Origin of the sequence: Parabacteroides distasonis (assembly GCF_004793765.1) — a bacterium.
GTDB classification, from domain to species: domain Bacteria; phylum Bacteroidota; class Bacteroidia; order Bacteroidales; family Tannerellaceae; genus Parabacteroides; species Parabacteroides distasonis_A.
In genome coordinates this window covers 57,672-115,342 of the sequence record NZ_SRYM01000003.1, presented here as the reverse complement: position 1 = coordinate 115,342, position 57,671 = coordinate 57,672, and the positions used below count along the sequence as shown (strand labels likewise).

Genomic DNA, 57,671 nt, shown 5'->3' with positions numbered 1-57,671 from the left:
GAATGTGAAAATCAACCAAGGATTCACGAATCGGCAAAGTCAGGATTATGAACGATTGGGCGTGAATGATTATTTGAAAGTATATTGGGAGAGCGCACGCAACCAGTTGATAAGTGGTGGTGCGTCACCAGAGCAAGCGGGAATGGCAGCCGCTCAAAACTTGATTTCAGGAACGCTGGGCTTCAATCCGTTTAACGTGCCGGACGATCAGGTCGTGGATGCGAACGGTGTGCTTAACCCGAACGCTACGTTCATGTGGGCGGATGATACCGATTGGGAAGACGCTATCCAGCGCACGGGCAGCCGTACGGATATAGGCGTGAGCGTGAGCGGAGGTAATAATAAGTCGGATTATTATCTTTCCGCCGGTTATCTGACGGAAGGTGGTTATATCATCGGATCGAAGTTTGACCGATATACCTTGAACACGAATGTTAACTCGCAGATCACCTCGTTCTTGAAGATTGGCGGTACGCTCTCCGGGAATATCAGCAAGGCGGAAGGGCAGCAGTCGCAAGCTTCGGGAAATAACAACAACCCTTTCCGATTCACTCGCTATATCGGACCGATTTATCCGATCCATGTACACGATCCTCGTACCAAAGAATATGTGCTGGATGCCAATGGCAATAAAGTGTACGACTTCGGTCAGGCCTATACGATCGAGGAGGGTGTGGAAGCGCCTTCGCGTGCGTATATCTCTGGTAATAACCCGGCTATTGAGTTGCAAAATATCAGCAACGGATACAAGCGGAATCAATTGAACGCGAAATTGTATGCAGAGATCCGTTTCTTGAATGATTTTAAGTTTACGGTGAACGGAGCCGTGGGAACAAGCTCTCGTTTAGGGCATTCGGCCAGTATCTATTATCCGGAGAAGACTGAGGTGGGGTCAAGCACGAAGACCGTTTCGTTTGAGACAACTTGGACGTTCAACCAATTGCTCTCCTATACAAAGAATTTCGGCAATCACCATGTCGATGTCTTATTAGGACATGAGAGTTATGATTATGAGTACAATTACCTGAAAGGCTCCATGCAAAACCAGACCATCCATAATGGCAACTTTGAGTTCAGCAATTATTCGGTGCCGGACGAGCAAGACTCTTATACGAATACCTACAAGACGGAGGGATTCCTTGCCCGTGCGAACTATGACTATAACAGCCGTTATTTCCTTTCTGCATCCGTACGCCGCGACGGATCCTCCCGCTTTTACAAGGATTCCCGTTGGGGTACATTCTTCTCGGTAGGAGCTGGTTGGCGTATTGACGAGGAGCGTTTCATGGAAGATCTTGATTTCATCGATTTGCTGAAGTTGCGTGTCGCTTACGGTGAGGTGGGTAATGATGCCATCGGTAGCTACTATGCGTGGCAAGCGGCTTACGAGCAGGCCATGAACGGATTGGAGGCCGGTTATATCCAGCAACGTGTCGTTCGTAATAAGGATTTGCAATGGGAGGTGTCTCGCAATGGCGACGTGGCTTTGGAGTTTGAGTTGTTTAAAAGTCGTTTGTCGGGTAGTATAGAGTATTTCGATCGTCGTTCCAGTAACTTATTGTTCTCGATCCCGCAAGCTCCGGATACGGGTGCTACTAGTGCATATAAAAACGCAGGTACGATGTACAACCGGGGTGTGGAGGTTGATTTGAACGGAAAGGTCATCCAAACAAAGGATTGGACGTGGTCTGTGGGAATTAACGCTACATGGTTGAAAAATCGGATTACCTCTTTGCCGGTAGAACCTTATAACAGCGGAGTACATCGGGTGGAAGAGGGCCATTCGCGCTATGAGTTTTATCTTCGCCAGTGGGCGGGAGTAGACCCTGCTACCGGAAACTCTATCTATGTGCCGGATCCGGAACTGACGGTGGAGTCTGTCGACCTTGTAGAGGTGGATGGAAAAACATATACGACTAACGTGAATGAGGCCATTTATGATTGGGCCGGAGAATCTACACCGAAGGTATCGGGAGGTCTTAATACGAACGTATCTTGGAAGAATCTTTCTTTAAGCCTGTTGTTTAACTTCCAGCTAGGTGGCAAGATGTATGATGTGGGATATTCCGATTTGATGACACAGCCTTCAGGATCCGCATCCTTGACTTCCAACAAGCATGTGGATATCTTGAATCGTTGGCAGAAACCGGGCGATGTTACGAATGTGCCTCGCATCGAGGATTTCGCAGATACGAATATGAATGCGGGAACTTCTACTCGTTGGTTGATCAGCTCGAATATGTTGGAGTTGGCTTCCGCTACTTTGAGCTATGATCTGCCGAAGCAATGGCTGGAGAAGGTTTCCATGCAAGGACTCCGGGTATATGCGTCAGGAGAGAATCTATTCTTACTGACGAAACGAAAAGGTATTTTCCCTCGTTCAAACATATTCTCAGGATATAGTGGTAATGCAGATGTTTATTTGCCTGCGAGAGTATTTACTTTTGGTTTGAATCTTACTTTTTAAATCATGTTTCCTATGAAAAAAATATATATACTAGTGTTGATATCCTTTGCGGTATTATTCAATGGCTGCAAGGAGGATTTTTTGGAGACAACTTCCACACAAACGGTAGATGAACAAGCGGTGTTCAATGATACCCAATCGGCTATGTTGGCTGTAAATGGCTTGCATAAATTGATGTGGACGGGCGATCTGTCTAGTTCGGCTTTTTATGGCGGTTACGATATGTTGATGATTTGGTATGAGGTGATGGGGGATGATTTGGTATATACGTACAGCAATGCGCAGTTCCAAAAGCAGGCTCAATGGTCGAGCCATCGGAATGCGACGATCGGTAGCGCAACCCATTTTTATCGCTTGTTGCAATATTTTATCTCTAACAGTAGTATGATTATCGATAATATCGATGCTGCGGAAGGTTTGGAGAGCGAGAGGAATTATATCAAGGGACAAGCCCATTTTTACCGGGCTTTCGCCTATTTCACGATGGTACAGATGTATGGCGGCCGTTATAAGGCAGAGGGCGATAACACGCAATTGGGTGTGGTAATTCGTAACGATAACTCAACGGAGCCGAGAGCGAGAGCTTCTGTAGAGGAGGTGTATACGCAGATCAATGAGGATATCGACTTGGCGATCCAATTATTGGGTGCTACGGAGGAGAAACGGACTAATAAGTCGCATATTGATTTGCACGTGGCTCGCGGTTTGAAGGCTCGTATCTTATTGACGCAAGGTAAATGGTTGGAAGCGGCTGAAATGGCTAAATTGGTCGTTGACCTATCAGGAGCCAAATTGCAAGATGATACCTATACGACATTGAATGATCGTTTCAGCGATCAATCAAATACAGAATGGTTGTGGGGATCGAATCCTTTGTTGCAGCAAGCTCCGAACTTGACTCACTTCCATGGATATATGTCGAATGAGATCATTTCGTATAATGGCAATACCCCTCGTGCGATTTATAATAAGTTATACGACAAGATCAGTGATACCGATGTGCGTAAAGGAATTTGGTTTCCGAGGGCGACCGATCCCAATACCCTTCCGCGACCGATCCGGGCGGAGTGTAACAGTAAAGCGTATGCTAATTATATGGCCAATAAGTTTATCGTATCGGATCCTACGACGAAAGGTGGCAGGGATGTTCCTTTCATGCGCTTGCCGGAGATGATGTTGATCATGGCGGAGGGATATGCACGTGCTGGGGAGCCAGGCAAAGCGGCTCAGGCTCTTTATCCGCTGGCAAGTCATCGGGATCCGGAGTATACGTTGTCTACGAAAACGGGCGAAAACTTGATCGAAGAGGTGATGACTCAACGTCGCATAGAGCTTTGGGGGGAAGGTTTCCGTTGGTTCGACTTGAAACGTTTGAATATGGATTTGGACCGTGGACCGGCTCCTCGTCCTGAGGTTTTCCCGAATGGTTTGATTGAATATTGGAACAAAGACGCAATGCCTAAAGTGGTGGATCCAGAAGCTTCTAATTACAATATGTATGGAGATGGAACGGTGACGGGTAACGGGAACAGATATCGTCCGGCCGGACATAGGGATTGGCAATGGGCTATTCCTGATAAAGAGACTCAGCTGAATCCGCTTTGCGAACCGAATCCATAAAGTAAATAAATAGTTATGAGAAGATTTTTTTTGATGTGCCTGTTGCCGATCTTTTTGGCGGCAGGAGTTTTCGCCCAGCCGCGAGCGGATGAGTATCCTTATGATTTGGCGTATTTCTTGCCGGAAGGTTCCCATGCTTATGATCCAGAGGTCCCTGCCCCGGAAGAAATCCTGGGCTTCCGGCTTGGAGAGCAACATGCCGGATGGGATCAAGTGGTGGAATATATGAGAACTTTGGCGCGATGCAGCGACCGTGTCACGGTCAGGGAGACGGGGCGTACCTATCAGCGCCGTCCTTTTATAGAGGTCGTGTTTACTTCGGCCGAGAACCAAAAGAATATAGATCGGCTGAAGGAGGAGCACTTGAGGTTGAGTGACGTGGCGAAATCGGGAAGCGTGGTGATAGACGACATGCCTGTGATCGTAAGCTTGATTTATAGCATCCACGGGAATGAGGCATCGGGTGTGAACGCTTCGTTGGCTGTCGCCTATCATTTGGCGGCGGCGCGAGGGCCTGAGATCGAGGAATTGCTAGACCAGGAGATCGTCGTGATGACTCCCGGAGCCAATCCGGATGGAATCAACCGGTTCGCGTCGTGGGTGAATTCCTCTAGAAGTCTGACGAATGTCGGCGATATAAAATCACGTGAGTTCACCGAGCCTTGGCCTTCCAGCCGTACGAACCATTATTGGATCGATTGCAATCGCGACCTGCTTATGGCACAACATCCCGAGGGGATCAATGGCTTAGACGGATATTTTGAGTGGTTGCCCAATGTGGTCGTGGATCAACATGAGCAGGGGGCGCTACGCCCTTATTATTTCAGCCCGGGGCATCCTGGGCGTACCCATCCGCTTACGCCCCAGCTTAACCAAGACTTGACAGCCGAGATTTCCTCGTATACGGCAAAGGCACTCGATCGGATCGGGACGACTTATTATTCGAAGGAGGGTTATGATGACTTCTATTACGGAAAAGGGGCCGCTTATGGAGATGCGCATGGATCCGTATGCCTGCTATATGAGCAAGGTTCCACGCGCGGACATTTACGTGATACCCCGAGCGGGGAATGGACCTTTGGCTGGACGATCCGGAATCAGGCCCTAGCCTCTTGCGCTACGCTGGAAGCGGCCAAGGCGATGCGCACCCGTTTGCTGGCTTATCAGAAGGAATATTATGAGCGTACGGCTTCCGAGGCGCGGAAGGAGGCGGTACAGGGCTATGTGTTCGATACACGCGGGTCTAAGTCTGTCGCTTTTCACTTCTTGGAGAATATGGCCCGTCATCATATCGAGGTCTATCAGTTGGCGAAGGATTATCAAGCCGCGGGTGACAAGGGGTTCCGGAAAGGTTCGGCTTATGTCATTCCGGTGGCGCAAAAATACAGTACGATGGTCAAGGTGCTTATGGAGGATTGCCTGGAATATGCGGATAGTACTTTCTATGATATCTCTACATGGACGTTCCCGTATGCGTTTAACCTGGAGTGTGCTCCGGTGAAGAGTGTCGCCGGGCTGATGGGGGATCGGATTGAGCGAAATGATTTTCCGCGAGGACGGCTCATCGGCGGGGAAAGCCGTGTGGGTTATGTGTTTGAGAACCGCGAGTTTTACGCGCCTAAGGTAGTCTATGAGTTGCAGCGGAAGGGTATCCGGGTCAGCGCGACCAACCGTCCGTTCCGATTTAAGAACGAGGAGGGAGAATGGACGATGGGCTATGGTACCTACCAAGTATTGACGCATAACCAGCCGCTCCCTTCGGATGTGCTCTATGCGACGTTGAGTGAATTGGCGAGGGACACGGGCGTGGATATCTATTCGGCCAACACTGGGTTGATGGCTGATGTGGATTTTGGCAGCCCGGCTTTTAAACCGTTGGAACAGCCAAAAGTGGCGCTGCTGGTAGGACGTGGCGTAAGTATCCCGGAATCGGGTGAGATTTGGTTCTTGTTGGATAGGCGTTTCCAGATGCGTCCGGTACTGATCGAGAACCCGTCTTTGACAAGCAAGGACTTGAAGGCTTACAATGTTGTCATTTTGGCCAATGGTGTTCCAAACCTAACTGAGGGAACCGTGACTGCCTTGAAAGAATGGGTCGCTGCCGGAGGAGTGCTGATCGCTACCGGAAAGGCTGGCGCATGGGCTGGCAAACAAGGGCTTATCTCTTTAAAGACAAAGGAAACGTTGCTTGAAAAGTCGGACAGCTTATCGGTTTATCGTCCTTTCGCGGATAAGGCGGGAGCAAAAGCCGGAAAGTTGATCAAAGGGGTGATCCTGAATTGTCATTTGGATAAGACGCATCCGCTAGCTTGGGGACTTGATCAAGATGAGATCGCTGTTATAAAAACGAATGATATCATTTTCCAGAAAGATAGGGATCCATATGTTTCGCCTTTATATTATACCAAGAAGCCCTTGTTGTCGGGATTCTTGTCGGCGGATAATGCGAACCTATTGAGAGAGGAGCCTGCTATAATGGTGAAACCTTATAGAAGCGGTAAGGTGATTGTTTTTGCTGATGATATGAATTTCCGTTCTTACTTCTTTGGAACTAGTAAGTTGTTCATGAATGCGTTGTTTTATAACAAATGTATGTAATCATCGGACGAGTATGCGACGAGATATTCTGTGTCTCTTGCGGGTACTGACGTAATCTCCCGTCGCATACTGCGCTTGCGTGGTGGCGATTTTTACCGTTGGTTCCTTACCCGGCTCTGTACCGAGCCTCGTATGAGGCTGTAATTGTCTGATCAATACCCCAACTCAAACGGTTGTTCTACGGCAGGTACGCCCTCAGACATCCATTTAGGCATCTTCTCCTTTTTTAGGTAATGGTTGAAGAATTGGAACATGCGGCGTTGGAAATCGATGCGGTTTGCCATATGCATCGGCCAATGCGGTTCGCCCGTATAGTTCAATAACCAGCAAGGTTTACCCAGCCTCTTCATGGCAACGAAATATTCGATACCTTGGTACCAAGGCACATGGCCGTCAGCGTCGTTGTGCATGATCAATATCGGTGTCTGTACCTTATCCATCGTAAACAACGGGGAATTCTCCATATAACGAAGCGGAGAGCTCCATGGCGTAGCGGCCAGGCGGCTTTGCGTATGCTCGTATTGGAAAGAGCGGGCCATACCCGACCCCCAGCGGATACCACCGTATGCGCTGAACATATTTACGACAGGCGCCCCGGACTCGATTGCGGAGAATAGGTCTGTGCGAGTGGCTAGATAAGCCACTTGGTAACCTCCCCAGCTATGTCCTTGCGCACCGATCCCTTTTTCGTCGATATATCCTTTGGCGATCATCATCGTGACACCCGGCATCAGGCAATTGTAACAGCTTTCTCCCGGATAACCATCCACATAACGGATGTCCGGATTGAAGATGATGTATTCGTTGCTGTTATACAAATGGTAATCGATGGTAGAGCGATGCGGTTCCGGCATGCGGTAGTTATGTAACGTCTCCGAGTTGCGTTCGTAGAAGTTTACCATCATCGGGTACTTCTTGTTCGGATCAAAATTCGCCGGCTTATAAACGATACCTTCCAGCGGACGGCCGTCCAAGGAAATCCATGAAACCAACTCGGCGGTACCCCAGATAAAACCTTCCTGCTGCTTGTCTCCATGTGTCAATTGCACGGATTTCTTGAACGCCAAGGTAGAATAGTGGATATCCGGATATTGCTGAAAGGTTTCCATCGTATAAATCACGTCGTCCGTATTCTTCGCCTTGTCGATAGATCGTAGCATATAATTACCCGCTAGCAAGGTCTTCGGGGCGGCCGGGGTGGAGAGGCGTGCGTTATAGAATCCGTATCCTTTCGTGGTCTCGTTGAATCCTTTTAATAATTGCGGTTTGCCGAGGTCGATAAAACGAGCTTCTTTATCCAGTTGCTCCAAGCGGTAGGAAAGTTTCTGCTTCCTTCCGTTCACGGTCAGGTTGATCGGTGGGGTGGCTGCGGTCGGATCGAATTTCCAGATGTCGTAGCGATCATAGATCAATAGATTTTGATCGTTTGCGGTCCAGCCGGCGGCTCCATGCGCATAAGGATGATTAGGAACGTCGTTCTCCTCGTCCCAAGCCGGGAAGCTTTCCGGGGTGGTTAGGCGATATCGCTTACCTTCTGCCAAGGCGATCGTGTACCAGCAACTATCCGTCTCGCCATACCAATATGCGTATTTACCTTGTGGGGAGAGGCGGAAACGGCCATAATCTGCTTGGGCGATTTGCTTGCGCTTCCCGTTATCCAACGATACGGTATAATAATCGCTACGTGTGCGGGCCTCCCACATGGAAGACAATGAATAAGGACGGGAAGTGGAAAGGAGCGCTAAGGATGCGTCGCCCTCATTACCCAATTGGATATTCGGCAATTCCTCATTCGCCAATTGGAAGATAGAGCCGTTACTTAGATTATAAACCGCTTGATAACTTTTCTTTAAGTCTTTATCCTTGTTATAGTTCTGTACGGTATATTGTACCGGCTCATCCCAACTCCAGACCTGTACGTTTGGACGGTTCTCGGCTAGTTGGGTCGTGTCTTTTTGCCTCGGTTCCGGTGAGGTACCGAAAAACAGACGGGAAGCGGATTTCGAGAATCTAAGCATTCCGTTCTCATGGATTACCCATTCAGCGGGGAAAGCCTTGTTCCCACGGGTGGCGATTTCCTTTGCGGGAGCGTTATGCTCGGATAACCATAAGCTTAACGCTTTGTAAGAGGAATCCTTGTCGGCACAATATAAGAAAGCCAGCCGTTCCCCTTTCTCGTCGAACGTGGTTTGTTTGAATACACCTTTTCCTTCTTTGATGAGCGCCGGACTTCCCTTCTCCGGATTCAAGGTGAATATACCCGCTTTTCCTTCCGCTGCGCTCGTGTAATATAGCATGCCGCTTTTCTTGGCGAATTGGAAATCCGTTACGGTCGGGAACTGGAAGGTCTTGCTTCCATCCAGCGAACGGACGTACAAAGTGGAGTCCTTCCGTCCTCTTTGATAAGCGATCCAATCCGCCTCGTCTGCTAATTTGAAGGTCTTGAGGGAGTCTATCGTCTCCTTTTTACCGGCGACAGAATAGATCACCAAGGTGTTCATTGGCATTTTATCCTCTTTTGTCTTCAAGATTTTCAAGGAATCTACCATGGACTTTCCGGGTATTTGCGTAACGACCAGATAATTGGAAGAGGCAGAGAAGGCGAACTGACCGGCCGGGGAAAAAGTGGCGGTCTCTTGCCCTTGGGCCGCATATAAATAAACGGTAGCGTCACCTTCCCAAGGTTCCATCTTGCAAGCTACCCATTTTCCGTTGTCCGAGATCTCCCGTTCTGTGATTCGTTGCCAAGTGATCAGGTCATCAACTGTAAGGCTTTTAGAGGCGTTTTGCGCGAGGGCGGGGGAGAGGCTTCCCAGGCAGGCGGCAAAAGCCAAGTACTTTAAGTGTTTCATCGTGGTAACATTTATAATTGTGAAGCAAAGATAATGTTTTCTTCCCGAAGATCGGTCTAGAATGTAACAAGTCCCGCTTCTTTCAGCATATCAAGGAAACGTATGATGTCCTCCAATTTATCTGCGTCAGGGAATTGGGCATCTTGCATTTTCTTTATATCCAATATGCTGTTCTTCCCGGATACGGTCAGTTTGGCGATATCGTCGCCGTGCGCCAAGGCCATACGTGTATAAGTGCTCCCGGTTTCTTGGGACGGCTTATATTTTTCCGTCAATTCCTTCGGGATGGATTGAAGTACGCCATAACCGGTCTCTTTTACCTTCGCTGTGGAGTGGGGGAATATTTTGGAAGCACTCTTCTCCTCCTCTGTCAGTTCGATACGCTTAATCGGTGCTATCTTTAACATGGCGGCACGCGCTTTCATTGCGGCATAGATCTCTTTGTGATTACTTGCGCTTTTCTCTTGCAGGGTGTTTTGCAGTGAGGCGATGTGATTCTTCAAGAGGGTGCTGGACGGTGCTAATTCCATGATACTTTCTAATGTCGCTTTCTCGTTGATCAACAAGGCGTCTTGGTTGAATTTCGCCTTTTTGTAGGAAGCGGCAAACTGTTCTCCTGCCGTTTGGTACAGCTGGGTGAGGTCATCGCTCGCTTTGATCGACATCCGTCTAGCGGCGTTGGAGGCAACCTGGTTGGCGATTGCTAGTGCTTGGTTCTCGTCGGCGGCTGCGATCGTATAAGCCGTAGCGGCGGCGAGGACGATGGCTCGGTGCAATTGTGTAGGATCGCAGATGGAAGGACGGTCGCCGGAGGTATGGTAGTAGTTGTCCGGCCAAGTGATCATGATAACACCCGGTACCTGAACCCCCCAGTCGCTGAATACTTCATGATCCGAGTATCCGTAGTGGGCGTTGATTGAATAGTAGAAAGGATCTTGCGACCCGGTGAGGCTGTACACCGGTTTCAGTGCGTCTGGCCGCCCCATGCCGGTAGCGACGAACGACTTGTTTGTTGCGCCCATGTAATGGAAGAACGATTCGGCTACGTCGTTCAGGTAATGCGGGTTTCCCATGGTAGTGCGATGCAAGCAATAGTAAGAGCCGCTCTTGCTCAACCACAAGCCTACCATGTCTAGGTTTATGTTACAAAGCGTTCTGCTGAGTATCTCCTTGTTTTGCTTGGCCCAAGGCATGGTTCCTTGGAATTCCGGGACCCAGATGAAGCGTATGCTCCGTTTCGGGCGAGGTAGTTTACCGCTATCGAACAAGTTGTTTAAGGTGCGTGCCACTTCTAGTAGGGCGGCCGATCCGGAGATATTGTCATTGGCTCCCAGCTTCACGTATCCCTCGAAGAGGTGCGCGGAGAAAATGACTTCTTCCACATTCGGGGCGGTACCGGGGATGAGACAGGTGGGGACTTCAATGTCCGTTTCCTCTTCCGTGGTCTCTACCTTTGCGTGAACGGTGATTTTCTCTCCTCTCAACAAACGATCGCGCAATGCGTGCCCGTCTCTGGGCGTCAGGTTGAAGCAGAAAGTCGGTTTCTGACTACGGATACCACTGTTGGGGATCTGTAGCGGATCAATCAAGGGGCGGGGTGAGTAATAGCTGATAATGCCTACGGCCCCGGCCTCTACCGCTTTGTCGTGTATCCGGGAGGCGGCGGCTTCGGTGACAGCGATTTTTCCTTTGAGGTCTACCGCTTTGATCTCATGTGCCTCTCCCCGGCCGATCCACGCTAGTTGGGCAGTGACATCGGCGTTCTTGCTCCCTTGCCCCAAGGTGGCGGCAAGGTCTTGGTAATCGGCGATCTTGACTTGTTTCGGGTATACCTCCCATAAGGAGGCGCTTATCCCATCCCAAGTTTTGGTCTTGCCGACCCGTTCGGTCTTGGCGTTCTGTATGCCAAATTCTTTCAGTTTATCTACTACGTACCTCGATTCCATGAACAAGCCTTGGTAGTCTGTATGTTTCCGGTCTCTCTCGTATGGAGCGATATCCATGACGTAATGATAGGCCCTGTCACCGGACGACTCTCCGATGAGCAGGTCGTAATACGTCTCGTCCAACAGGCTGTGGTTGAATGGTGTCGTGTAGTTCTGCCCGCTCGCTACGAAAGCGAGGCAGGTATAGGCAAGAATAAGTGTGTATTTGAAGTGGTTCATTGTCTATGATTGAATTGTTTTATGTTTGACATATTGTTTATTACCACATGGAGCTGGCCGGTATGTTCTCCGGGTAGCCCGGCTTGGCGGGGATGCGCGCGCCATCCATGGACGCATTCAATACGAGCCAGGCGGTGATGGCCGCATCTACTTTCAGGTCATCCAGCGACAGGCGCTCATACGTGTCCATCGTCGTGTGGTACGTACGCTCGTATTCCAGCTCGTCCTGGATGAACTGGTAGGCCGGAAGGCCGATGCGAGTAAACGACAAGTGGTCTGTTCCACCTGTCTTACGTAAGGAAAGAGTCCTGAATCCTAAGGATTCTAGCGGCTTCTTCCATGCCTCGAAGAAGGGGACGGCCAGGTCGTTTTCCTCGAGGTAGATACCGCGAAAACGGCCGGAGCCGTTGTCCATATTAAGGTAGAGGGCGAACTTCTCGTAGCCCGGGAGTGTTTTCTTCTTGTCCGTATCATACAGGTACTTGCTTGCGTAGCCCCGTGAGCCGTACAAGCCCTGTTCCTCACCGCCCCAGAGGGCCAGGCGGATCGTGCGCTTCGGAGAGATACCGAGCGACCGGATGATACGCATCGCCTCCATCATGACGATGCAGCCAGAGGCGTTGTCTGCGCCGCCGGTCCCGCCGTGCCAGGAGTCAAGATGTGCGCCGATTAGCACGATCTCGTTTTTCAACTTGGGGTCGGAGCCGGGAATCTCGGCGATCACGTTATTGATCTGCGGGTTATTCGTGAAACTGTTCTTGACATCCAGCTCCATCTCTACCTTCTGGCCCTTGTTGAGCATGCGTACCATACGGCCGTGATCCTCGATCGGGAGGACAATCTCCGGGGTCGGCTCCGGGTCGCCTTGTTTGTATTGCACGCCACGTGAGCTGGGTACGTTAAACGTACCGCTCCCGCTTACTACCGCCAGCACAAGCTCCTCTCTGAGCATCTTGTCGATGGCGTTTTGCAACTCGCGCATGGCCTGCCAATTGGACGGCATCGTGTGGCGACGGGCATTGGCCGGACGGGGGTCTTTCTCCAATTCGGCCAGTTCCTTATCCGTATAACGGGAGGCTAGCGGGTCGAAGCGGATCTCGTACGTCTGCTGTACGGGCATCAGTACGATCTTGCCCGCCAGTTTTCCCTTGTACTTCTCCAGGTCGGCTTTCTCTTTCACGTCGATCACGACGCATTCTCCCTTCACCAACCCGTCCGTGCTGCCCGACCATGCTTTCGGGTTAGCAGCGAAACTACAGTAATAGGGGGCGGTCATGGCCACGTAATTCTTCTCGTTGTCCCATCCTCCTTTGGCGAACTCGAAAGCGAATTCTGCCCTGGGATTGGACAATCCTAGTTCTTCTAATTTGTTAATGACCATTTTTTCCGCACGGAGCTTCATTTTCGAGGCCGCTAGGCGCGGGCCCAGATCGTCTGTCATGAACTGTGACAAATCCTCGATCTTGGAGTTGTTGAATGCCTCGTTTTTGACCCGGTACGCTAATGCGTCGTCCAGACAGGTCTGGGCATACGTCATCAGGTTTGCGGCGTAAGCTGCGATTGCCAGTAGTAAAAATTTTCTCATATACTGTAAATTTATTTATAAAGAGGTTTGCTTATATTTCTTACGATCAACCTTAATTTTATACGGATATTAAACTTTTTTATGCTCGTGTAAAACCAAAATTCTTGTCTTTGTCTATATTTATCTGTTAAAATGATTGCAAATGTATATATTTGATTCCTTTTTTATATGTTGATCATTTAAATTTATTTATAATATTAACATTGTTTATGAATATAAACCTCTCGCTCCGGATTAATGCCCCGTCGGCTGATCCTTATCCTATCCCCGGGGAACCCCCCGCCCCGGCCACTTACCCTGTTTCGCGAGTGCCTCTTCTTCTCCCTCACAGCCTTATAACAACATGCCTTTTTTTCGTGTTAAATCGCTTTTAACAGACAGGGCCGAAAACGGGCCGTAACGTTAAAATTCTTCCTCCGTTTTAACGCCGATCACTGGAATGGGATTTACAGCGGCCTTACAACGGCCCTACAGCGGCCCTACTACGGCCCTGTTTTTGGGCTAAAATGGCGTTTTTCGTGTTAAAACGATTAGGTTACTTTATGAATTATTAAGCGGGTTTGGGTGAACCGTTTTTCCGCCCGCCGGGGTGGTGAACAATCCGGCCCTCCCGATTGTTACGGGGGGTGCCGCGGGGAGGGCGGATGTGTGTTATTGGATTTTAATTCGTAAGTTCGCGGATGTTTTGAATACGGAAAGATAATTTGGAAATATCAGCATGGAAACTTCAAATAAACCCTGTTATTGGTTCCTTTTTTATAAAGACCAGCTGTTGCTTCAGAAAGAGAATGATACGTATACCATCCCCTATGGCGAGAATCCCCCGGTTCCGGTTTCCCGTACGCTGGAGGTTGATTACCGGGATGGGCTTCCCGCTCGTACGGCAGAGCTGGATGCTCCGGTGGAGGGGGATGATCGTTACGTACATATGGGATTGCGTGCCTCTTGGGATTATATCCCGAGAGCGTGTTACGAGAAGGCGGGTAAGGCTTATCAATTGCTTTATTGGGATAGCCATAGCCGTTTCTGCCCGGTATGCGGTACTCCTACCGTGCAGACTACGCCCATCACGAAGCAATGTCCTTCTTGCCGGCATGAGATCTATCCGACAATCTCGGCGGCGATGATCGTTTTGATCCGTAAGGAGGATTCGATTCTTTTGGTACATGCCCGTAATTTCCGGGGAACTTTCCACGGGTTAGTGGCCGGATTCTTGGAAGTTGGCGAGACCTTGGAAGAGTGCGTGCGCCGGGAGGTACGTGAGGAAACGGGTTTAGAGGTCGATAATATCACTTATTTCGGAAACCAACCATGGCCTTATCCGAGTGGCTTGATGGTAGGCTTCGTGGCGGATTATGTGAGCGGGGAGATTAAGTTGCAGGATGAGGAGCTAAGCTCTGGTGCCTTCTATACCAAAGATAACCTACCGGAGATCCCCCGTAAGTTGAGCTTGGCCCGTAAGTTAATCGATTGGTGGTTGGATCATGAGTGAAGAGTCCTTTTTTGCGGCCTCGGCCTGTTGTCTTTCGAATTTCTTCCTTTTGGAGATGACATCAGGGGTGGGTAGGTTTCCGTAGTTTTGCCAAGTTGCGTTGCGTTTTGCGTTGCGTCTACGGATATATGTTTTCCGACTGGTCATCCTTCCTAAGTCGAAGGTCGCTAGTGAGGTACGGCTACCGGACGGTATCCTTTTCAATTCATTTAAGATGGATTGATAGACGGGCAGTATCTTTTTATACGGTGGATTATGTCGCCAGAATACCGAGGGCGGTAAGTCTCTCAACGCGACTTTCCGATGTGTCGTATCGTCTTGTTGGATATATTCTGAGAAATCTTTGGTGATAGGGATATCGCTGGGAGCGGCTAGTTGAGGTTTCCCCGTCGGTTTTCCCGGTTCCGGGTTGAGGAAAGAACCGCTTTGGATTGCTTTCTGGAATTCGGGGTTCAGTTTGATGGAATCTTTGCCTGCTAATACAGCCTGTAGCCAGACTGAGTCTTGCTCAGTCCATTGCGCATAGCCTAAGTGTATGTTTATACAGACGAAAAATCCAATCAATAGTGCTCTCATGAACGCTTGGGTTGTTAATTGCGTTCAAAGATAGCCTTCCTTCTTTCTCCTCGTTTTTTCTTTCACTTAAATAGTCTTACCGTTTACTTAATCTTAACCCTCTTTGCGGACTTTTATCCCGGATATTGTTTGATGATCATCTCGCAGATCGATAACCCCAATCCCGTTCCTTGCGTAAAGCTATTTAACTTGACGAAATGGGTGAAAACCTGATCGATCTTATCCTTGGCGATACCGCATCCCGTATCTTTTACGTAGAAATACAACTCGTCATCTCTACGACGGTAGCCGAACAGGAAGCTACCTTGAGTTGTGAACTTGATGGCATTGTTGATAAAGTTCGTGATGACTTGGGAGATACGGTTACGGCCAGTACGTAAGATACAATTCGGGATCTTCTCGACAAAGCATACCTGCACCCCATCCGCCGCTTTCAGGTGGGAAGACTGCTCGATCTCGGAGAATAGTTGATTGACATTTTTCCTACCAATTTATGTGTTTATTTGTAATTAAAGTACTATTTGTTGTTCATACAGACCACAAAGATGGGAAAGATTTATGACTAATTATTGAAATTCAAAATAAAAAGAATCTATTACGGTAAAATCTATAACTCGATCATCACTCCGATACTTGGTAGAAGCGTTCCTGTAAGACGTTCTATCGGTCTTAATTCGTACCGTTGTTCATATATGGGAACTTCCGGGTTGATAATTTTACCTGTTTTGATATATACGTCTTGCTCTTTGTATTTGGAATTCAATATGTTTTGGATGTCGATATAGGCTCCAAGCATGATCTTTTTGAAGTAAAATGTTTTATCGATACGGATATCTAACTGCGTGAATGGCTTGAGCCGTTCGCTGTTAAACCGGCTGTAATCATAGTATAGCCCGTTATTAGCGTCCCAAGCTTCTACATAACTACTCTTTTCTACATCGTAAGGCGTATAGGGAGCGCCTCCTACTACCCGGAACTTGGCGCCTACGTCCCAATTCTTGGGTAAAGAATAAGTCCCGCTAAACGTGAACAGATGCTTATTGTCCCAAGCCGAGGGAAGATAAGTGTCCATATTTCTCCCATCCTTGAATTCGCTTCTTACCAAAGTGTAGGATGCGATGAAAGTAAGCCCTTTATAATTGTACCAACGTCCCATGATCTCAAGCCCATAAGCTCGCCCTGTAGCGGTAGACGATACGGCCTCATTTCCCAAGACACCATAGTCCGTACCTTTCGACGCGAGTGGGATACTGTCAAGTATGGACATCGGATAACGATCATAATGTTTATAGAATCCTTCGGCCGTGAATTTCAAGTATGAGGTAGGACGGTATTCCAAGCCTAATCCGGCTTGGTCGCTTCGGATATAGCTTAAATGATTTGCCCGGTTTACATAATTACCTTCATTATCCTTGAATCCCAATGTCGTATAAGGAGGAAGCTCGTAGTAGCGTCCGATATTCGCGTTTATATAAAGCGGATCGGACAAACGGTAGGATAAGGATAGGCGAGGAGATAACTGATCTAACAAATTATTCATATCCGAGGAATAATTGTTTGCGTCCGCACGAACACCTAAAGAGGCGGTAAACCGCTCGTTATAACTCTCATAAATAGCCGTGGCATAGATACCCCACTTCCATATGCCAAGGTCTGTTTGATATACGATGGTACGGGGGATAGAGGTAAATTGCTTTTGATAGGTGTCATTCGTGTATTGGGCGTATTCGATATTTCCCCCGACATTCAATTGAATGAGTGGTAAGCGGAACGTGTTTTCCGTTCGGAATTTATTCTCGATCTCGTCCGAACGGTAATTTAAGGAGAGGTTCTCTTCCTTGCTTTCATCGTTGTCTTTATATTTAATATTCTTATTGTTGGTCTGGCTACGGCTGATAATGACCGAGTAGAGATTTTTACCGGCGTAGTGTTTATAAACCGCTCCAAGGGTATACGTTTTTTGTTTTACGACCGGCAAGTAAGAGAGGATATATTGGTTTTTCTCGCTCATGTCTTCCATTCCTGTATTCAGCTTCATATCATCGATCGCCCCTAATCCGAGAACTGTAAGCTCATTCTTGGGGTTGAAGGAGTGCTTAATCTTGAATTGGGCATCCGTGAAAGTAGGTAAGAACGGTAAGCCGATCATATCGAAAAGGAATTGAAGGTAAGAGCGACGAACAGACACTTGGTAAGTGGTCTTTTTTCCTAGCGGTCCATTAGCGGACACACCGATATCTGAGGCTCCTAGGACTCCTCGCAATGAGAATTTCTCCTTATTTCCATCTTGTAGTTTAAAATCCAATACCGAACTTAAAGTATTCCCTTTGGATGCGGGGAATGCGGCCGAATAAAAGTTGACCTCTCGGATAAAATCGGGATTGATAATACCGACCGGACCTCCGGAGGCTCCTTGAGTAGAGAAATGGTTGATATTCGGTATTTCTACGCCATCCAGAAAGAAACGGTTTTCCGAGGGACCTCCTCCTCTTACCATTAAGTCGTTACGAAACGCTGCCGTAGACGCTACTCCGGGAAAGGTTTGTACTACCCGGGAGATATCCCGGTTTCCTCCCGCGCTTTTCTCTATCTCCTTGAAACCGATTACACGGAGTCCTAGCGGACTTTCGGCGGTTTTACGGAACGGAGAGGCTACTACGCTAACCTCTTGCAGGTTCTGGCTGGCTTCCTCTAGCTCGATCGGGAAGAATATATCTTTATTCGCTAGTCTGAATTCGGCGGTAACGAATGGCTTATATCCCAGAAAGGAGGATTGGAGACGATAGCTTCCGGGTGATATGCCGGATATCTCGAATAATCCGATGGAATCGGTGACCGCCCCTTGCGTCGTGTTCCATACCACTACGTTAGCGAAAGGTATCGGCTGTCCGCTTGACGCATCTTTTACGACTCCCTTGATAGAGAAGGAGCGCTGTTGACCGATAGCGGCTTGTATGGTACATAATAAGAATAGTAAGAAGTAAAGATGGCGTCTATCCATATCTTATATCATATTTATAGCGGTAAAGATAAGTATTATTCTGATTCGTATGTATTATCTTTGCATACATATGGAGAAAGAATTACAGATAACGGCGGATGGAAGCCATACACTATATATTCCGGCGATGGATGAACATTATCATTCCGTGAACGGGGCGTTGCAGGAATCGAGACATATATTTATTGAGGCGGGATTGCATGCGCTGGAGAAAGACTTTATCCGAATCATGGAAGTTGGCTTCGGTACAGGACTGAATGCCTTCTTGACATTGAAGGATGTCGAGCTATCTCAAGCACATCATATTGATTATCATACAGTGGAGTTATACCCGCTTCCTTTAGATACGATTCGTGCCTTGAATTATGGGGAGCTGATCTGGCCGGAGAGAAAAGAGCTATTCTTAGCCTTGCATGAGGCGGAGTGGAATACTCCCGTTTCAATCTCAGAGTGCTTTACACTTCATAAAATAAAAGGAAATAGTAACGCCTGTGAACTACCGGATGATATTGATTTGATCTATTTCGACGCATTTGCGCCCGAGAAACAACCGGAGATGTGGAATCAGGAAATCTATAATCGTTTGTATGCTCATACCGCACCGGACGGAGTGATCGTAACCTATTGCGCAAAAGGAGAGGTACGCAGAGGTATGCAAGCGGCTGGTTTTGAGATGAGCCGTCTTTCCGGTCCTCCGGGCAAGCGACATATACTTAGGGGTATTAAAAATTGAGAATTGAAAGTTACAGAGCGTATTCCTCGGTATTTTCAATTCTCAATTCTCAACTTTCAATTATTTAAGCATTGCCTCGATCTTTTCTACGAACTTATCCTTAGCCGTAGCGCCTACTACTTTATCAACCATCTTACCATCTTTGAAGAAAAGAACGGTAGGGATGTTGCGGATACCGAATTGTCCGACTACATCGTCATTCTCGTCAACGTTCATTTTACCGATCGTCACACGACCTTCGTACTCGGTTGCCAATTCATCAATGATAGGAGAGACCATGCGGCAAGGGCCACACCACTCTGCCCAAAAGTCAAGAACCATGGGCTTTCCTGAGTTAACTAACTCCTCGAAATTAGCGTCTGTAATTTGTAGTGCCATTTTGAATTATGTATTATTTAATTATGAATTATAGTCTAATGATTGTTATGACGCCAAAAGTACAAATTCTTTCAGCGTCGTACAACTTTAGCCATTAATTTTAAAATCGATATTCTCGTTCTCCTGTAAAAAGTCCACCAGCTCGCGTGTCACGTTTAAGCGGATATTTTGGGAGAAAAGATTCAGGGAGATGTTGTGCTCCCCATCGACGACTTTAAAATATAACAAGCTATGGCCCGGATTGTTCTTGATCAATACCGAAAGCTCATTGATTGTCGGCTCGTCCAAATCATGGATCGGGACTGTGATACTGATTTTCTCGATCAGCTTGTCTTTCTCGTCTTGTAAAAGGTTGACGGTACCAATCTTGAAGTCCAGTTTATTAGGATCCCAACGGCTAGGCTCTATGCGGGCGGTGATCAAGAGATACATTCCGATTTTACCATATTTGCTGTATTCGATATAATCCTGTCCGAAGAGAGGGATCTCGCCACTGCCTGTGAAGTCCTCGATCTTCAAGATTCCGTAAGGCTTTCCGTTCTTGGTCATTCCTTCCCGGAAACCGGTGACGATACCACCTAATAAAACCTCCCGGCCTTGTAAGGTTTCCCGCTCGTTAAGTTCTATCATACCGGTATTGCATACATATTTTAATATGATACGGTATTCATCCAATGGGTGGGCAGACAAATAAATACCGACCAACTCCTTCTCTTTATTCAGGCGTTCGAGATCGCTCCAACGCTCGCATTGCGGGATTTCCGGTTTAGCGATAGCGATCAAGGCGTCTCCACCGAATAAAGAGTTGGCTGCCGTGCTTTTATCCATCTGATATTTGTTACCATAGCGAACCAAGGTATCCAAGAATAATTCCCCTTTTCCATTGTCGGCGAAGAATTGCTCACGCTGGATACTGAAGTTATCGAACGCTCCAGCCAGAGCCATAGACTCTATGTTTTTCTTATTACAAGCGGTCAGGTTTACCCGTTCCACGAAATCGAAGATACTCTTGTATGGGCCGTTCTTTTTGCGTTCCTCTATGATATTTTGTACGGCGGACTCACCTACGCCTTTCACGGCACCTAGCCCGAAGCGGATGTTCTTATCCTTATCTACGCTGAACTTCAAGATCGACTCGTTCACGTCCGGCCCCAATACCTGAATACCCATCGCCTTGCACTCATCCATGAACTTCGTGATATCCGTGATATTGGATAAGCTTCGGCTCAAGACGGCGGCCATATACTCGGACGGGAAGTTCGCTTTCAAATAAGCGGTCTGATAAGCCACCCATGAATAACAAGTAGCGTGACTCTTATTGAAAGCGTATGAGGCGAACTTCTCCCAGTCGGACCAGATCTTGTTTAAAGTTTCTTCTTTATAGCCGTTGGCTTGACCACCGGCCATAAACTTAGACTTCAAATGGTTCATCTTCTCGATCAGCTTCTTACCCATCGCCTTACGTAAGGCATCACTCTCGCCACGTGTGAAGTTGGCGAGCAAACGGGATAGAAGCATGACCTGCTCCTGATAGACTGTAATACCATACGTATCTTTCAGGTAACGTTCCATGACAGGAATATCGTACATGATCTCCTCTTTGCCCTGTTTACGGGCGATAAAAGAAGGGATGTAATCCATTGGGCCTGGACGATACAGGGCGTTCATAGCGATCAAGTCCTCGAATTTGGAAGGTTGCAATTCCTTCAAATATTTTTGCATACCGGCAGACTCGAACTGGAATGTACCGGTTGTCTTTCCGTCGCAATATAATTTGTAGGTGGCCGGATCTTCTAGGCTGATATGGTCGATATCTAGATCTTCTCCGGTAGTCAGTTTCACGTTCTCGATCGCCTCTTTGATGATGGACAAGGTCTTCAGGCCCAAGAAGTCCATCTTGATCAATCCGGTTTCCTCGATCACGGAACCCTCGTATTGGGTAACCAGCATTTCCTCCCCGGTATCCTTGTCTTTCGCCGTACTGACGGGTACGACATCCGATATATCATAACGTCCGATGATGACGCCGCAGGCATGCACACCCGTGTTACGGACGTTGCCTTCCAGCATCTGGGCGTATTTCAAGGTATCCCGTGCCAGCGGATCATTTCCGTTAGCCGCCTCTTTTAGTTCCGGCACATACTTGATGGCGTCGCCCAATTTGAATTTTTTCATGTCGGGGATCTTATCCGGAACCAGTTTGGCTAATCGGTTCGATTCGGCTAACGGTAATTTCTGTACCCGGGCGACATCCTTTATAGCGGACTTGGTAGCCATCGTTCCATAGGTAATGATATGAGCTACACGCTCAGCGCCATATTTATCCGTTACCCAGCGCAATACCTCGCCACGACCGTCATCATCGAAGTCGGTATCGATATCGGGGAGGGAGATACGGTCCGGATTCAAGAAACGCTCGAACAGGAGGTCGTATTTGATCGGGTCGATCTTGGTGATCCCTAAGCAATAAGCTACGGCAGATCCGGCGGCCGAACCACGTCCCGGTCCTACTGATACGCCAAGTTCCTCGCGAGCGGCCCGGATGAAATCTTGTACGATCAAGAAGTAGCCGGGAAAACCCATGGTCTTCATGATATGCAACTCGAAGTTCAGACGCTCCTTTACTTCATCGTTCAAGGGGTCTCCGTAAAGCTCCTTGGCTCCGTCGTATGTCAATTTCGCCAAATAGTCGGCTTCCAGCTTGATACGGTATAGTTTGTCGTATCCACCTAATTTCTTGATTTTGGAGTGCGCTTCTTCCTCGCTTAATACGACATTACCATTCTCATCCCGGGTGAATTCCTCAAATAAATCATGCTCTGTCAATTTCTGGCGGTAGGACTCCTCGGTACCGAACTCCTCGGGAATGGCGAAAGTCGGCATGATAGGACCGCTATCAATAGAGTAGAATTCTACCTTTTTGGCTATCTCAAGCGTATTACTCAAAGCTTCGGGGATATCGGCGAAGATGGTGTTCATTTCGGCGGTTGTCTTCATCCATTCTTGCTTGGAGTAGCGCATACGCTTGGGGTCGTCCAAGTCTTTGCCGGTACTAAGGCAGATCAGGCGGTCGTGGGCCTCAGCGTCGTCGGCATGGACGAAATGGACGTCGTTGGTGGCGATTAGCTTGATATTATGTTTGTGAGCAAGTTCGATCAGTACCTTGTTCACCTCTTGTTGATGCGGAAAAATCGTACAATCGGCGTTCGGGTCGTGTGTCTCGTGCCGTTGCATCTCAAGGTAATAGTCCTCTCCGAATAAGTTTTTGAACCATTTGATAGACTCCTCGGCCTTATCAATTCGTCCGTGCATGATATGCTGTGGAATCTCTCCTCCTAAACAAGCGGAGCAGATGATCAGATCCTCATGGTATTTCTCCAACAACTCTTTGTCGATACGCGGACGTCCGTAGAATCCTTCCGTCCATGAGAGGGATACCATCTTGATCAGGTTTTTATATCCGTTCTTATTTTTGGCCAGAACGATTAAGTGCCAGCCGCTACGGTCGTCTTGCGAAGCCAGTTTGCTATGCCTTCCGTTGCGAGCGCAATAACATTCGCACCCGATGATCGGCTTGAAGATAGAGGCTTTCGCCTCGGCGATTTGTTGTTGCAGTTCCGTTATCCTTTGTTGTTCCTCATCAGTTGGGCCTTCCTTGGCGAGCAGTGGTTTTAGTTCTTTCTCGGAGTCCTTGATGATCCCGAGAGGTTTGCTATTCTTCTTGCTAACCTTGTTGAAAAACTCCTTGATACCGAACATAACGCCATGGTCTGTTACGGCGATCGCACGCATCCCATCTTTGTACGCTTTGTCGATCAATGCGTCGATGGATGCCTGTCCGTCCAGCAAGGAATACTGGGTATGTACGTGTAAATGAATAAACGGTTCCATATATATTAATGTATAGTCTCTTATCTCTTTTGAGATGCGAGTGTAAAGGTAGGAAATATTTTGATATGAGGATTACTTCTTTTCCTGTACTAGGGCAACCACATTAAAATACCCTTATTAGATAAAGTATCTTAACTTCATCGACCAAGTATCTTAAGATACTTGGCCAGCGCAACTAAGATACTTGGTCGATGCACTTAGATTACTTGTCGGCCGCCAAAAAGAACCAGACTCCTCTATGCTGCGCAAACTGGGATGGGGATATAGCTGGAATAGTTTTGCGATCCTCGGGAGTATCTTTTCTATGCACAGGAAGAGACCTGGTAATACGATGAACCCGATGCTCGGCCCGATTGGATGATTTCTCCATAGGTAGATGAATATCTCGTTGCCAACGTTGATCCGTACGCAGGTTTCTTGAACCTAGACGATGAGACTTTGGTGACGATGGCTTTCGCTTGCGATAACAACGAGACTTCCAATAAGTGGTATGCGGCTGCTAAGAATCAAACCGGTTCTACAACCAACTTCCAATTAAACAAGAACGGTAAGTTCGCTAACGAGGTATCTGGTGCCGCTCAATGGCAATTGGTAAAAGAGGATAACAAACGTACGGTCATCGAGCGCAGCTTCGTTTACAATAAGGATGGCCGTGTGACGGTACAAGCTAGAGCTGATAAGGGCTACGTTTATGTTTATCAGTTGCAGTATATCAATGATGGTATCATGTTGTGCCATTCGTTAAAGCTTACATGGCAAAGCCGTGCTTTTTTTACCGCTTTCTTATAGGTTTCATTATGATAAATGTAGATGTTATTGAAAAATGTATATCTTTGCTTACTGTTAGAAGGAAAAGCAAATGAGGAAGTTTATGAGAAAAATCGGATTGTTGTTGATTGCCGTGATGATGATTTTACCGGCAATAGCTCAGGTTTCTTTCGGCGTACGTGCCGGAGGTGCTTATTCTTCGTTGATCCAGAAAGTAGAGGATAGGTATGAGGCGGGAGCCCGTTTCGGTTTTAGCGTAGCGGGGTTGGCGGATATTCCTTTGAGCAAAAATAAGAAATGGTCGCTTCGTCCTGAGGTGGCGTTCGTGAACCAAGGTGGTGCTTATTATTCGAATCAGGATATGCATGGAATGGCGCTTCATAATAAATGTTGGTATTACTCTTTGCAGATACCTGTGGATGTGGCTTATACGTTTACCTTCACGGACGTTCATCTGTCCGTATTCGCTGGTCCTACCTTTGATTGGTCCTTGTTTGGCAAGATGAAGAGTCGGGAGACCAATCCAGATCTCCATTTCGGCGTATCCGAGGAGAAGGATTTAAAACCTTGCGATTTTGGCATGAATGTCGGCCTATCGGTGGAATATAGTAACTTTTTCTTTTCCGTAAGTTCCCTATGCGGCATGATAGACCGCCGTGCCTTGAAGCGTGACGGCGAGACTTCCGTTTATCAAAATAACGTGACATTCTCTTTGGGGTATTACTTCCGTAAGTGATGAGTATCTTCATAATAACTTGAAAAATAGTTAGATTTGTTTGGTATTTCGGATAAAACCCGTACCTTTGCAAGCCGATTATTATCAAATTGTACTAAGAGTTTAGTTCTTAGCACGTTGTTGCATCATGTGTCCGTTGTGGCAATGTAGGTAAGGCTAGTTTTTTGAGTTATTAATTAATTTAATTTTTAAGCAGTGGATACTTTAAGTTTTAAGACCATTTCTGCAAACAAGGCAACTGTAAACAAAGAGTGGGTCATTGTTGACGCCGAAGGTCAGACGTTAGGTCGCCTTTGCGCTAAAGTAGCGAAGCTTTTGCGCGGTAAGTACAAACCCAATTTCACTCCGCACGTTGACTGTGGTGATAACGTAATCATCATCAATGCAGACAAAGTCGTTCTGACTGGCAATAAGTGGAACGATCGTATTTATTTGAGATATACCGGATATCCCGGTGGACAGATCGAGTATACTCCGGCTGATCTTTTGAAGAAAGGTGGCGACCGTCTGTTCCGTAAAGTAGTAAAAGGTATGTTACCGAAGAACCGTCTTGGCGCTAAATTATTAAGCAACATGTACGTGTATGAGGGTACAGAGCACAAACATGAGGCTCAACAACCTAAATTAATCGATATAAACTCATATAAATAATCACGATGGAAGTAGTAAATGCAATAGGAAGACGTAAAGCGGCAGTCGCTCGCGTATTCGTTAGCGAAGGTACGGGAAAGATCACGATCAACAAGCGTGAGCTGGAAAAATACTTCCCTTCTTCAATCCTTCAGTTTATCGTAAAGCAGCCGTTAGCAAAGTTGAATGTCGCTGAGCAATATGATATTAAGATCAACCTTGACGGTGGTGGTTTCAAAGGTCAGTCTGAGGCTGCCCGTTTGGCTATCGCTCGTGCGTTGATAAAAATTAATCCGGAAGACAAGGCTGTCTTGAGAGCAGAAGGATTCGTAACTCGTGATCCTCGTGCTGTTGAGCGTAAGAAACCGGGTCGTCCGAAAGCTCGTAAGAGATTCCAGTTCAGTAAACGTTAATGTTATTTGTGAGTCCCTTACAAGTAAAGCGAAGCGTTTAGTATCTAAATTATCGGGATTCTTTTTACATGTGGACATGCGGAAAGACTACCTGATGGTTGAAATTAAACAAAGAAAGTAAACGATTTAAGAAAAAAACAATGTCAAGAGTAAATTTTGATCAATTATTAGAGGCTGGGGTACACTTCGGACACTTAAAAAGAAAGTGGAATCCCGCTATGGCTCCTTATATCTTCATGGAGCGCAATGGTATTCATATCATTGACCTTTATAAAACAGTTGCTAAAGTAGACGAAGCCGCTGAAGTAATGAAGAACTTGGCTAAACAAGGCAAGAAAGTTCTTTTCGTGGCTACCAAAAAACAAGCTAAACAAGTTGTCGCTGATAAGGCTGCTTCCGTAGGTATGCCTTACGTTATCGAGCGTTGGCCGGGTGGTATGTTGACCAACTTCCCGACGATCCGTAAAGCTATCAAGAAGATGGCTACTATCGATAAGATGACAAAAGATGGTACATTTGATAATCTTTCTAAGAGAGAAAAACTTCAAATCACTCGCCAACGTGCTAAGTTGGAGAAGACTTTAGGTTCTATCGTAGACCTTACTCGTCTTCCGTCAGCGTTGTTCGTTGTAGACGTGATGAAAGAGCATATCGCTGTTCGCGAAGCTAACCGTTTGGGTATCCCTGTATTCGGTATGGTTGATACGAACTCTAATCCGAACAATATCGATTACGTTATCCCGGCTAACGATGACGCTACAAAGTCTGTAGAGGTTATCTTGGGTGCTATCTGCGAGGCCATGAATGAAGGCTTGCAAGAGCGTAAGGCTGAGAAAATCGACGCAGAGGCTGCTGAAGAGGCTCCGAAAAGAGAGCGCAAAGCAAAGGCTGCCGTTAAGAAAGAACGTACGAAGAAAGAAGACGACGATGCGTTGAACGCTAACGTTGCCGGTAAGTTCGCAAAAGACGAAGAATAATTCGATTGACAATTGACGTTGACAATTGACAATTAGAATACAAATACAATGGGCAGTTGGCTTTTGACAGGATTTGTCAATTGACAACTGTCCATTGTCAATTTTTGAAAGTATAAACATTTTAAAGATATAAGGAAATAAGATTATGGCTGTAACAATGGCTGATATTACTAAGCTGCGCAAAATGAGTGGAGCTGGTATGATGGACTGTAAGAAGGCTTTGACTGAGTCTGACGGTGACATCGAGAAAGCAATGGAAATTATCCGTAAAAAAGGACAGGCTATCGCCGCTAAACGTTCTGATCGTGAGGCTGCCGAGGGTTGTGTATTGGCTAAGAAGGATGGCGAGTTTGCCGCTATCATCGCTTTGAAGTGCGAAACAGACTTCGTGGCTAAGAACGAGGACTTCGTGGCTTTGACTCAAGCTATCTTGGACGCTGCCGTGGCTAACAAATGCCGTACTTTGGACGAGGTGAAAGCTTTACCTATGGGTAAGGGTACGATCCAAGACGCTGTTACGGATCGTAGTGGTATCACGGGCGAGAAAATGGAGTTGGATGGTTACTGCGTAGTTGAAGGTGCTTACACTACTGTATACAACCATATGGGTAAGAACCAACTTTGTACGATCGCCGCTTTCAACAAGGAGTCTGAGGAAGCCGCTCACAATATCGTTATGCAGATCGCCGCTATGAACCCGATCGCTATCGATGAGGCTGGTGTTCCTGAGTCTGTAAAAGAGAAAGAGATCCAGGTTGCTATCGAGAAGACGAAGGCCGAGCAGGTACAGAAGGCTGTAGAGGCTGCATTGAAGAAGGCTGGTATTAATCCTTCACATGTAGACAGCGAGGCTCATATGGAAAGTAACATGGATAAAGGCTGGATTACGGCGGAGGATGTGGCTAAGGCAAAAGAAATCATCGCTACTGTTTCCGCTGAGAAGGCAGCTAACTTACCTCAACAGATGATCGAGAATATCGCTAAGGGTCGTCTAGGTAAGTTCTTGAAAGAGGTTTGCTTGTTGAATCAAGAGGACATCATGGATGGCAAGAAGACTGTAAGAGAGACAATGAAGGAGATCGATCCTGAGTTGCAAATCTTGGCGTTCAAACGTTTCACTTTGCGTGCTGAATAATTGCGGTAACGTATTTGATATAAAGAAAAAGGCGGTACAACCCAATGTATCGCCTTTTTTATGAAGTATAGCTTACTTGCCCATAGAAGATATACTTACTTGTCCAATGCAGCATATCTTACTTTGCCAACTAAGTATATCTGGTTTTATTCTTTCTTATTTCAACGCGGCTAACGCATCTTTAATACGTTTGATCGCCTCCATGATATTCTCATCGCTGGTAGCGTAACTCATGCGGATACACTCAGGTGCCCCGAAAGAGGTACCTCCTACGCAAGCTACGTGCGCTACTTCTAAGAGATACATGGCTAAGTCATCAGCGTTGTTGATTACACGGTTCCCATCTGTCTTGCCGTAATAATAACTACATTTGGGGAATAAGTAGAAGGCGCCTTCCGGCTTATTCACCTCGAAGCCCGGAACTTCTTTCGCTAAATTAACGATTAAGTCACGGCGGCGTTCAAAGGCCTTACGCATTTCCTCAACGGGTTCTTGTGAGCCAGTATAAGCCGCTTCCGCCGCTTTTTGAGATACAGAGCAAGGGCCAGAGGTATATTGTCCTTGTAATTTATTAACCGCTTTTACGATCCATTCCGGTCCGGCGATGAAACCGATACGCCAGCCAGTCATCGCATACGCTTTGGAAACGCCGTTTACGATAACCGTACGGTCTTTCATTCCTTCGATAGAAGCGATGCTGTTGTGTTTACCAATATAATTAATATGTTCGTAGATCTCATCCGCTATAACGATGATATCCGGATGTTTTTTCAATACTTCCGCTAAACCTGCCAATTCCTCGGCGCTGTAAACAGAACCTGTAGGATTGGAGGGAGAACAAAGGATCAACGCTTTTGTCTTAGGTGTAATAGCGGCTTCCAACTGAGCTGGAGTGATCTTGAAATCCTGCTCAATACCAGCCGGAACAATAACGGGAGTTCCTTCCGCTAGCTTCACCATCTCCGGATAGCTTACCCAGAAAGGAGCCGGGATGATAACCTCGTCTCCCGGATTTACCAATACCATGACTGTATTACAAACGGATTGTTTAGCACCGTTTGCGCAAGAGATCTGGCCTGCTGTATATTCCAGTCCGTTCTCGTTCTTCAATTTGGTAACGATAGCATTTCGTAATGCCGGATAGCCCGCTACAGGAGAATAACGTGAGAAATTATCGTCAATCGCCTTCTTTGCGGCTTCTTTAATGAAATCGGGAGTATTGAAATCAGGTTCTCCCACACTTAAGTTGATAACATCGATACCTTGAGCTTTCAACTCACCGCTCTTTTGTGACATCGCCAATGTTGCTGAAGGCGATAAACTCGCTAAACGATCTGAGACTTGTGTCATAATTGTATATTATTTAATGTTGTGCAGTACATGCCCCATACGTTCCTTTTTCGTTTTCATGTAGAATTCGTTGTATGGATTCGGTTTTACTTCGATAGGAACATTCTCTACTACCTCAAGTCCATAAGCTTCCAGGCCTACACGTTTTACCGGATTATTGCTCATCAGACGCATTTTCGTTACGCCGATATGACGTAAGATCTGTGCTCCGACACCATAATCTCGCTCATCCGCTTGATGACCTAAATGTAAGTTCGCATCCACCGTATCCAAACCATCTTCTTGGAGTTTGTATGCTTTCATCTTCTCCATCAATCCGATGCCTCGTCCTTCTTGGTTCAGGTAAATGATAACCCCTTTGCCTTCTTGGTCGATGCGGCGCATAGCTTCGTGCAGTTGCTCTCCGCACTCGCAACGCATGGAACCGAAGATATCACCTGTAGCGCAAGATGAGTGTACGCGTACTAAAATAGGCTCGTCTTTCTCGAATTTGCCTTTTATCAAAGCTATATGTTCTAATCCATTGCTTTTCTGGCGGAAAGGAATTAGACGGAAATGTCCGTATTCAGTAGGGAGATCTACTTCTACGCCGTTCTCTACGATCGATTCGGTACGGAGACGATAAGCGATTAGATCCTTGATGCAAATGATCTTGATATCGAATTTCTTGGCTACCTCAATTAATTGCGGCAGACGTGCCATGGTTCCATCCTCGTTGATAATCTCGATCAAGGCCCCGGCAGGATATAAACCGGCTAATCGGGCCAAATCCACGGCTGCCTCTGTATGACCCGCACGGCGAAGCACGCCACGAGAACGGGCACGGAGCGGATTGATATGTCCGGGACGTCCCAGATCAGATGGCTTGGTCTTTGGATCAGCTAGTGCCAAGATCGTTTCCGCACGGTCGTACATGGAAACGCCGGTCGTACATTTTCCACCTAATTTATCTACTGTTATCGTGAAAGGAGTACCCAGTAAAGAGGTGTTATTGGCAACTTGCATATCCAGTTCCAACTCTAGGCAACGTTCTTCCGTGATCGGGGCGCATAATACACCTCGTCCGTTTTTCAACATGAAGTTGATTTTTTCCGGGGTTACTTTCTCGGCCGCGATGATAAAGTCTCCTTCATTCTCCCGGTCCTCGTCGTCTACAACGATTAAGAACTTTCCTTCACGGAAATCCTCGATAGCTTCTTCGATGGTGTTTAATTGAATCTTGCTCATATTTATTGATTATTTATATCCGAGTTATTTTTTAGCAAATGTAATGAATATATCATATTGATCAGCTCCTTACTGGTCTTTTGTACCATGACGATATCATGCCGTAGTAATTTACGCTGGTACGTAGCCAATAGGTAGATCGGTAATCCTAGCGGGAGGAAAATACCGATAGCCAGAGCAAGCTTCCCATTTATATGTTTGCTTAGCTTGTTATTGTAACCTCCGATGATCGGGTAGTCCATCAATTTATTCAAGAGCAAATTCTGGTCGGAATTACTTAATTCCTCCACGATATTTTCCGTGTCTTGAGCTAACAGTTCCGCTGTGTTATCTTTTCCTCCTTGTTTCCAAAATGTCAGATAATTGATCCAACGTTTATGGTTTGTCAGATAGATCGTACTTTCTTCCGCCAATTTCTCCAGTTGGGGAAGAGTGGCCTCATAATCCGGGGTGTATATGATCACCTCTTTCCGTTCCACTTTTCGCCCTTCACGTTTACCTATTAGGTTCTTCATGGCGTTCACGTAAGTGTCGGCATTCAAGATAACAGAATCTTTAACCGCTTTGTAGGTTAGGAATATACCCATAGGCGTTAGGACCACGGAACTAAGCCACATACCTTCCCATGCGTCCCAAACACCGTCTCGTGCCATCTTGAAGCCCATATTATCTATAATATAATAAAAGATAAATAAGATTACCGAGATAACGACCGGCACGCCCAATCCTCCTTTACGGATAATGGCTCCTAAAGGCGCCCCTATAAAGAAGAACATGATGCAAGCGAACGATACCGTGAATTTCTTATGCCATTCCGTCAAATGGCGGCGTACCTTATAAGCCTCGTCGCCAACTGTGGCCGCACGGAAATAATAATCCGTCTTGATATTCTCGATCGAGGATTTGGCTCGGCCTAATAAAGCTGCTTTACTACTCGGTGCCTGCGCTTGGTAAAGACTGTCGAAATCCAATTGGATGGTAGGAGTGATTACCGGCAGTTTTTCTTGCTGCTCGTCTGGTTGCCCCTCGGCTTCACTCTCTTTTTTAGCTCGTAAGGACTTTAGTGTTTTTACATATGAGGCATCGTAAATGCTTTTTGCGTTCACGTCCTTGATGCTATCCAAGCGTACGCCCATCGAATCGATAGAGGTTTGCAAATCTTTCAAGTTCTTTCCCATATATTGGTTCTGCATGAAAGATTCGTCGGTACGGTTGAAATTCGCGTCGAATTCAATCAAGATATCCTTGCTGCTGAACGATTCCCGTCGATAGGGGACGGCAGTCCTCACTTGCGTCGTGTTGGCTTGGCTTTTACCTACGTTCTCAAAAGATTCTCCGTTAAATAAGGATAGGACAAGGAATAATTTATCGGCAGATGTCTTTAGTCGTCCGGAATCCGCTACGATTACACGGGCGTTATTGAATCCTTCCGAATAATCATAGATCATCACGTCTTTTAATAAGCCGTCCTTCGGGTCCTTTTTCTTCACATATACGTTGAATCCGGGAATATCTTTATAGAATGAACCTTCCGGAATATCCAATTCAGGCGATTTCTGGCGCATGGAATATAATAATGTGTATAGCTTGACTTGGACAACGGGCATTACGTTGTTTTGGAAAAAAAAGGCACCCACGCTCACGAATAGGAGTGTTACGATCAATGGGCGCATGATATGTATCAATGATACCCCGGCGGATTTCATGGCCAGTAATTCCAGACGTTCCCCTAAATTTCCGAAAGTCATTAATGAGGCTAATAGAATAGCCAAGGGAAGTGCCATCGGGACAAGAAATAAGGCCGCATACATAAACATCTCCGCTAATACTGGGATGCCAAGGCCTTTTCCCACCATATCGTCGATGTATCGCCAGAGAAATTGCATCAACACAATAAACAGACAAATACCGAATGTCATAAGAAACAACGGCAGGAATGTCTGCAGCATAAATGTATGTAATCGTTTTATTCTCAACATTGCCTAATCTGGTTGAAGTGGCAAAAGTAGTGTAAAAAACGATAACACCCCACAGATTTCTGTAAAACTACTCTAAATACCAAGCGTTCGCTTCAAATCTTCCACTTGTGAGTCCCATAAGTTAATGGAATCCTTCTTCTCCCCGGGGTCGGAGAAATCCGTAATCTCAAGCGCCGTAGAGCCCGTTAATTCGATCGTGTGGATTATAAATTCGAAATAGGCATTCTCATCTTCCTCATCCACCCAGCGGTAACGGATGAAGTTCTCCGGCTTGGAGTCGATCACTGTCGCCTCTTGGGCCTCTTTACTCCATTTGAAGGTATAGAGATTACCATTTATAATGACCTCGTCGGCGAACCAGGCGGAAAGTCCCAAAGCGGTGGTTAGGTGATTCCATAAGCTTCGTCGTGAAACTTTATCGAAGATGTATTCGATATGAAACTTCTCTTTCTTCATTGTTCTTATCCTTATATTTGCCGCAAGATACATAAAAGATTTGAAAATAACTAATTTTAATGATGAAAAAAGTGACTAATAACTAACTGTTTAGATGGAGGCCTTAAAAAATAAGCGATTTTTTTTATTGAAAATGTTGTGTAATTCAAAAATAACCCCTACTTTTGCACCGTCAATAAGAGAAACAATGACAGTAACATGATGGCGAGATAGCTCAGCTGGTTAGAGCGCATGATTCATAATCATGAGGTCCCCGGTTCAATCCCGGGTCTCGCTACTTAAAAATAGGCAGCTACAATAAAAGTAGCTGCTTTTTTTATGTCTGGGATATGACATGAGGGCTGTGAATAGGAACACGAAGGCGCTTACGGGGATTTGTTACGGTTGAGCTTTTCTATTGGATAAAAGTATTATTGGTAGTAGACTGTTCATCTGTATGTGAAGATTGTTTCACCTATGTGATACGATCGTTTCATACCCGTGAAGAGATTGTATCACATAGGTGAAAAGATCTCTTCACGGATGTGAAAAGATTAGGTTGTGTGGGGCTTGGCCATACTATCCCTTAGTGAAATATGCTTTGCGGCACAGTAAAGGCTTTTGTAGAGAATGGGGTTGAATGTTTAAAGGCGAAGAATTCGGATTAATAGACTTCGCCGCATAAACTTTTCGTATAGGGGGCTTCCCTGTAAATGATTACCCGGCAATCTGGGGAGAGGGTGACGGTAAATTGATTTCCCAAAGCCTCGTTGAGAGTTCCTTGCCACCATGAGGTGAATTTTCGTTGATAGATGGGCCAGCGGAGTCCTTCCGTACTAATCTCCCCTTCGGGATAAAGAACGAAAATGGAGATTTGTTGTCCCGGATAAGAAGCGAAGGTTGTTGTTTTTAAGATAGGCGTGAAAAGACCGTAGTCCGATAACATCTCCACCCGCTTGAATAAAGGAGCATAATCCATAAGAAGGGATATATTTCCCAATGTATGATCCTCACGCAATCCGGTAGCACCTAATATAAGAACTTCTCGATAGCCTTGGGCGTGGGCGAAGCGGACGGATTTGGTGAGGTCGTTGATCTCTTGGTCCTCTACATGGTGGATTCGGTCGGCGTAGCGTTTGTGCAGGTCTGCGGGTATGCTGTCCAGGTCTCCTACAATAGCGTCCGGATGAATACCCTTTTCATAAAGCGTTTTCACGGCTCCATCGCAAGCGATAATTGTTTTCGCTTCCTTTAATAACCTCAAAGGTAATTCAGCGGAAGGAAATCTCCCATTCGCTATGACCACACATTCTTTTTCTTTCACTTCCGTACTATCTTCCATAATTCATATAATTGTAATTAAAACTCTTCCCCTTTCTTCCGCCAATTGTAATAGCCTACTACGGCTAGTGCCGCATAGCAAAAATAGAGTAGCATCGTTGGATACAAGCCCCGAAGGTAATAAAGATATACGGAAACGAGGTTTACGATTACCCAAAAAATCCAATGCTCGATGATTCTTCTTGCTAGCATCCACGTGGCGACGATACCTACCGAGGTGGTGAACGCATCGCCTACGGGGATAGGAGAGTCCGTGAATTGATAAAGGATATACCCTAGGATGGCGAATACGACGGCCAGTGTCCCGGTGATCCCTATGAAAAGCGGAATGCTCAGATGGGTGTATAGGATATGGCCGGAAGGAAGACCGTCGTTTTCCGAGTGTATCTCATGCTTTTTCCGGGTCCATTGATAGAAACCGTATATGCTGATTACTACGTAATAGGTTTGCAATCCCATGTTCGCATAAATTTTAGCGAACAGGAAGACAAATATATACACGAGAGAGGTAAGGAATCCCACCACCCACATGGCCCTATGTTGTTTAATCTCCAGAAGGAGATAGAGTAGACCGGTTATTACTCCGAAGTATTCTAGCCAAACCATATTGAAAATTAATTAGAACTTGAAGATTACTCTGGCCATGGCGTTCGTGCCGGCTTGGGTGAAATAACCGTCATCCTTTTTGCGTGTGCCGTTTTCGATATAAGAGTATACCCATGCGTTGGTCTCGTACTTCTCGTTGAAGAGGTTGTTGATAGTCACGTCTAGGGTTATTTCTTTCATAAACTTAGGCTGGAAGGCGTAACCGATGCGTAGGCTATTGATAAAGTAGGGATCGATGGAACGGTCCTTGTTGCTTGAGTTGTCTATGTATTGGCGACCTACTATTTGCGAGTTGAAACTAGCGATAAATCCTTTGTAAACGAAATCGAACATGCTGTTCGCCATTAGATTAGGGGAGAAAGCTATATTTGTTGTGCCTAGATTGTTGATTTCTTGTCCTCCGGTATCCCAATTATCCACGTATTCCACGAAATGCTTGATTTTATTTTGGCTGAGGGTTGCGTTTGCGTTCCAATTCAGCCAAGAGGTGATTTGTGCACCTCCGGTAAGCTCGATGCCCATTCGGTAGCTATTCTTTATATTGGAAGTGAGGGCCTCGCCGATCTCGCTAATTTTGCCGGTCAGGATCAATTGGTTGTTATAATCCATGAAATAGAGATTGGCCCCAATCCGGAAATAGTCATTGCCAAAACTATAACCAGCCTCATAATCATATAAGGTCTCGTGGGTAGGACGCTCTTCAGGACCTGCTTCCGTGAAATTGTCACGGTTTGGCTCCCGGTTAGCGACGGAGAAAGAGACGAATGCGTTATGGCCGTTGTTATGAAAGTTTATACCGGCTTTCGGGTTGAAGAAGTTCCAGTTCTTACGAATGTCCAGTCCTTCCCCGGCTTTGTCATCGTTTCCCTTAATGGTATAATGGATCCCACGGTATTGTAAGTCCATATAGCCGGTGAAAAGAGGGGAAAGACGTTGAGTCAATTTAGCGTATACGTTGTAGTCTAATTTCTTACCGGTATTGCGATAATATTCGTAATCCGGTTGTGGTAAGACGTTTGCGCTTTTTGTCCACATTACCCGGCCAAAATGGTCGCCTACATAGTTGTTGGCGGCGGTTCCCAGCGTAAGTCGTGTGTCGCTACGTTGATAGTTCGCGGTATAAACGGCCCCATAGAAATAATTGTCGAGCCATTTACGGCGCACGAGGTCTGCCTTTTTTACGGTATTACCTTCCGGATCGATATATTCCGGTAGTTTATAACTGCTGAATTTGGCTTGCGATTTATAATCCTCGTAATATCCGTTACCATCGGTGTAATGAAGGGTCAGGTTCATATTCCAGAAATCTCCGATACGCTGGCTGGCCATTAAATGGTAGTTGTGTTGCCAGTAATTGTCCGTTTGGTTATTATAAAACTTCTTCACTCCACCTTCCTCATATTCTCCGCATGGATTGTAGCTACGATCCGTCTCAAGCAAATAAGAAGGAACACCGTTCCATGCTTGATAGGTTTTCTCGCTGTTTCCGAAGGCTTGGAATTTAACCAGTGTATTATCGGCATAGAAAGCGGCGGAGGCATAGTAAGAGCTCATACGGGCGGAGGCACGATCGATAAAACCGTCGCTACGGATATTGGAGTAGCGGGCATCGAAAGCGAAATGATCGTATAGTAATCCGGTACCGCCTTTTACCGTATGTTTCAGCGTACCGAAAGAACCTGCCGATACGGAATATTCGCCATAAGGCTTTAAAGACGGTCTCTCGGTTTGCATGGCGACCGTAGCGCCAAAAGCTGCGGCTCCGTTTGTAGAGGTTCCAGCGCCTCGTTGGATCTGGATCGATTCTACCGAGGAGGCTATATCGGCCATATTAGCCCAGAATACGGTATGAGACTCGGAGTCATTAACCGGTACGCCATTGATCGTGATATTGATACGGTTCGCATCTGTACCTCGGATGCGAAAACCGGAGTAACCGATACCTGTTCCGGCATCCGATGTCATGATAACAGACGGGGATTGGGAGATAAGGAATGGGATACCTTGCCCGTTGTTGCGGCTGCTTAGCTCTTGTTTGGAGATGTCGCTGTAGGCTACCGGGGTCTCTTTCCCGACTTTGGTAGCGGTAATAACCACTTCATCCAAAGATACGTCTTTTGAGATTTTCAAGGAGTCGACCGGACTGGGCATTTGTGCCTTGGCGGTTGTAGCCAACAAGGAGCCGGCCAAGATAACCAATACATTTTTCATCTTTTCATCTTTTTGTTTTAAAACTAAATAGATGAATAGAAAGGATGGGAGAAGCATGAATCCCTACGACAGCATTACCTGTACAGGTTCTATGGGTATGATCTCAGCCCGCTCCTTTCGTGAAGGATTTTGCGAGCACCCCTTCGTATTCGGCAGCAAAGATATTAATTTTTTCTGCAAAAAGATGTAGATATTTTGAGAACTCATTGATTTTTTGTATATTTGCGGTCGATTAAGTGAAGTTGAGGAGGGGGCGGGCAGTCCCCTTCTTTTGTTCTTAACATATATGTGTATGATAGAAAAGAATGTGGTAAGCCGATTAGTAGAGGAAAAACTAGCCTCTTCAAGCAATTATTTAGTGGACGTAGTGATTAAACCAGGGAACCTGATAGTCGTTGAGATTGATAGCGATGAAGCGGTAAGCATTGATGATTGCGCTGAGTTGAGCCGGCATTTGGAGGAGCATCTGGACCGTGACGTCGAGGATTATGAGCTGGAGGTTGGCTCCGCTGGCATTACTTCTCCTTTCAAGGTACTTCGCCAATACGTCAAGAACATCGGAAACGAGGTAGAGATGTTGTTGAAAAACGGCTCGAAGCTGACAGGTGTGTTGAAATCCGCTGATGAGAACGGTGTGGTTGTCTCTGTCGAGAAGAAGGTGAAGCCGGAGGGCGCTAAGCGAAAGGTGACCGTGATAGAGGATGAGTCGTATACATTTGATGAAATAAAATATACAAAATACTTAATAAGATTCAAGTAAGATTATGGCCAAGAAAGAGGAAACGATCAGTATGATAGACACCCTTGCTGAGTTCAAGGAGTTAAAGAATATCGATAAAGATACGATGATTAGCGTTTTGGAAGATTCGTTCCGTAACGTGATCGCCAAGATGTTTGGCACGGATGAGAACTATGACGTGATTATCAACCCTGAGAAAGGTGATTTCGAGATCTGGAGAAACCGTACGGTTGTGGCTGATGATGAATTGGAGGATGAGAACTTGCAGCTTACGTTGACAGAGGCCCGTAAAATCGACGCCGACTGTGAGGTGGGTGAGGAGGTGACCGATGAGGTGCATTTTGCGGACTTCGGACGTCGTGCGATCTTAAACTTGCGCCAGACTTTGGCTTCGAAGATACTTGAATTGCAGAAAGACAGCCTGTACGCTAAGTATAAGGATAAAATCGGCCACATCATCGCTGCTGAGGTTTATCAGGTGTGGAAGAAAGAAATCCTGTTGCTAGATGACGATGGTAATGAGTTGCTACTGCCTAAATCCGAGCAAATCCCGACTGATTTCTATCGTAAGGGAGAGACTGTACGTGCGATCGTTCAACGTGTGGATAACTATAATAACAACCCGAAGATCCTTCTTTCCCGTACGGATAAGGTTTTCTTGCAACGGTTGTTCGAGTTGGAAGTTCCGGAGATTAATGATGGCTTGATTACGATCAAGGCGATTGCCCGCATTCCTGGAGAGCGTGCCAAAGTGGCTGTCGAGTCATACGATGACCGTATTGATCCGGTAGGTGCTTGCGTAGGTATGAAAGGCTCTCGTGTCCATGGTATCGTTCGTGAGCTGAGAAACGAGAACATTGATGTGATTAATTACACCTCAAATCTCTCTTTGTTTATCCAGCGTGCTTTAAGCCCGGCTAAGATCTCTTCTATCCGTGTGAATGAGGAAGAAAAGAAAGCTGAGGTTTATCTACGTCCGGAGGAAGTTTCTTTGGCGATCGGTAAAGGCGGTCTGAATATTAAGCTGGCTTGTATGTTGACTGAGTATACGATTGACGTATTCCGTGATATCGAAGGAGCGGACGAGGAGGATATCTACTTGGATGAGTTCTCTGACGAGATTGACAGTTGGGTGATTGATGCACTGAAGAATACAGGATGCTATACGGCGAAGAGTGTCCTTGCTATGGACCGCAATGAGATTATTGAACGTGCCGATCTGGAAGAGCAGACCGTGGACGATCTTTTAGCTATCTTATCTGCGGAATTTGAAGATGAAGGTAACGAATAAGTATTACGACAAAGTTAGATATGCCTATAAAATTAATTCAAGTACAGAGAAAATTGAACGTAGGAATCAACACGGTGGTTGAGTTCCTGCACCGGAATGGGTTCTCGGTTGAGGATAATCCCAACACGAGGATCAGTGATGAACAGTATGCTTTGCTCGTAAAAGAGTTTGGAAAGGATCTGCCTGAGAAAAATCGTAGTTTTGCGGCAGATCGTGTGCGGAAAGAGGTCCCTTCTGTGAAAGAAGAGAAGACCGCGGAAATAAAGACAGTGATACCGGAAGAATTCAGACCTAAGATCGTAATGAAGGGTCATATCGATTTGGATGGTGGACAACATAAAAAACAGCAGGAAGAACCGAAGGCTAAGGAGCCGAAAGTGAAAGAAGAGCCTAAGGTAAAGGAAGAGCTGAAAGTGAAGGAAGCGTCTGCCGCTCCCGCTGCTCAAGCTCCTGTTAAACCCGCGCAGCCTGCGCAGGCTCCCACGGAGAAAAAAGAAGAAAAAGTTATAGTAGTGGAAGTGGAAAAAGGAAAAACCGTAGAGAAGCAACCGGTTGTTGTGGAACCTAAGGTGGAAAGTGTGAAACCGGAAGTAGAGAAGAATGCGGAAAAGAATGATAATCTTTTCCGTTTGAACTCGGTTAAATTGGAGTCAAAGATCAAGGTAACTGGTAAGATTGACTTGGATGCGCTTAACCAATCGACTCGTCCGAAGAAGAAAACGAAGGAGGAGAAGCGGAAAGAGCGTGATGAGAAGCAGAAGTTTAATAATAACCGGTCGGGTAATAATAACAACGGTCCGGGCGCTCCTCATAAAGGTCCGAATTCGTCTACTTTGATTAAACCGAACGCTCCTGCTAAAGCGGGTGAGGAAGGTGACGCTAAGAAGAAGCGTAAACGTATCAAGAAAGATCGGGTAGACGTGAATAATACACCGGGTACGAATTATCCGCGTCCCAATCGTGACGATCGTTCGAATAACGACCGTAAGCCTCGCTTGAAGAAGCCGGTGAAAGTGGAAGTTAGCGAAGAGGATGTTCAAAAGCAGATCAAGGAGACTTTGGCTCGCTTGACCAACAAGAATAATAAGAATAATAAGGGTGCTAAATACCGTCGTGATAAACGCGATGCGGCGGTGAAGCGTGAGCACGAGTTGATGGAACAGGAAGAACTGGAAAGCAAGGTGTTGAAGCTTACTGAGTTCGTTACGGCCAACGATTTGGCGAACATGATGGACGTATCTGTAACGGAGGTTATCGGTACTTGTATGAGTATTGGCATCATGGTTTCTATCAACCAGCGTTTGGATGCGGAGACAATCAATATTGTGGCTGAGGAGTTCGGCTTTAAGACTGAGTATGTAAGCGCAGATGTTGTTGAGGCTATCAATGCTGATGAGGAGGATGATAACGAGGAGGATTGGGTAGCCCGTCCGCCTATCGTAACGGTGATGGGACACGTTGACCATGGTAAGACTTCTTTATTGGATAATATCCGTAACGCAAACGTAATTGCTGGTGAGGCTGGTGGTATCACGCAGCATATCGGAGCCTACAACGTGAAGTTACAGAATGGTCGCCATATCACGTTCTTGGATACTCCGGGGCATGAGGCGTTTACCGCTATGCGTGCACGTGGTGCTAAGGTGACGGATATCGCGATTATTATCGTGGCCGCTGATGATAACGTGATGCCTCAGACGATTGAGGCGATCAATCACGCTTCGGCTGCCGGTGTTCCTATTGTTTTCGCTATTAATAAAATCGATAAGCCACATGCTAATCCTGAGAAGATCAAGGAGGAGTTGGCGAATATGAATTACTTGGTGGAAGACTGGGGTGGCAAGTACCAGAGTCAAGAGATCTCCGCTAAGAAAGGTATCGGTGTTGAGGAGTTGTTAGAGAAGGTATTGTTGGAGGCTGACCTATTGGATTTGAAAGCGAATCCGAAAAGACGTGCGGTTGGTTCTATCATCGAGTCTTCTTTGGACAAGGGACGTGGCTATGTCTCTACTATATTGGTGGAGAACGGAACGTTGAAGATGGGAGATATCGTTTTGGCGGGAACTCATCAAGGACGTATCAAGGCGATGTTCAACGAGCGTAATCAACGGGTGGAGAAGGCTGGTCCTTCCGAGCCGGTATTGATCCTCGGTTTGAATGGTGCTCCTCAGGCCGGTGATACATTTAATGTATTGGAGACTGAGCAAGAGGCGCGCGAGATCGCTAACCGTCGTGAGCAATTGCAACGTGAGTTAGGTCTTCGTACGCAGAAGATGCTTACTTTGGATGATATCGGACGTCGTATCGCCGTGGGCAATTTCCAAGAATTGAACGTGATCGTGAAGGGTGACGTGGATGGTTCCGTAGAGGCATTGTCCGACTCCTTGATCCGTTTGTCTACCGAGGAGATTCAGGTGAACGTAATTCACAAGGCGGTTGGCCAGATTTCCGAGTCGGATGTGGTTTTGGCAGCGGCTTCGAACGCTATCATTATCGGATTCCAAGTTCGTCCGTCTTTGCAAGCGCGTAGAAACGCCGAGAAGGAAGGTGTGGAGATCCGTTTGTACTCTATCATCTACGATGCGATCGAGGAGGTGAAGAGTGCTATGGAAGGCATGCTTTCTCCGGAGATCAAGGAGGAGATTACCGCTTATGTGGAAGTTCAGCAGGTATTCAAGATCACCAAGGTTGGTACGGTTGCCGGATGTATGGTTAAGGAAGGCAAGATCAAACGTACGAACAAGATCCGTTTGATACGTGACGGTATCGTTATCTATGCCGGCGAGCTAGGCTCTTTGAAACGTTTCAAGGACGATGCGAAAGAGGTCGTGGCTGGCTTGGATTGCGGTTTGAATATTACGAACTTCAACGATATCCAAGTGGGCGATATGATCGAGGCTTACGAAGAGACAGAAATTAAGAAGACGTTATAACGATGAACTGGTTGGACATTACATTGCTATGTCTGGCAGGGATAGGATTTGTGAAAGGCCTGTTTGATGGAATCATCAAACAGGTTGTTTCGCTTATAGCCCTAGTGATCGCGATCTTTTTCTGCGGGAAAGCGGCGGCTTGGCTGAAAGGATATATCTTGGCGTTGGGTTGGTTTCCAGAAGAAGGGGTTACGATCTTGAGTTATATAGCGGGTTTTATCTTGATTATGGGGGTGTTTATTCTAGCGGGAGAACTGGTTACCAAGGTGGTAGGGGCGACACCGTTGAGCGTTATCAACCATTTGTTTGGTGGTTTTTTCGGGTTGCTGGTCGTTTTGGTCTTTACCAGTTTGCTGTTGAATGCGCTGGAGTTCGTGGATCGCGGATCGGTCTTGATTCATCGCCAATCGAAGATAGAATCTCGTTTTTATTATAGCGTGAAGCAAATAGTACCAACAATTTTCCCACATAATTTGTTTTCATTAGGAGAATGAAGGGCTTTTATCAATGGTTAATTTTTAATTATGCAGGATTCAAATCATATAATTAATGAGGTAACGAGCGGAGATTATAAATATGGCTTCGTTACCGATATTGATACGGAGGTGATCCATCGTGGATTAGACGAGGAGACGGTCCGTATTATCTCTGCCAAGAAGAACGAGCCGGAATGGCTGCTCGAGTTTCGTTTGAAGGCTTTTCGCCATTGGCAGACGTTGGAGATACCTACATGGCCTCACTTGAATATCCCGCCGATCGATTATCAGGACATTATCTATTATGCCGCCCCTAAGAAAAAAGAGGGACCAAAGAGCTTGGATGAGGTAGATCCTGAGTTGTTGAAAACATTCGATAAACTGGGTATTCCTTTGGAAGAACAGAAGCATTTAAGCGGAATGGCAGTAGACGCCGTGATGGATAGTGTTTCCGTGAAGACTACTTTCAAGGAGAATCTTGCGGAGAAGGGGATTATTTTCTGTTCGTTCAGCGAGGCTGTACAACATCATCCGGACTTGGTGCAGAAGTATTTGGGCAGCGTGGTTGGTTATCGTGATAATTTCTTCGCCGCCTTGAATTCGGCCGTGTTCTCGGACGGTTCGTTTGTTTATATACCGAAGGGCGTACGTTGCCCGATGGAGCTGAGTACGTATTTCCGTATCAATGCTGCTAATACCGGACAGTTCGAGCGTACCTTGATTGTCGCAGACGATGAGGCGTATGTAAGTTATTTGGAAGGATGTACGGCACCGATGCGTGACGAGAACCAATTGCATGCCGCTATCGTGGAGATCGTGGCGAACGAGCGTGCCGAGGTGAAGTATTCTACCGTACAGAATTGGTATCCGGGTGATAAGGAAGGTAAAGGCGGTATCTATAACTTCGTGACGAAACGAGGTTTGTGCAAAGGTGAGGGTAGCAAGATCTCTTGGACGCAAGTAGAGACCGGTTCGGCGATCACTTGGAAATATCCGAGCTGTATCTTGGCGGGTGATAACTCGGTAGGTGAGTTTTACTCGGTTGCCGTGACCAATAATTACCAACAGGCCGATACGGGTACGAAGATGATCCATCTGGGTAAGAATACGAAAAGTACGATCGTATCCAAGGGTATCTCTGCCGGTCATAGCCAGAATAGCTATCGGGGGTTGGTGAAGGTGTCCGCCCGTGCGGAAGGAGCCCGTAATCATAGCCAATGCGATAGTTTGCTATTAAGCTCTACTTGTGGAGCCCATACGTTTCCTTACGCTGATATTCAGAATGAGACGGCGATCGTGGAGCATGAGGCTACAACGAGTAAGATTAGCGAGGAGCAATTGTTCTACTGCCAGCAACGAGGTATCTCGGTAGAAGAGGCTGTTGGCTTGATTGTGAACGGATATGCCCGTGAAGTAATGAATAAGTTACCGATGGAGTTCGCCGTCGAGGCTCAGAAATTACTAACGATCTCGCTGGAAGGCAGCGTAGGATGAAAAAGATAATTATCAACTTTCAATTTTCAATTATCAATTAGAAAAGATGTTAGAGGTTAAGAATTTGCATGCCAACGTAAATGGCAAAGAGATATTGAAAGGTATCAACCTGTCGGTGAAAGCGGGTGAGGTACATGCTATCATGGGACCGAACGGTTCTGGAAAAAGTACGTTAAGTAGTGTATTAGTAGGTAATCCCGCTTTTGAGGTAACGGAAGGAGAGGTTATCTTCAACGGTAAGAATCTGCTGGATCTTTCTCCGGAGGATCGTAGCCGTGAGGGTATTTTCTTGAGCTTCCAATATCCGGTCGAGATCCCGGGGGTCAGTATGGTGAACTTTATGCGTGCAGCGTTGAACGAGCATCGTAAATATAACGGTCTGGAACCGGTTTCGGCTACGGACTTCTTGAAATTGATGCGTGAGAAGCGTGCGATCGTCGAGCTGGATAATAAACTGGCCAGCCGTAGCGTGAACGAAGGTTTCTCCGGTGGAGAGAAAAAGCGGAACGAGATCTTCCAGATGGCGATGCTGGAGCCGAAATTGGCGATCTTGGATGAGACGGATAGTGGCTTGGATATCGATGCCTTGCGTATCGTAGCGCATGGCGTGAACCAGTTGAAGACTCCGGAGAATGCCGCTATCGTAATCACGCACTATCAGCGTCTGCTGGATTACATCAAACCGGATGTGGTGCATGTGCTTTACAAAGGCCGTATCGTGAAGACCGCCGGTCCGGAGTTGGCCTTGGAACTGGAAGAGAAAGGTTACGACTGGATCAAGAAAGAGATGGGAGATGAGTAATATGAAGGCTGAGCAACAATATATCGATCTTTTCGCCCAGTGTGAGGATCTGGTATGTCGTCATAGTACGCCGGTGATGAATGCCCTCAGGGCTGAGGCCTTGGCGAACTTTGAGCGACTCGGATTCCCTTCCACGAGAAGCGAGGATTATAAATATACGGATGTAGCCCAGGCGTTCGCACCGGATTACGGTTTGAATATCAACCGGGTCTCTATCCCGGTGAATCCTTATGACGTGTTCCGTTGTGACGTGCCGAACCTAAGCACATCGTTATACTTTGTCGTGAACGATACGTTTTACGATAAGGACTTACCGAAAGCGCATTTGCCGGAAGGCGTGTATGCTGGAGGGTTGAAGGCTTTTACGGAGCAATATCCGGAGATCGCTTCCAAGTATTACGGAAAGGCGGCACCGAGTGGCAAGGATGGTATTATCGCGTTGAATACGATGTTAGCCCAAGATGGTTTCGTGGTGTATGTACCGAAAAATGTCGTGGTTGAGCGTCCTATCCAATTGGTGAATATATTCCGTAATGATGTGGATACGATGGCGAACCGTCGTGTCTTGGTGATTATGGAACCTCATTCGGAGGCGAAGTTGTTGGTTTGCGATCATAGTATTGATGACGTGAAATTCTTGGCGACTCAAGTGGTTGAGATTTTTGCGGAGGAAGGCGCTCGCTTCGATTATTATGATTTGGAGGAAAGCAGCGTGTCTACGACCCGTTTCTCCTCCGTACACGTAAGGCAGGCGGCCTCGACCAATGTCTTGGTAAACGGTATTACGTTGACGAATGGCTTGACTCGCAACAATTATTACGTGGAACTGAATGGCGAGTATGCCGAGTCTACCTTATGCGGTATGTCCGTTCTGGATAAGGAGCAACAGATGGATACCTATAGCCATATCACCCATGCGGTTCCGAATTGTACCAGCAACGAGTTGTTCAAGAATGTACTGAATGATCATGCCGTAGGTGTCTTCAGTGGACGTATCTTGGTGAAAGAGGATGCCCAGAAGACCGCCGCTTACCAGACGAACCGTAACCTGTGCGCTACCCGCGAGGCCCGTATGTACAGCAAGCCGCAACTGGAGATTTACGCGGACGACGTGAAATGCTCGCACGGTATGACGACCGGCCAGTTGGATGAGAACGCTTTGTTCTATATGCAAAGCCGCGGTATCCCGCGTGACGAGGCCCATATGTTATTGAGCGTGGCTTTCACTTCCGACGTGATCGACCATGTACGCTTGGAGGCGTTGAAAGACCGTTTGCATAAACTGGTAGAGAAACGTTTCCGCGGTGAGCTGGCCAAATGCGCCGGTTGCCGGATTTGTAAATAATTGCGAATAAGAGGAAAACTATAATCAGGCATGGATTATCCCGACGATAATGTAGGGAACCATGTCTGATTTTTTTATATCTTTGGCAGTGACAAATTAGAACCTCCAACTTATGCAGTTAACACACATCGCCCTATGGACGAATCATTTGGAACGTTTACGGGATTTTTATGTAAAATACTTCAACGGTAAGAGTAATGAGAAATATGTGAATCCAAAGAAAGGATTCGCCTCTTATTTCGTCTCTTTCGAGAGTGGTGCCGCTTTGGAGATCATGCAACGGCAAGATATCACAGAGGCTTACGACAAGGATCATATCGGCTTGGCTCATCTGGCCTTTCATGCGGATACGAAGGAGCAAGTGGATCAAATTATCGAACGTTTCCGGATGGATGGATATACGATCGCCGGTGAGACCCGCATTTCCGGGGATGGTTACTATGAGGGTGTGATCCGAGATCCCGACGGCAATATCGTGGAGATTGTCGTGGGCGGGGAGCCGGAGATACAAGCAGCTTTATTCCCTCCTTATGAGTTACTGCTGGAAGCCGATCCGGATCGGGAGAAAGTAGAGGCTTACCTAAAGGATTCGGATTGCTTTATCGCTACAGTACGAAATTCCGTTGCCGGCGTGATCGTGGTTCGCAAGGAGGAGGGTGGCAAGGCGGAGATCATGAATCTTGCCGTGGCGGATATCTTCCGTCGGCGAGGAATCGCCCGGAAACTATTACGGCATGTATCTAATAAATGGGCTCCGGCTCAAGATGTCGAGCTTTTGCGTATTTGCACCGGAACCTCAGCCGCCGGCCCGATGATGCTTTATCAACAGGAAGGCTTCGACTTGGTAGCCGTAGATCGCGATTATTTCGTGCGGAACTATGCCGAGCCTATCTGGGAGAACGGCATCCGGTGCAGGCATCAATTGATCTTGGAGAAACGGTTGGGATAGGGTATCCCGCCGGGTAAGATAGTTAAAGGCTCTTGCGCCTCACGGCGGGAGAGCCTTTCTTTTCATTAACCTTTTAAATCTAAAAAAGAAACATGAGTCAAATCCCTCGTTGAAAGATTTGCTTATTTCGTCTCTTCCGGCGGCGTCCCCGTCTGCCCCGCCTTCTTGGCGTTGAGGGTGGAGCGAGTCTTGAGCACCGTCTTCTGCCGGTCGATCAATACGTTCATATGGTCGATGAAAGTAGCGTAGTCCGCCTCGCCTTTAAGTCATCGTCGAGGGAGCGTAGCCCTATTAGGACAAGATACAATTCCTCTTCAGGAAGTTTGCATATCAGGATGGAGATTCCTTGACCGATAGCGATGGTAATGTCTATCACAAAGATGGAGATAATAAATGGAGAGATTTTAAAGGGCATTGTATTGATGATAACGATTTAAGAAACTAACTCTACTTGTTTTTGAGAACTGTAGGAAGAGAAGGTACTTACGACAGTAATTAGTGAGAGATTAGTTGGATAAAAACTAAAAGAGCTGTGTCAAACCGATTTTTGATACAGCTCTTTTTAGTTTTAGGCAATGCTTATTTTATAGTTCCAGTACATAGATCCCCTTCGCCCCTATGCCCAGCTCCTCGCCGAGCTGGATCGTCTTCCCTGTCAACACATCCCGTCCGGAGGTCTTCCCCCTCAACACCTCCGCATAGCGTGCCAACGGGAGGTTCACCTCCTTATCACTGCCGTTCATGAAAATCAACACGCTCCGTCCGTCGAGACTGCGTTCGTACACGTAGACACCTTGGTTCACCATGAAATGTTTCATCTTACCCTTTGCGATGATATCGTTGCCCTTGCGCCATTTCAATAAAGTCCGGAGGAAATTCCATGCGTCATTTTGCACCTCGCTGCGACCGGAAGCCTCGAACCAGCTTGTCTTGTCGCCGGGCCAGCCGCCGGGAACATCCAGACGGATATATCCGTCTCCCTTCTCCTTGGTACCATTCATCAGCAATTCCTGCCCGTAATAGAGCTGGGGAATACCGGGGATCGTCAACAAGAATGTCACCCCTTGCTTGAACGCGTACAAATCATCGACCCTCTGCGGCATGGAGGGCAGGAAACGATCCGTATCATGGTTCTCCAAGAAACGCAATACGTTATAGATATCGGGATATACGTAATCATAACACATATGCTCGAAGATCATCGGTAGCCCGCCTTCGGCGTGGAACGCCTTGCTTGCGATACCCATCAAGCGGAAATCCATTACCGATTTCAGCTCGGTATCCTGTCCAAAGTTCAATCGGCTGCCCTTTTGCCAATAAGCGGAACCGATCGTGTAGTTCATCCACGCCTCGCCTACGATGTTATACTCCGGATACTCGTTCATGACCTCCGTGCACCACCGGCGCATCATGTCTACGTCGGCATACGGATACGTATCCTGCCGGATGCCATCCACGCCGCAATACTCGATCCACCAGATAGAGTTCTGGATAAGGTATTTAGCCACATGCGGGTTCTTTTGGTTCAAGTCCGGCATGCTCGGGACAAACCAGCCGTTCAGCATCGTCTCCTTATCATAATCCGACACGTAAGGATCGAAATAAGCCTCTTTATCGTGGTTGGTCTGCACGTAGTTATCGAGATTATTAAACCAGTCGTGGCTAGGGATATCTTTCATCCAAGGATGATCGCTTCCACAATGGTTGAAGATCATATCCATTACGACACGCATGCCCCGCTCGTGCGTCTTCTCGATCAAGCGGACATAATCCTCGTTCGTGCCGAAGCGTGGGTCTACCCGATAATAATCCGTCGTGGCGTATCCGTGATAAGAGCCTCCTTTCATGTCGTTCTCCAATACCGGGTTCAGCCAGATAGCGGTAACGCCTAGATCCTCGATATAATCCAAATGTTGTTCGATACCGGCCAAGTCGCCTCCGTGACGGGCGTTCGGGCTGTTACGGTCTACCTTATAAGCGGTACGCATCGGGATCTGGTCGTTCGAGGGATCTCCGTTCGCGAAACGATCCGGCATGATGAGATAAAGCACGTCGGAAGAGTCAAACCCCTTGATCCGATCGGCGTTCGGTTTACGGGCCTTCAACTCATACGAGTAATTGAAACTCTTTTTGTCCTTCGTGAACGTGATATCAAACCTGCCGGGCTTGGCGTTTTCCACGTCCAGATAGATCAATAAGTAATTCGGGCTTTCCAACGCTACCGAGCTTTTCAACCGTACGCCGGGATATTTCACGCTAGGGAGATATCCGGCGATATCCTTACCATACACCATCAGCTGGAGTTCCGGGTTTTTCATACCGCTCCACCAAAAGGCCGGCTCGATTTTAAGGTTATCGGCTGAAAGCGTACTGGAAGCGAAGAGTGCCAATAAAAGGCTCAATAATAAATGTCTGTTCATGATATATGTTTATTGATTTATATAACAAGGTTGTATATACGCGAAGATAGAAGGATTCTATTGATAATAATATACTTCCATCCGGCGAAAAGAGAATAAAAATCACGCAAACGTTTGCGAACCCTCGTAAATTAAGACTATCTTTACTGCCTAAATCTAATCAATTAATTCAAATGATAAAAAGTCTAATTGTATCCATGCTTCTGATAGGTTGTGTTTCTTCCCTGTTCGCTCAACAAAGCTTTTGGAAAGAAGATTTCTCCACCGGGAAATTATCCGATGGCTGGATGATTGTCGATTCAACGAAATCGGCAAAGTGTGAATGGCTTGTTACCGATCAGCCTTATCCCGGCTCTTTCCAGTTCGAGCAACAAGCACCTCCCATCGCCTCCACGAGCCGTGGTTATCATATGCAATTCCGGCCGGGCGTAGTCACCGGGGAGGAGATCACGAAGTGGAATCAGCGTGAGGAATACCCAAACGGGTATTTCCAGACCAGCGCTATCGATTGCACGGGAAAGAACGATGTGGTATTGAAATTTCAGCACCTGTTTCGCTGGAACAATTGGTTCACCGGAAAACGTGCCGGTCTTTGGGTAGGCGTCAGCAACGACGGGGTGAATTGGAAAGAGTATAACGTGATGGATAAGATCCCCGCTATCACCCAGCTTCACGCCCCGGTGAATGAGGAGATCAACATCAGTGAGGTAGCCGCGAACCAGAAAACCGTTTATTTGCGTTTCTTCTGGCGGGATATTTTCTCTTGGTACTGGATGGTCGATGATATTGAGCTGACAGAGCCTTTCGCGCATGATTTGGCTTTGGAGAAAGTGACCTCACACCAAGAAACCGGGAATACGTTCACGAAGGAAGACGTATTGAAAGTGAAGCTGAAGAACGTTGGCTCCCAGCCCGTAGACGAGGATTTCACGGTAATCGCCTCCTTGAACAATGGTCAGAAACTGACTGCCACGGTAACCGCCTCCGGGCATCCGATCGCTAAACAAGAGGAATATGAGGTAGTTTTCCCCGCTACCGACCTAACCCAGATGGGCTCCTATAAAATAGAGTTCGCTATCCAATACCCGAAGGATGAGCGTTCGTCAAACAACGTATTAAAAGCGAACCTGTTCGCTGCCCGTATGAACTTGGGTAAGTTGACGAAGTTTAATAAGATCAGCAACACGGAATATGAGTTTGTTTCCGGGTATGCTAAGGTTAAGTTGATGTTTTACCGGGATGATATCTTTCGTATCTGGTTGGCACCGGATGGGGAATATACCAATCCGGCGGCTAACTCGATCGTTGTGGATTATGGGGTAAAGAACCCTAGAGTCTCTATGGCCGATAACGGCAGCTATTATAAGTTCACGACTCCCCAATGTGTCGTACGTGTCTATAAGAACCCCATTCGTTTCGCCATGTATGACAAGAATAACCGTGCCGTGATCTACGAGGAGGCCGAACCACTTGCCTTCGGACTGAAAACGACCCAAACGATGCGTCGTAGCGGTGATGAGGATTTCTACGGTTGCGGTATGCAACAAGGTAATTTCTCATACGCTGGGAAGGAAGCGGATATTGAGGTGACCGGTTGGGATGAGGACCAATCCTCTAACCCGGCTCCCTTCTATATGTCCACGAAAGGATATGGCGTATTCCGCAATACGTTTGCCCCGGGACATTATGCCTTCAACGGCACGGAGATGTTGGACAAGAACTATGATGATGGTTTTAAGCTGATGGGCTTCACCAGTCAGTTAACGCATAACGAGAATCGCTTTGATGCGTTCTACTTCTATGGCCCTTCGCTGAAAGACCTATTGAACGACTATACGGATATCACAGGAAAACCTTTTATGCCGGCGATGTGGATGCTTACGATGGGAGACGCTGACTGCTATAACAAAGGGGAACAGCGAACCGGATGGCCTCAATCTACCCCGGACGTAATCGGTCAAGTTGCTGATAAATACGTGGAATATGATATGCCCCGTGGCTGGATCTTGCCGAACGATGGTTATGGTTGTGGCTATGTGAAATTGGATTCAGTCGTTATGGAATTAGGTAAACGAGGCTTCCATACGGGCTTGTGGACAGAGAATGGTGTAGATAAGATTGCCTACGAGGTAGGTAAATGTGGTACCCGCCTGTGTAAATTGGATGTGGCTTGGGTTGGAGAAGGCTATGAGTTTGCCTTGAACGGCTGTAAATCCGCATTCGAGGGGATCGAGAACAATACGAACGAACGGGGTTTCGTATGGGCTGTTTGCGGTTGGGCCGGAACCCAACGGTATTCTACGGTATGGAGTGGTGACCAAGTGAGCAACTGGGATTATATTCGTTACCATATCCCAACGATCACGGGTGCCGGACTTTCTGCCATGAACGCCGCTACCAGCGATGTGGACGGTATCTTCGGCGGTTCTCCGAAGACCTATACTCGCGACTTGCAATGGAAGGTCTTCACCCCGATCTTTATGACCATGAGTGGCTGGGCAGATGCCGACCGTCAGCCTTGGGTATATGGACATCCGTACACGGATATCAACCGTAAGTTCTTAAAGCTGAAGATGCGTCTGAACCCGTACGCCTATACCTATTGTCATGAGGCGCATACGACCGGTGTACCGATGGCCCGTGCTATGGTACTGGAATTCCCGGACGACGTGGTTACCCGTGATACGACTACCCAATATCAATTTATGAGTGGCGAGTGGATGATGGTTGCCCCTGTATATACCCGGAAGAACGTACGCGATAGTATTTACTTCCCTGCCGGAGAATGGTACGATTATTGGACTGGAAAGACATACGAGGGTGGCAAGTGGTTGGATAAATATGAGGCTAAACTAGATATTTGCCCGGTATTTATCCGTCAAGGTGCCATCATCCCGATGTACCCGGATATGAATTATGTCGGCGAGAAGCCAGCGGATGTCTTGACCTTGGACTTGTATCCCTACGGAACTACCTCTTTCAACTTATATGAAGATGATGGCCTCACTCGTGATTATAAGGAAGGCGAATTTGCCCGTACTTTGATCTCTGTTTCCGCCCCGAAAGGTGAGAAAGGAACGATCACCGTGGATATAGCGAAAGCGAAAGGAGATTATAAAGGACGTTACCAAGAGCGTACTTACCTATTGGATGTCCGCTCGGAATCTACCCCGTCAAACGTAACCGTAGCGGGAAAGCCTCTATCTGCCATCTCCCCCGAAGCGTTCAACACCGGACAAGAAGGTTGGTACTTCGATGCCTCGGATCGTATGGGAAGGGTTAAGGTACGGACGAACCGTTTGTCTACGAATGAGGATCAGAAGATCATAATAGATTTCTAATATTTTTAATTTTATAACGTATATGAAAACACAATTGATTTTATGTATATCTGGGACATTGCTGCTTGTCGGAATGTCTGGTTGCGAAAAAACTCCGGAGCGTCCTATGAATGTTGTGTATATTTTAGCGGATGACTTAGGATATGGAGATGTTGGCTGTTATGGCCAACAGATTATCAAGACTCCCAATATCGATCGGATGGCGGCGGAGGGAATGTTATTTACGCAGCATTATGCAGGATGTACGGTGAGTGCCCCTTCCCGTTGCTCCTTGATGACCGGATTGCATACGGGACATACACAAGTCCGGGGAAACCGGGAGATCACGCCCGAAGGCCAACAGCCGATGCGGGAGGATACCTATACGTTGGGTAAATTAATGAAATCGGCCGGTTATACGACTGGTATTTTCGGTAAATGGGGATTGGGATATCCGGGTTCTGTCTCCGTTCCCAATAAGATGGGTTTCGATGAGTTTTATGGGTATAATTGCCAACGGCAGTCGCATTCCTTCTATCCGGATCATTTGTGGCATAATGAGGAGAAGGTTCTTTTTCCGGAAAACGAGAACAATGCTTGCGAGACGTATTCGCAGGATTTGATTCATGAGCAAGCGTTGAAGTTCATCCGAGATCATAAGGAGCAACCGTTCTTTGCGATGCTTACTTATACGCTACCTCATGCGGAATTGAATCTTCCTCATGATTCTATTTATAAGATGTACGAGAACTCATTCGAGGAGACTCCTTATATTGGTAAGTTTGATAAAGTGTACGGCGGTTATAACACCTCGGAGAAACCATTAGCTTCCTTTGCCGCTATGGTCTCCCGGTTGGATAAATACGTGGGGGATGTAATGGCTGAATTGAAAGAGTTGGGTTTGGATAAGAATACGATCGTGATTTTTACCAGCGATAACGGCCCGCATCATGAAGGTGGAGCTGATCCCGACTTTTTCAAGAGTTACGGACCTTTCAGGGGGATCAAACGGGATGTATATGAAGGTGGTATCCGTATACCGATGGTGGCATGGTGCCCGGGTACGATCAAGGCCGGAGCTCAATCGGATCATATAAGCGCATTCTGGGATGTCATGCCGACATTGGCGGAGCTTACAGGTACGGTCTTGCCCGAGAAGACAGATGGAATCTCTTTCTTACCAACCTTGTTATCAAAGAAAGATCAACAGGCCCATGATTATTTATACTGGGAATTTCACGAGTTGAATGGCCGGGAAGCATTGCGCTCCGGTAAATGGAAACTAATCCGGCAACCGGTCGTGGGTGAGACTATATTGGAACTGTATGATTTAAGTAATGATATACACGAGGATACGAATCTAGCGGAGAAGTATCCCGATAAGGTAAAAGAACTAGCGTCCTTAATGGACAACGCCCGTACAGAGTCTCCGTATTTTGACTTTGGAAGAGAAAAGTAGGCGTGTGAGTAGTGGATAAAGTGTAGGCGTAATATCTGTTAGGTAATGATAAAAAAGGCTTTCTTTCAGCGAGAAAGCCTTTTTTTTGTATCTTTGGCTCTCGTAATTTTAAGACAAAAAGAAGTAAGACTATGTTAGACGTTCAAGCGATCCGAAAAGACTTTCCGATCTTGGATCATAAAATATACGATAAACCGCTGATATATTTTGATAATAGCGCTACTACCCAGAAACCTCGTCAAGTGGTAGAAAAGATAGAGAATGGATATTATAACGTAAATGCGAATATCCACCGAGGTGTGCATTTCTTGAGCCAAGCAGCGACAGAGGCGCATGAGGAGGCCCGCAAAACGGTACAGCATTTCTTGAATGCCCGTTCTTCGAACGAGATTATTTTTACCCGGGGAACTACGGAATCCATCAATCTGATCGCTTCCAGCTTTACGGATGAATGTATGTCGGCTGGGGATGAGGTGATCGTGTCCGTGATGGAGCATCATTCCAATATCGTTCCTTGGCAGATACAAGCGGCCCGGAAAGGAATCACCTTAAAAGTGATCCCGATGAATGAGAAGGGGGAGTTAAATCTGGATGAGTATCGTAAATTATTCTCGGATAAGACTCGTCTGGTTTCCGTGACTCATGTGTCTAATGTCTTGGGTACGGTAAATCCGGTAAAGGCGATGATCGAGATCGCTCATGAGCAAGGCGTGCCGGTGTTGATAGACGGGGCTCAAGCCGTTCCGCATATGAAGGTGGATGTGCAGGACTTGGATGCGGAGTTCTATGTTTTCTCCGGGCATAAGATTTACGGACCGACGGGTATCGGGGTCTTGTATGGCAAAGAGGAGTGGTTGGATAAACTTCCTCCGTATCAGGGAGGTGGCGAGATGATCGCTACGGTCTCGTTCGAGAAGACAACTTTTAATGAACTTCCCTTTAAGTTCGAGGCGGGAACTCCGGATTATATCGGTAGCACGGCATTGGCGGAAGCCTTGCGGTATGTAGATCGGATCGGTATAGAGAATATAGCGGCTTATGAGGATGAGCTTTTACGATATGCGACCGCTGGATTAAATACGATCGAAGGGATGCGTATTTTCGGACAAGCAGATCATAAAGGAGCGGTACTTTCTTTTTTGGTGGGTAATATCCATCATTACGATATGGGGATGTTGCTGGACCGTCTGGGAATAGCGGTTCGTACAGGGCATCATTGTGCTCAGCCTTTGATGCATACCTTAGGGATCGAGGGTACGGTGCGGGCGTCTTTCTCCTTTTATAATACGAAAGAGGAGATCGATACGTTCATCGCAGGTGTGGAACGAGTTCGGAAGATGTTTTGAGTATGATGTATTATATTAAGAAATATCCGTTTTCACTGGCGATTATAGTGATCGTTATTTACTTGTCGTTCTTTAAGCCGCCGCAGTTGGATAATATCCCATTATTCCCGGGAGTGGACAAGGTGGTTCATTTCTGTATGTATGGGGGGATGTCGGGTATGCTATGGCTGGAGTTCTTGCGGAATCACCGGAAGTATGAGACGGTATTAGGACATGCTTGGATCGGGGCGGTTTTATGCCCGATCGCCATGAGTGGGATTATTGAGATATTGCAAGAATATTGTACGACGTACCGGGGTGGGGATTGGTTTGACTTCTTGGCGAATACTTGCGGGGTGATCGCCGCTACGGCATTCGCTTGGTTCGTGCTTCGCCCTTGGATTGTGAAGGATTTGAATAGTTAAAATTACGATGCCCATCCAAAGGAGCTTACGATGGGCATTCAAAGGAGCTTACGATGCCCATCGTAAGGATGCTTGAATGGGCATCGTAAGCATGTGACGTGTTTTACGATAAAAAAGAGATAGATACATGTTATTACCCTATATGGAAACCGGTCGTATAGAGGCCGGGTGTGATGAGGCGGGAAGAGGTTGCTTGGCGGGTGCGGTATTCGCCGCCGCTGTGATTCTTCCGGAGGATTTCAAGAATCAGGATTTAAACGATAGCAAACAATTAAGCGAGAAGAAACGGTATAAGCTTCGCCCCGTCATCGAACGGGAGGCGATCGCTTGGGCGGTAGGTATCGTTAGCCCGGAAGAGATCGATAAGATTAATATCTTGAAAGCCTCTTTCTTGGCCATGCATCGTGCGATTGAGCAATTGAAAGTACAGCCGGAACATTTATTGATCGATGGAAACCGTTTTACCCCTTATCCCGATATTCCGCATACGACCGTAGTAAAAGGCGACGGAAAATACCTGAGTATCGCTGCCGCTTCTGTATTAGCTAAAACCTATCGGGATGATTATATGAATGAATTGGCCTTGGAATACCCCGCTTATCATTGGCTGGACAATAAAGGCTATCCTACCAAGGCACACAGGGAAGCGATCCGGGAATGCGGCATCACACCTTATCATCGTAAGACATTCACACTGTTACCGGAGCAACTTACGCTCGGCTTTTAATACGCATATAGGCATAACCCAATGCGTATATACGTATGAGTCTATGCCTATATCGGTGTGAAAATACCTGTTTTTATTGTTGTTCCTTTGTCCGGTAAGCCATTGCGTATAGACGCATTTGCTTCACCATCGCTACCAACCCGTTGGAACGGGTAGGGGATAAATGCTCTTTTAATCCTACCTTGTCTATAAAGTATAGATCCGCATCCAAGATTTCTTGAGGGGTATGGCCCGATAAGATCTGTATCAGCAAGGATACGATACCTTTTACGATCACGGCGTCGCTTTCTCCTTGGAAAATAATCTTGCCATCCACATAATCCGCTTGGAACCAAACCCGGCTTTGGCAGCCTTCGATCAAGTTACTTTCCGTTTTATATTTCTCATCAAGCGGGGGAAGAGAATTTCCTAGATCTATTAATAATGCGTATTTGTCCATCCAATCGTCGAAGACAGAGAATTCTTCGATTACATTGTCTTGAAGTTCATTGATTGTCATTTTATCAGTATTTTATCGATTGTATATTACTTCCAGTACGGTTTGACCGGCAGCTTTTAGAGTCTCACGGTCTATATTCTCCATATTATCTTTTTGCGTATGCCAATAACTGGCGAAACCTGTTTGAGACTCAGGGTCGTAGTTGATGATGTCGATACTCGGGATATTACGTCCGCTAATCACATATTGGTGATCGTCTGTGATGGCTCCACCTGCGGCGTTAATGAAATATTTGCCATATCCCAGATCACGGGCTGCGCTCCATACCATCTCAACGATTGGGGCTGCCGCATGCAAGGAT

The 57,671-nt window shown here is 46.7% G+C and carries 41 protein-coding genes, 1 tRNA gene, 1 pseudogene and 1 riboswitch (2 of these 44 cut by a window edge); of the genes and pseudogenes, 25 read left to right on the top strand and 18 right to left on the bottom strand.

Annotated features, from left to right (window positions below):
• The 3 genes in view from E5342_RS01980 to E5342_RS01970 are tightly spaced (at most 15 nt apart) and all read left to right on the top strand, a layout consistent with a single transcriptional unit that may run on beyond the window.
• On the top strand, positions 1 to 2,467 hold the 3' portion of the coding sequence (locus tag E5342_RS01980) for a SusC/RagA family TonB-linked outer membrane protein (RefSeq protein WP_246867041.1). 707 nt of this gene lie to the left of the window's left edge; the window shows 2,467 of its 3,174 coding nt (coding positions 708-3,174); its start codon lies beyond the left edge, outside the window; its stop codon occupies positions 2,465 to 2,467.
• A gap of 12 nt (positions 2,468 to 2,479) precedes the next feature.
• Positions 2,480 to 4,087: a RagB/SusD family nutrient uptake outer membrane protein gene (locus E5342_RS01975; RefSeq protein WP_048927122.1), complete on the top strand. Its 1,608-nt coding sequence runs from the start codon at positions 2,480 to 2,482 to the stop codon at positions 4,085 to 4,087.
• Positions 4,088 to 4,102: 15 nt separating this feature from the next.
• Entirely contained in the window at positions 4,103 to 6,685 is a 2,583-nt protein-coding gene (locus E5342_RS01970; protein ID WP_135958703.1) for a M14 family metallopeptidase, read from the top strand.
• Between the two features lie 152 nt (positions 6,686 to 6,837).
• Here E5342_RS01970 and E5342_RS01965 read toward each other — a convergent pair whose 3' ends face one another.
• Genes E5342_RS01965 through E5342_RS01955 form a run of 3 tightly spaced genes read right to left on the bottom strand, consistent with a single transcriptional unit; the run spans position 6,838 to position 13,287 of the window.
• Positions 6,838 to 9,537, bottom strand: coding sequence for a S9 family peptidase (locus E5342_RS01965; protein ID WP_135958702.1), 2,700 nt, complete (start codon positions 9,535 to 9,537; stop codon positions 6,838 to 6,840).
• A gap of 56 nt (positions 9,538 to 9,593) precedes the next feature.
• Positions 9,594 to 11,702: a M28 family peptidase gene (locus E5342_RS01960; RefSeq protein ID WP_135958701.1), complete on the bottom strand. Its 2,109-nt coding sequence runs from the start codon at positions 11,700 to 11,702 to the stop codon at positions 9,594 to 9,596.
• A 40-nt stretch (positions 11,703 to 11,742) separates the two neighbouring features.
• Complete coding sequence (locus tag E5342_RS01955) at positions 11,743 to 13,287, bottom strand: M20/M25/M40 family metallo-hydrolase (RefSeq protein ID WP_121735164.1); 1,545 nt, start codon at positions 13,285 to 13,287, stop codon at positions 11,743 to 11,745.
• Between the two features lie 718 nt (positions 13,288 to 14,005).
• Here E5342_RS01955 and nudC point away from each other — a divergent pair.
• A complete protein-coding gene (gene nudC, locus E5342_RS01950; RefSeq protein WP_121735165.1) occupies positions 14,006 to 14,779 on the top strand; it encodes an NAD(+) diphosphatase in 774 nt (257 codons plus the stop codon).
• Here nudC and E5342_RS01945 read toward each other — a convergent pair.
• From E5342_RS01945 to E5342_RS01935, 3 genes and pseudogenes are all read right to left on the bottom strand, one after another.
• The gene (locus tag E5342_RS01945; RefSeq protein ID WP_121735166.1) at positions 14,750 to 15,355 is read right to left on the bottom strand and encodes a DUF4858 domain-containing protein; all 606 of its coding nucleotides are present in this window, start codon (positions 15,353 to 15,355) and stop codon (positions 14,750 to 14,752) included. The two genes, nudC and E5342_RS01945, sit on opposite strands and share 30 nt — an antisense overlap.
• A 116-nt stretch (positions 15,356 to 15,471) precedes the next feature.
• Positions 15,472 to 15,834 (bottom strand): annotated as a pseudogene (locus E5342_RS01940) (sensor histidine kinase); the annotation flags it as partial.
• Between the two features lie 128 nt (positions 15,835 to 15,962).
• A complete protein-coding gene (locus tag E5342_RS01935) occupies positions 15,963 to 18,356 on the bottom strand; it encodes a TonB-dependent receptor (protein WP_121735167.1) in 2,394 nt (797 codons plus the stop codon).
• Between the two features lie 70 nt (positions 18,357 to 18,426).
• Here E5342_RS01935 and mnmD point away from each other — a divergent pair, with 70 nt between their 5' ends.
• Positions 18,427 to 19,089 (top strand): tRNA (5-methylaminomethyl-2-thiouridine)(34)-methyltransferase MnmD, encoded by a 663-nt coding sequence (gene mnmD, locus E5342_RS01930; protein ID WP_121735184.1) that lies wholly within the window; start codon positions 18,427 to 18,429, stop codon positions 19,087 to 19,089.
• 60 nt (positions 19,090 to 19,149) lie between these two features.
• Here mnmD and trxA read toward each other — a convergent pair whose 3' ends face one another.
• Both trxA and dnaE read right to left on the bottom strand, forming a co-directional pair.
• Positions 19,150 to 19,467 (bottom strand): thioredoxin, encoded by a 318-nt coding sequence (trxA, locus tag E5342_RS01925; protein ID WP_005867529.1) that lies wholly within the window; start codon positions 19,465 to 19,467, stop codon positions 19,150 to 19,152.
• An 87-nt stretch (positions 19,468 to 19,554) separates the two neighbouring features.
• Positions 19,555 to 23,358 (bottom strand): DNA polymerase III subunit alpha, encoded by a 3,804-nt coding sequence (dnaE, locus tag E5342_RS01920; protein WP_121735168.1) that lies wholly within the window; start codon positions 23,356 to 23,358, stop codon positions 19,555 to 19,557.
• 417 nt (positions 23,359 to 23,775) lie between these two features.
• On the opposite strand from dnaE, the gene E5342_RS01915 reads away from it, so the two are divergent.
• The 6 genes from E5342_RS01915 to tsf all read left to right on the top strand — a co-directional run bounded on the left by E5342_RS01915 (position 23,776) and on the right by tsf (position 28,017).
• Positions 23,776 to 24,147, top strand: a complete 372-nt coding sequence (locus E5342_RS01915; RefSeq protein ID WP_246867039.1) for a hypothetical protein — start codon at positions 23,776 to 23,778, stop codon at positions 24,145 to 24,147.
• 82 nt (positions 24,148 to 24,229) lie between these two features.
• Positions 24,230 to 24,862, top strand: coding sequence for a porin family protein (locus tag E5342_RS01910; protein WP_135958700.1), 633 nt, complete (start codon positions 24,230 to 24,232; stop codon positions 24,860 to 24,862).
• A gap of 195 nt (positions 24,863 to 25,057) precedes the next feature.
• A complete protein-coding gene (gene rplM, locus E5342_RS01905) occupies positions 25,058 to 25,513 on the top strand; it encodes a 50S ribosomal protein L13 (RefSeq protein ID WP_036610218.1) in 456 nt (151 codons plus the stop codon).
• A 5-nt stretch (positions 25,514 to 25,518) separates the two neighbouring features.
• On the top strand, positions 25,519 to 25,905 hold the full coding sequence (rpsI, locus tag E5342_RS01900) for a 30S ribosomal protein S9 (RefSeq protein WP_036610221.1): 387 nt from the start codon (positions 25,519 to 25,521) through the stop codon (positions 25,903 to 25,905).
• Between the two features lie 140 nt (positions 25,906 to 26,045).
• Positions 26,046 to 26,882 carry a 30S ribosomal protein S2 gene (gene rpsB, locus E5342_RS01895; protein ID WP_005859482.1) on the top strand — a complete coding sequence of 279 codons (837 nt, stop codon included), beginning with the start codon at positions 26,046 to 26,048 and terminating at the stop codon, positions 26,880 to 26,882.
• 145 nt (positions 26,883 to 27,027) lie between these two features.
• Complete coding sequence (gene tsf / locus E5342_RS01890) at positions 27,028 to 28,017, top strand: translation elongation factor Ts (RefSeq protein ID WP_036610224.1); 990 nt, start codon at positions 27,028 to 27,030, stop codon at positions 28,015 to 28,017.
• 156 nt (positions 28,018 to 28,173) lie between these two features.
• Here tsf and E5342_RS01885 read toward each other — a convergent pair whose 3' ends face one another.
• The 4 genes from E5342_RS01885 to E5342_RS01870 form a co-directional block, all read right to left on the bottom strand.
• Entirely contained in the window at positions 28,174 to 29,367 is a 1,194-nt protein-coding gene (locus tag E5342_RS01885; protein ID WP_121735170.1) for a pyridoxal phosphate-dependent aminotransferase, read from the bottom strand.
• A gap of 9 nt (positions 29,368 to 29,376) precedes the next feature.
• On the bottom strand, positions 29,377 to 30,594 hold the full coding sequence (locus tag E5342_RS01880) for a bifunctional 3,4-dihydroxy-2-butanone-4-phosphate synthase/GTP cyclohydrolase II (protein WP_121735171.1): 1,218 nt from the start codon (positions 30,592 to 30,594) through the stop codon (positions 29,377 to 29,379).
• 2 nt (positions 30,595 to 30,596) lie between these two features.
• Complete coding sequence (locus E5342_RS01875; protein ID WP_121735172.1) at positions 30,597 to 32,543, bottom strand: LptF/LptG family permease; 1,947 nt, start codon at positions 32,541 to 32,543, stop codon at positions 30,597 to 30,599.
• A 102-nt stretch (positions 32,544 to 32,645) separates the two neighbouring features.
• Positions 32,646 to 33,029: an START-like domain-containing protein gene (locus E5342_RS01870; RefSeq protein ID WP_135958699.1), complete on the bottom strand. Its 384-nt coding sequence runs from the start codon at positions 33,027 to 33,029 to the stop codon at positions 32,646 to 32,648.
• A 203-nt stretch (positions 33,030 to 33,232) separates the two neighbouring features.
• Between E5342_RS01870 and E5342_RS01865 the strand changes: the two genes are divergently transcribed.
• Positions 33,233 to 33,306, top strand: a tRNA-Met gene (locus E5342_RS01865).
• 366 nt (positions 33,307 to 33,672) lie between these two features.
• Here the strand turns inward: E5342_RS01865 and E5342_RS01860 are convergent.
• The 3 genes from E5342_RS01860 to E5342_RS01850 are packed head-to-tail and all read right to left on the bottom strand — an operon-like array spanning position 33,673 to position 37,166.
• The gene (locus E5342_RS01860; protein WP_121736925.1) at positions 33,673 to 34,350 is read right to left on the bottom strand and encodes a thiamine diphosphokinase; all 678 of its coding nucleotides are present in this window, start codon (positions 34,348 to 34,350) and stop codon (positions 33,673 to 33,675) included.
• Positions 34,351 to 34,367: 17 nt separating this feature from the next.
• Positions 34,368 to 34,955, bottom strand: coding sequence for a nicotinamide riboside transporter PnuC (gene pnuC / locus E5342_RS01855; protein ID WP_121736926.1), 588 nt, complete (start codon positions 34,953 to 34,955; stop codon positions 34,368 to 34,370).
• 12 nt (positions 34,956 to 34,967) lie between these two features.
• A complete protein-coding gene (locus tag E5342_RS01850) occupies positions 34,968 to 37,166 on the bottom strand; it encodes a TonB-dependent receptor (RefSeq protein WP_121736927.1) in 2,199 nt (732 codons plus the stop codon).
• 42 nt (positions 37,167 to 37,208) lie between these two features.
• Positions 37,209 to 37,319, bottom strand: a riboswitch (TPP riboswitch).
• 139 nt (positions 37,320 to 37,458) lie between these two features.
• Here E5342_RS01850 and rimP point away from each other — a divergent pair.
• The 8 genes from rimP to E5342_RS01810 all read left to right on the top strand — a co-directional run bounded on the left by rimP (position 37,459) and on the right by E5342_RS01810 (position 47,195).
• Complete coding sequence (gene rimP, locus E5342_RS01845; protein ID WP_183128566.1) at positions 37,459 to 37,926, top strand: ribosome assembly cofactor RimP; 468 nt, start codon at positions 37,459 to 37,461, stop codon at positions 37,924 to 37,926.
• 4 nt (positions 37,927 to 37,930) lie between these two features.
• The gene (gene nusA / locus E5342_RS01840) at positions 37,931 to 39,196 is read left to right on the top strand and encodes a transcription termination factor NusA (protein ID WP_121736929.1); all 1,266 of its coding nucleotides are present in this window, start codon (positions 37,931 to 37,933) and stop codon (positions 39,194 to 39,196) included.
• A 20-nt stretch (positions 39,197 to 39,216) separates the two neighbouring features.
• On the top strand, positions 39,217 to 42,129 hold the full coding sequence (gene infB / locus E5342_RS01835; RefSeq protein WP_121736930.1) for a translation initiation factor IF-2: 2,913 nt from the start codon (positions 39,217 to 39,219) through the stop codon (positions 42,127 to 42,129).
• A 2-nt stretch (positions 42,130 to 42,131) separates the two neighbouring features.
• Positions 42,132 to 42,623, top strand: coding sequence for a CvpA family protein (locus tag E5342_RS01830; protein WP_005859392.1), 492 nt, complete (start codon positions 42,132 to 42,134; stop codon positions 42,621 to 42,623).
• Between the two features lie 30 nt (positions 42,624 to 42,653).
• Positions 42,654 to 44,099 (top strand): Fe-S cluster assembly protein SufB, encoded by a 1,446-nt coding sequence (gene sufB, locus E5342_RS01825; RefSeq protein ID WP_121736931.1) that lies wholly within the window; start codon positions 42,654 to 42,656, stop codon positions 44,097 to 44,099.
• 46 nt (positions 44,100 to 44,145) lie between these two features.
• Positions 44,146 to 44,901 (top strand): Fe-S cluster assembly ATPase SufC, encoded by a 756-nt coding sequence (gene sufC / locus E5342_RS01820; protein ID WP_121736932.1) that lies wholly within the window; start codon positions 44,146 to 44,148, stop codon positions 44,899 to 44,901.
• The gene (gene sufD / locus E5342_RS01815) at positions 44,894 to 46,246 is read left to right on the top strand and encodes a Fe-S cluster assembly protein SufD (protein ID WP_135958698.1); all 1,353 of its coding nucleotides are present in this window, start codon (positions 44,894 to 44,896) and stop codon (positions 46,244 to 46,246) included. The genes sufC and sufD overlap by 8 nt, the downstream gene beginning before the upstream one ends.
• Before the next feature lie 112 nt (positions 46,247 to 46,358).
• Positions 46,359 to 47,195 carry a GNAT family N-acetyltransferase gene (locus tag E5342_RS01810; RefSeq protein ID WP_135958697.1) on the top strand — a complete coding sequence of 279 codons (837 nt, stop codon included), beginning with the start codon at positions 46,359 to 46,361 and terminating at the stop codon, positions 47,193 to 47,195.
• Between the two features lie 584 nt (positions 47,196 to 47,779).
• On the opposite strand, the gene E5342_RS01805 is transcribed toward E5342_RS01810, so the two are convergent.
• Complete coding sequence (locus tag E5342_RS01805; protein WP_135958696.1) at positions 47,780 to 49,615, bottom strand: glycoside hydrolase family 13 protein; 1,836 nt, start codon at positions 49,613 to 49,615, stop codon at positions 47,780 to 47,782.
• A 173-nt stretch (positions 49,616 to 49,788) separates the two neighbouring features.
• Here E5342_RS01805 and E5342_RS01800 point away from each other — a divergent pair, with 173 nt between their 5' ends.
• The 5 genes from E5342_RS01800 (at position 49,789) to E5342_RS01780 (ending at position 56,871) form a co-directional block, all read left to right on the top strand.
• Positions 49,789 to 52,956: a TIM-barrel domain-containing protein gene (locus tag E5342_RS01800; RefSeq protein WP_135958695.1), complete on the top strand. Its 3,168-nt coding sequence runs from the start codon at positions 49,789 to 49,791 to the stop codon at positions 52,954 to 52,956.
• A gap of 22 nt (positions 52,957 to 52,978) precedes the next feature.
• Positions 52,979 to 54,394: an arylsulfatase gene (locus tag E5342_RS01795; RefSeq protein ID WP_121736942.1), complete on the top strand. Its 1,416-nt coding sequence runs from the start codon at positions 52,979 to 52,981 to the stop codon at positions 54,392 to 54,394.
• 131 nt (positions 54,395 to 54,525) lie between these two features.
• Entirely contained in the window at positions 54,526 to 55,740 is a 1,215-nt protein-coding gene (locus tag E5342_RS01790) for a cysteine desulfurase (protein ID WP_121736943.1), read from the top strand.
• Between the two features lie 2 nt (positions 55,741 to 55,742).
• Positions 55,743 to 56,144, top strand: a complete 402-nt coding sequence (locus E5342_RS01785; RefSeq protein WP_121736944.1) for a VanZ family protein — start codon at positions 55,743 to 55,745, stop codon at positions 56,142 to 56,144.
• A gap of 127 nt (positions 56,145 to 56,271) precedes the next feature.
• Positions 56,272 to 56,871 (top strand): ribonuclease HII, encoded by a 600-nt coding sequence (locus E5342_RS01780; protein WP_121736945.1) that lies wholly within the window; start codon positions 56,272 to 56,274, stop codon positions 56,869 to 56,871.
• A 73-nt stretch (positions 56,872 to 56,944) separates the two neighbouring features.
• Here E5342_RS01780 and E5342_RS01775 read toward each other — a convergent pair whose 3' ends face one another.
• Together E5342_RS01775 and E5342_RS01770 are read right to left on the bottom strand one after the other, a co-directional pair.
• Entirely contained in the window at positions 56,945 to 57,370 is a 426-nt protein-coding gene (locus tag E5342_RS01775) for a SufE family protein (protein WP_121736946.1), read from the bottom strand.
• A gap of 12 nt (positions 57,371 to 57,382) precedes the next feature.
• On the bottom strand, positions 57,383 to 57,671 hold the final stretch of the coding sequence (locus E5342_RS01770; protein WP_135958694.1) for a M20 family metallopeptidase. Its footprint extends 701 nt past the window's final position; the window shows 289 of its 990 coding nt (coding positions 702-990); the start codon falls outside the window, past its right edge; the stop codon is at positions 57,383 to 57,385.

Bases quoted from the DNA above. Each gene is read 5' to 3' on its own strand.
- E5342_RS01975 (WP_048927122.1), top strand. From the start codon at position 2,480: ATGAAAAAAATATATATACTAGTGTTGATATCCTTTGCGGTATTATTC.
- E5342_RS01970 (WP_135958703.1), top strand. From the start codon at position 4,103: ATGAGAAGATTTTTTTTGATGTGCCTGTTGCCGATCTTTTTGGCGGCA.
- E5342_RS01965 (WP_135958702.1), bottom strand. From the start codon at position 9,537: ATGAAACACTTAAAGTACTTGGCTTTTGCCGCCTGCCTGGGAAGCCTC.
- E5342_RS01960 (WP_135958701.1), bottom strand. From the start codon at position 11,702: ATGAACCACTTCAAATACACACTTATTCTTGCCTATACCTGCCTCGCT.
- E5342_RS01955 (WP_121735164.1), bottom strand. From the start codon at position 13,287: ATGAGAAAATTTTTACTACTGGCAATCGCAGCTTACGCCGCAAACCTG.
- nudC (WP_121735165.1), top strand. From the start codon at position 14,006: ATGGAAACTTCAAATAAACCCTGTTATTGGTTCCTTTTTTATAAAGAC.
- E5342_RS01945 (WP_121735166.1), bottom strand. From the start codon at position 15,355: ATGAGAGCACTATTGATTGGATTTTTCGTCTGTATAAACATACACTTA.
- E5342_RS01935 (WP_121735167.1), bottom strand. From the start codon at position 18,356: ATGGATAGACGCCATCTTTACTTCTTACTATTCTTATTATGTACCATA.
- mnmD (WP_121735184.1), top strand. From the start codon at position 18,427: ATGGAGAAAGAATTACAGATAACGGCGGATGGAAGCCATACACTATAT.
- trxA (WP_005867529.1), bottom strand. From the start codon at position 19,467: ATGGCACTACAAATTACAGACGCTAATTTCGAGGAGTTAGTTAACTCA.
- dnaE (WP_121735168.1), bottom strand. From the start codon at position 23,358: ATGGAACCGTTTATTCATTTACACGTACATACCCAGTATTCCTTGCTG.
- E5342_RS01910 (WP_135958700.1), top strand. From the start codon at position 24,230: ATGAGAAAAATCGGATTGTTGTTGATTGCCGTGATGATGATTTTACCG.
- rpsI (WP_036610221.1), top strand. From the start codon at position 25,519: ATGGAAGTAGTAAATGCAATAGGAAGACGTAAAGCGGCAGTCGCTCGC.
- rpsB (WP_005859482.1), top strand. From the start codon at position 26,046: ATGTCAAGAGTAAATTTTGATCAATTATTAGAGGCTGGGGTACACTTC.
- tsf (WP_036610224.1), top strand. From the start codon at position 27,028: ATGGCTGTAACAATGGCTGATATTACTAAGCTGCGCAAAATGAGTGGA.
- E5342_RS01885 (WP_121735170.1), bottom strand. From the start codon at position 29,367: ATGACACAAGTCTCAGATCGTTTAGCGAGTTTATCGCCTTCAGCAACA.
- E5342_RS01880 (WP_121735171.1), bottom strand. From the start codon at position 30,594: ATGAGCAAGATTCAATTAAACACCATCGAAGAAGCTATCGAGGATTTC.
- E5342_RS01875 (WP_121735172.1), bottom strand. From the start codon at position 32,543: ATGCTGCAGACATTCCTGCCGTTGTTTCTTATGACATTCGGTATTTGT.
- E5342_RS01870 (WP_135958699.1), bottom strand. From the start codon at position 33,029: ATGAAGAAAGAGAAGTTTCATATCGAATACATCTTCGATAAAGTTTCA.
- E5342_RS01860 (WP_121736925.1), bottom strand. From the start codon at position 34,350: ATGGAAGATAGTACGGAAGTGAAAGAAAAAGAATGTGTGGTCATAGCG.
- pnuC (WP_121736926.1), bottom strand. From the start codon at position 34,955: ATGGTTTGGCTAGAATACTTCGGAGTAATAACCGGTCTACTCTATCTC.
- E5342_RS01850 (WP_121736927.1), bottom strand. From the start codon at position 37,166: ATGAAAAATGTATTGGTTATCTTGGCCGGCTCCTTGTTGGCTACAACC.
- rimP (WP_183128566.1), top strand. From the start codon at position 37,459: ATGATAGAAAAGAATGTGGTAAGCCGATTAGTAGAGGAAAAACTAGCC.
- nusA (WP_121736929.1), top strand. From the start codon at position 37,931: ATGGCCAAGAAAGAGGAAACGATCAGTATGATAGACACCCTTGCTGAG.
- infB (WP_121736930.1), top strand. From the start codon at position 39,217: ATGCCTATAAAATTAATTCAAGTACAGAGAAAATTGAACGTAGGAATC.
- E5342_RS01830 (WP_005859392.1), top strand. From the start codon at position 42,132: ATGAACTGGTTGGACATTACATTGCTATGTCTGGCAGGGATAGGATTT.
- sufB (WP_121736931.1), top strand. From the start codon at position 42,654: ATGCAGGATTCAAATCATATAATTAATGAGGTAACGAGCGGAGATTAT.
- sufC (WP_121736932.1), top strand. From the start codon at position 44,146: ATGTTAGAGGTTAAGAATTTGCATGCCAACGTAAATGGCAAAGAGATA.
- sufD (WP_135958698.1), top strand. From the start codon at position 44,894: ATGAGTAATATGAAGGCTGAGCAACAATATATCGATCTTTTCGCCCAG.
- E5342_RS01810 (WP_135958697.1), top strand. From the start codon at position 46,359: ATGCAGTTAACACACATCGCCCTATGGACGAATCATTTGGAACGTTTA.
- E5342_RS01805 (WP_135958696.1), bottom strand. From the start codon at position 49,615: ATGAACAGACATTTATTATTGAGCCTTTTATTGGCACTCTTCGCTTCC.
- E5342_RS01800 (WP_135958695.1), top strand. From the start codon at position 49,789: ATGATAAAAAGTCTAATTGTATCCATGCTTCTGATAGGTTGTGTTTCT.
- E5342_RS01795 (WP_121736942.1), top strand. From the start codon at position 52,979: ATGAAAACACAATTGATTTTATGTATATCTGGGACATTGCTGCTTGTC.
- E5342_RS01790 (WP_121736943.1), top strand. From the start codon at position 54,526: ATGTTAGACGTTCAAGCGATCCGAAAAGACTTTCCGATCTTGGATCAT.
- E5342_RS01785 (WP_121736944.1), top strand. From the start codon at position 55,743: ATGATGTATTATATTAAGAAATATCCGTTTTCACTGGCGATTATAGTG.
- E5342_RS01780 (WP_121736945.1), top strand. From the start codon at position 56,272: ATGTTATTACCCTATATGGAAACCGGTCGTATAGAGGCCGGGTGTGAT.
- E5342_RS01775 (WP_121736946.1), bottom strand. From the start codon at position 57,370: ATGACAATCAATGAACTTCAAGACAATGTAATCGAAGAATTCTCTGTC.